Annotated in this window: 43 protein-coding genes (1 of these 43 running past the window's edge); 10 read left to right on the top strand and 33 right to left on the bottom strand. The window is 30.3% G+C overall.

The annotated features are described in order from the left end of the window. A protein-coding gene (locus K4897_RS00215; RefSeq protein WP_250416154.1) for an NCS2 family permease crosses the window boundary here: on the top strand, nt 1-241 show its end. It extends 1,160 nt beyond the left edge of the window; the window shows 241 of its 1,401 coding nt (coding positions 1,161-1,401); the start codon falls outside the window, past its left edge; its stop codon occupies nt 239-241. Nucleotides 242-454: 213 nt separating this feature from the next. On the opposite strand, the gene K4897_RS00210 is transcribed toward K4897_RS00215, so the two are convergent. Then, nucleotides 455-4,819, bottom strand: coding sequence for a lectin like domain-containing protein (locus tag K4897_RS00210; protein WP_250416152.1), 4,365 nt, complete (start codon nt 4,817-4,819; stop codon nt 455-457). A 275-nt stretch (nt 4,820-5,094) separates the two neighbouring features. On the opposite strand from K4897_RS00210, the gene K4897_RS00205 reads away from it, so the two are divergent. Next, entirely contained in the window at nt 5,095-5,793 is a 699-nt protein-coding gene (locus tag K4897_RS00205; protein WP_019267108.1) for a thymidylate synthase, read from the top strand. Nucleotides 5,794-5,871: 78 nt separating this feature from the next. On the opposite strand, the gene rbr is transcribed toward K4897_RS00205, so the two are convergent. After that, nucleotides 5,872-6,417 (bottom strand): rubrerythrin, encoded by a 546-nt coding sequence (gene rbr / locus K4897_RS00200; RefSeq protein ID WP_019265530.1) that lies wholly within the window; start codon nt 6,415-6,417, stop codon nt 5,872-5,874. 131 nt (nt 6,418-6,548) lie between these two features. Between rbr and K4897_RS00195 the strand changes: the two genes are divergently transcribed. From K4897_RS00195 to K4897_RS00185, 3 genes are all read left to right on the top strand, one after another. Continuing rightward, a complete protein-coding gene (locus tag K4897_RS00195) occupies nt 6,549-7,253 on the top strand; it encodes a zinc ribbon domain-containing protein (protein ID WP_250416150.1) in 705 nt (234 codons plus the stop codon). 228 nt (nt 7,254-7,481) lie between these two features. After that, nucleotides 7,482-8,246, top strand: coding sequence for an SDR family NAD(P)-dependent oxidoreductase (locus K4897_RS00190; RefSeq protein WP_019268263.1), 765 nt, complete (start codon nt 7,482-7,484; stop codon nt 8,244-8,246). Between the two features lie 158 nt (nt 8,247-8,404). Further along, complete coding sequence (locus K4897_RS00185) at nt 8,405-9,220, top strand: DUF4013 domain-containing protein (protein ID WP_019265527.1); 816 nt, start codon at nt 8,405-8,407, stop codon at nt 9,218-9,220. Between the two features lie 29 nt (nt 9,221-9,249). Here K4897_RS00185 and K4897_RS00180 read toward each other — a convergent pair whose 3' ends face one another. The 15 genes from K4897_RS00180 to K4897_RS00110 form a co-directional block, all read right to left on the bottom strand. Continuing rightward, complete coding sequence (locus tag K4897_RS00180) at nt 9,250-9,999, bottom strand: hypothetical protein (protein WP_250416148.1); 750 nt, start codon at nt 9,997-9,999, stop codon at nt 9,250-9,252. A gap of 64 nt (nt 10,000-10,063) precedes the next feature. Further along, nucleotides 10,064-10,420 carry a cyclophilin-like fold protein gene (locus tag K4897_RS00175; protein WP_019265525.1) on the bottom strand — a complete coding sequence of 119 codons (357 nt, stop codon included), beginning with the start codon at nt 10,418-10,420 and terminating at the stop codon, nt 10,064-10,066. 108 nt (nt 10,421-10,528) lie between these two features. Beyond that, the gene (locus tag K4897_RS00170; RefSeq protein WP_019267104.1) at nt 10,529-11,068 is read right to left on the bottom strand and encodes a flavodoxin family protein; all 540 of its coding nucleotides are present in this window, start codon (nt 11,066-11,068) and stop codon (nt 10,529-10,531) included. Continuing rightward, nucleotides 11,061-11,984 (bottom strand): DUF4013 domain-containing protein, encoded by a 924-nt coding sequence (locus tag K4897_RS00165; RefSeq protein WP_250416147.1) that lies wholly within the window; start codon nt 11,982-11,984, stop codon nt 11,061-11,063. Before K4897_RS00165 ends, K4897_RS00170 begins: the two co-directional genes overlap by 8 nt. Before the next feature lie 86 nt (nt 11,985-12,070). Next, nucleotides 12,071-12,823, bottom strand: coding sequence for a DUF4013 domain-containing protein (locus tag K4897_RS00160; protein WP_250416145.1), 753 nt, complete (start codon nt 12,821-12,823; stop codon nt 12,071-12,073). Nucleotides 12,824-12,902: 79 nt separating this feature from the next. Further along, nucleotides 12,903-13,676 carry a DUF4013 domain-containing protein gene (locus K4897_RS00155; RefSeq protein ID WP_250416142.1) on the bottom strand — a complete coding sequence of 258 codons (774 nt, stop codon included), beginning with the start codon at nt 13,674-13,676 and terminating at the stop codon, nt 12,903-12,905. Between the two features lie 180 nt (nt 13,677-13,856). Beyond that, on the bottom strand, nt 13,857-14,828 hold the full coding sequence (gene mch, locus K4897_RS00150) for a methenyltetrahydromethanopterin cyclohydrolase (RefSeq protein ID WP_019265522.1): 972 nt from the start codon (nt 14,826-14,828) through the stop codon (nt 13,857-13,859). A gap of 46 nt (nt 14,829-14,874) precedes the next feature. After that, nucleotides 14,875-15,378 (bottom strand): nitroreductase family protein, encoded by a 504-nt coding sequence (locus tag K4897_RS00145; protein ID WP_250416140.1) that lies wholly within the window; start codon nt 15,376-15,378, stop codon nt 14,875-14,877. After that, the gene (locus tag K4897_RS00140; protein WP_250416138.1) at nt 15,378-16,943 is read right to left on the bottom strand and encodes a ClC family H(+)/Cl(-) exchange transporter; all 1,566 of its coding nucleotides are present in this window, start codon (nt 16,941-16,943) and stop codon (nt 15,378-15,380) included. Before K4897_RS00140 ends, K4897_RS00145 begins: the two co-directional genes overlap by 1 nt. A 35-nt stretch (nt 16,944-16,978) precedes the next feature. Then, nucleotides 16,979-17,293 (bottom strand): transcription factor S, encoded by a 315-nt coding sequence (locus K4897_RS00135; protein ID WP_004035169.1) that lies wholly within the window; start codon nt 17,291-17,293, stop codon nt 16,979-16,981. Between the two features lie 168 nt (nt 17,294-17,461). Beyond that, nucleotides 17,462-17,800: a DUF2149 domain-containing protein gene (locus K4897_RS00130; RefSeq protein ID WP_004033690.1), complete on the bottom strand. Its 339-nt coding sequence runs from the start codon at nt 17,798-17,800 to the stop codon at nt 17,462-17,464. A gap of 4 nt (nt 17,801-17,804) precedes the next feature. After that, on the bottom strand, nt 17,805-18,449 hold the full coding sequence (locus K4897_RS00125) for a MotA/TolQ/ExbB proton channel family protein (protein ID WP_019267099.1): 645 nt from the start codon (nt 18,447-18,449) through the stop codon (nt 17,805-17,807). Nucleotides 18,450-18,466: 17 nt separating this feature from the next. After that, a complete protein-coding gene (locus K4897_RS00120) occupies nt 18,467-19,177 on the bottom strand; it encodes a DUF2162 domain-containing protein (protein ID WP_019268250.1) in 711 nt (236 codons plus the stop codon). Nucleotides 19,178-19,293: 116 nt separating this feature from the next. Further along, nucleotides 19,294-22,287 carry a DUF3344 domain-containing protein gene (locus K4897_RS00115; RefSeq protein ID WP_250416136.1) on the bottom strand — a complete coding sequence of 998 codons (2,994 nt, stop codon included), beginning with the start codon at nt 22,285-22,287 and terminating at the stop codon, nt 19,294-19,296. Between the two features lie 358 nt (nt 22,288-22,645). Next, the gene (locus K4897_RS00110; protein ID WP_250415666.1) at nt 22,646-24,142 is read right to left on the bottom strand and encodes a transposase; all 1,497 of its coding nucleotides are present in this window, start codon (nt 24,140-24,142) and stop codon (nt 22,646-22,648) included. Between the two features lie 315 nt (nt 24,143-24,457). Here K4897_RS00110 and K4897_RS00105 point away from each other — a divergent pair, with 315 nt between their 5' ends. From K4897_RS00105 to K4897_RS00095, 3 genes are all read left to right on the top strand, one after another. Beyond that, nucleotides 24,458-29,473, top strand: coding sequence for a cobaltochelatase subunit CobN (locus K4897_RS00105; protein ID WP_250416133.1), 5,016 nt, complete (start codon nt 24,458-24,460; stop codon nt 29,471-29,473). Between the two features lie 188 nt (nt 29,474-29,661). Continuing rightward, on the top strand, nt 29,662-30,963 hold the full coding sequence (locus K4897_RS00100; protein ID WP_019268493.1) for a phenylacetate--CoA ligase family protein: 1,302 nt from the start codon (nt 29,662-29,664) through the stop codon (nt 30,961-30,963). A gap of 10 nt (nt 30,964-30,973) precedes the next feature. Further along, nucleotides 30,974-31,411 (top strand): ACT domain-containing protein, encoded by a 438-nt coding sequence (locus tag K4897_RS00095; protein ID WP_250416131.1) that lies wholly within the window; start codon nt 30,974-30,976, stop codon nt 31,409-31,411. A 23-nt stretch (nt 31,412-31,434) separates the two neighbouring features. Here the strand turns inward: K4897_RS00095 and K4897_RS00090 are convergent, their stop codons facing one another. Then, a complete protein-coding gene (locus K4897_RS00090; protein ID WP_250416130.1) occupies nt 31,435-31,950 on the bottom strand; it encodes a ferritin in 516 nt (171 codons plus the stop codon). A gap of 119 nt (nt 31,951-32,069) precedes the next feature. Here K4897_RS00090 and K4897_RS00085 point away from each other — a divergent pair, with 119 nt between their 5' ends. Continuing rightward, entirely contained in the window at nt 32,070-33,350 is a 1,281-nt protein-coding gene (locus tag K4897_RS00085) for a zinc-ribbon domain-containing protein (RefSeq protein ID WP_250416128.1), read from the top strand. 11 nt (nt 33,351-33,361) lie between these two features. Here K4897_RS00085 and serS read toward each other — a convergent pair whose 3' ends face one another. From serS to K4897_RS00025, 12 genes are all read right to left on the bottom strand, one after another. Beyond that, a complete protein-coding gene (gene serS / locus K4897_RS00080; RefSeq protein ID WP_250416127.1) occupies nt 33,362-34,639 on the bottom strand; it encodes a serine--tRNA ligase in 1,278 nt (425 codons plus the stop codon). Between the two features lie 201 nt (nt 34,640-34,840). Further along, complete coding sequence (locus K4897_RS00075; RefSeq protein WP_250416125.1) at nt 34,841-38,527, bottom strand: Ig-like domain-containing protein; 3,687 nt, start codon at nt 38,525-38,527, stop codon at nt 34,841-34,843. A 212-nt stretch (nt 38,528-38,739) separates the two neighbouring features. Then, the gene (gene cfbC, locus K4897_RS00070; protein ID WP_019267093.1) at nt 38,740-39,537 is read right to left on the bottom strand and encodes a Ni-sirohydrochlorin a,c-diamide reductive cyclase ATP-dependent reductase subunit; all 798 of its coding nucleotides are present in this window, start codon (nt 39,535-39,537) and stop codon (nt 38,740-38,742) included. Nucleotide 39,538: 1 nt separating this feature from the next. Then, nucleotides 39,539-40,051 (bottom strand): CDP-alcohol phosphatidyltransferase family protein, encoded by a 513-nt coding sequence (locus K4897_RS00065; RefSeq protein WP_019267092.1) that lies wholly within the window; start codon nt 40,049-40,051, stop codon nt 39,539-39,541. Between the two features lie 5 nt (nt 40,052-40,056). Then, nucleotides 40,057-41,295, bottom strand: a complete 1,239-nt coding sequence (locus tag K4897_RS00060; protein ID WP_250416123.1) for a peptidase U32 family protein — start codon at nt 41,293-41,295, stop codon at nt 40,057-40,059. 6 nt (nt 41,296-41,301) lie between these two features. Continuing rightward, complete coding sequence (gene purF, locus K4897_RS00055) at nt 41,302-42,744, bottom strand: amidophosphoribosyltransferase (protein ID WP_019265501.1); 1,443 nt, start codon at nt 42,742-42,744, stop codon at nt 41,302-41,304. A gap of 49 nt (nt 42,745-42,793) precedes the next feature. After that, complete coding sequence (locus K4897_RS00050; protein WP_094516537.1) at nt 42,794-43,672, bottom strand: hypothetical protein; 879 nt, start codon at nt 43,670-43,672, stop codon at nt 42,794-42,796. Nucleotides 43,673-43,681: 9 nt separating this feature from the next. Further along, entirely contained in the window at nt 43,682-44,650 is a 969-nt protein-coding gene (gene galE, locus K4897_RS00045; RefSeq protein ID WP_019268242.1) for a UDP-glucose 4-epimerase GalE, read from the bottom strand. Nucleotides 44,651-44,659: 9 nt separating this feature from the next. Beyond that, complete coding sequence (locus tag K4897_RS00040) at nt 44,660-45,841, bottom strand: NAD(P)/FAD-dependent oxidoreductase (protein ID WP_019265497.1); 1,182 nt, start codon at nt 45,839-45,841, stop codon at nt 44,660-44,662. Nucleotides 45,842-45,853: 12 nt separating this feature from the next. Continuing rightward, entirely contained in the window at nt 45,854-46,021 is a 168-nt protein-coding gene (locus K4897_RS00035; protein WP_004033656.1) for a 4Fe-4S binding protein, read from the bottom strand. 94 nt (nt 46,022-46,115) lie between these two features. After that, nucleotides 46,116-46,541, bottom strand: a complete 426-nt coding sequence (locus K4897_RS00030) for a universal stress protein (protein WP_019267087.1) — start codon at nt 46,539-46,541, stop codon at nt 46,116-46,118. Nucleotides 46,542-46,545: 4 nt separating this feature from the next. After that, the gene (locus K4897_RS00025) at nt 46,546-48,249 is read right to left on the bottom strand and encodes an ATP-binding cassette domain-containing protein (RefSeq protein ID WP_019267086.1); all 1,704 of its coding nucleotides are present in this window, start codon (nt 48,247-48,249) and stop codon (nt 46,546-46,548) included. An 87-nt stretch (nt 48,250-48,336) separates the two neighbouring features. Here K4897_RS00025 and K4897_RS00020 point away from each other — a divergent pair, with 87 nt between their 5' ends. Further along, the gene (locus tag K4897_RS00020) at nt 48,337-48,636 is read left to right on the top strand and encodes a hypothetical protein (protein ID WP_019267085.1); all 300 of its coding nucleotides are present in this window, start codon (nt 48,337-48,339) and stop codon (nt 48,634-48,636) included. Here the strand turns inward: K4897_RS00020 and K4897_RS00015 are convergent. The 3 genes from K4897_RS00015 to K4897_RS00005 are packed head-to-tail and all read right to left on the bottom strand — an operon-like array spanning nt 48,633 to nt 57,662. Then, complete coding sequence (locus K4897_RS00015; RefSeq protein ID WP_019265493.1) at nt 48,633-49,226, bottom strand: zinc-ribbon domain-containing protein; 594 nt, start codon at nt 49,224-49,226, stop codon at nt 48,633-48,635. The two genes, K4897_RS00020 and K4897_RS00015, sit on opposite strands and share 4 nt — an antisense overlap. Before the next feature lie 57 nt (nt 49,227-49,283). Beyond that, on the bottom strand, nt 49,284-51,035 hold the full coding sequence (uvrC, locus tag K4897_RS00010; protein ID WP_019267084.1) for an excinuclease ABC subunit UvrC: 1,752 nt from the start codon (nt 51,033-51,035) through the stop codon (nt 49,284-49,286). 9 nt (nt 51,036-51,044) lie between these two features. Further along, nucleotides 51,045-57,662, bottom strand: a complete 6,618-nt coding sequence (locus K4897_RS00005) for a DUF3320 domain-containing protein (protein ID WP_250416122.1) — start codon at nt 57,660-57,662, stop codon at nt 51,045-51,047. Between the last annotated feature and the right edge of the window lie 9 nt (nt 57,663-57,671).

Below are 57,671 nucleotides of genomic sequence, written 5' to 3'. Positions count from 1 at the left end.
TATCTTAATGTGCGGACTGTACAAAAACCTTGATACAGGCAATCTTTCTGATCTGATTCCTGCACTTGCTGCCATTATTGTAACTCCACTTACCCAAAGTATTACAACAGGTATTATTGCAGGTGTATTTGCATTTGTTATCGTTAAAGTCTTATTCGGTAAAGCAAAAGAAATATCCAAAGCAATGTGGATTTTATTTGCACTTTTATTCATTTATATGGTTTTAGAGTTCATAATGTAGGAACTCTAACTTTTTTTTATTTTTTGCTGATATTTTTTGCTGATATTTTTTTATTAATTAAATTGGAAAATCAGCTAATTAAATGATAAGTTATTAAAAAATTAGCTTGTTTAATTAAAGATATTGCAAATATTTTAAAGCATCTGTTGAAAATAAGATAATTCCTATTGCAAATATACAAAAAAAAGAAAAAAAGGTTTTATTTAAAAAACCTTATTGAATTTTAATTGTATTTCCGGTTTCAAATCCATTGTATATTGAAGTAATGATGTATTCCCCTTTCATTAGCTTAATGTTTAAGGATGCAATACCCTCATCATTAGTAACTTTATTATAAAACACACCATTTACATTAAATGTAACAATCTGATTAGCTAATGGATTTCCCTGACCGTCTACAACTCTTGCATTGAATGCTGAACCATCAAGATACTTCATTTTTAAATCGCTAGTTTGTAATGTCGGCAGAACAGTGACATTGTTTCCTACATCATACTGACCATATATAGTAGTAATTACATATTTTCCAGGTCTTAAATTAATAGCTAAACTAGCTATACCATTTGAATCAGTTTCCTTGTAGTAAAATACACCGTTGATGTTAAATGTTACAATAGTTCCTTCAACAGGATATCCTTGACTGTCTAAGATTTTAACTGAAAATTTTGAAGCATTTTTATAGTATTTAACCATGTCATAATTTTCAACAATTTTAGACAATACTGTGACATTATTGCCTGCCTGTTCACCAGTAACCAAATTAAATATTGTAATAATATATTTTCCAGGCCTTAGCCAGATATTTAATTTAGCAGTACCATTTTCATCAGTGGTTTTATTGTAGAATACACCATTGATATTAAACATAACAGTTGTATTGGCTAACGGATTTCCGTTGAAGTCCAGAACAGTTGCATAGAACTGTGTACCGTTTCTGTAGTATTTAACTATATCCTTACTGATGAGTGTTGATAAAATAGATACTGTGTTATTTGAACTGGTTCCGAAGTATTTGGAAGTTCCGCCAAATGTGGTAACAACAGTATAATTTTTACTCTCCAAATTAAGGCCTAAAGAAGCAGTACCATTTTCATCACTTTGTTTAACATAGTTTCTGCCGTTTATTGAAATGGTTACATTCATATTAGCTAACGGATTGCCGTAAATATCTCTCAGGACAACTGCAAATCTTGTACCGTCCTTATAATACATTACAACATTTTCCGCTTCTAAAACTGTTTTGATGGAGTTTATTTCAACATTTTCAGATACATTAACTGTCTGGTAGTTATCTTTTGTGAAAACTGCACTGATTGTATAATTTCCATAAGTTAAGTTTTTTAATATTAATGAACCTGTTCCATTAGTGTAAGATAATGTGTAAGGTGTATTATTTACAAGAACTGTTAAATTTCCATCAAGTTTTTCAGACAAGTTAACATTTACTGTTATGTCTCTGTAATCTTTATCTACAGTTACATCCATAGTGATTTCTTTTTTAGCTACTGTAAAATCAGCAGTGCTGTTAGCCAAGTTATATTTTTCACTGCCCAAATAAGATACACTAGCCTGATATTCTCCAGCATTTAACATTTCAGGTATTTCAAATACCGCCAAACCGTTGACAACATTAACAATATATTTTTTGCCGCTGATTGTTAAAACAACATCACCTGTTACATTAACACAGGCTACTGAAGTTAAATTAATATTAACTATAGGGTTTTCACCATAAACAATATCATCAATATCAATAGTTAAATTAACATCGGTTTTGGTAACGCTGACGGTTTTTTGAACGAAAGATCCGTTATACAATCCGTTATTTTTATAGTTAGCTGAAATTACATAATCTCCAACTTCATCAAAGTATACGCTAATCTTTGCAACACCGTCAACTACACCAGCTGTATAATTAGTTCCGTTAATGCTGAAAATAACTTCCCCGATTTTAGCCATTTTGCCTTTACCGTCAGTTACAGTAGCTATAATTTCACTGAACTCCTGAACTTTAGGAGCAATGTTATTTAAAGTAACAGTTGTATTCTGTATATCAGTGATAGTGAATGCTTTAAGACAGGCTACCTGAGAATTATATGTGTGACTATAAGCTGAAGCTGAGTAATCATATAAATCTGTCCATTTTTTACCGTCATTACTGAAGTATGATACTCCAGGAGCATAATAACATCTTGTTGTTGAAACCTGTTCTGAAATAGGAACAGCAGCATATCCATTTTGAGGATTTGCAAGTTTTACAACAATTTTGAAGATATCCCCAACAGCTACAGGAACATATTCTTTTAATGGAATGGTATAATACCCGCTTCCTTCATGTCTGCCGTTTTGGGTAAGCTGCAATACATCATTTACATAAATAGAAATTTCGTAATCAACAGTTGTATTGAAGAATGTTGATACAGCTGCAATTGCTTCGTTACCAGTTGCATTATAAATATTCTTATACCAGATAGTTTTTTTACCATTTATTAAGTAATCAGTCATTCCTGCAACATCATACTGGTAGTTTTTGGTGTATCTTACAGTATCATTTAAAATGTAGGTAAATGCCTGGTTATCTTTGTTTACAGCGAATAGAACTCTATCATAGTAAGAAATGTAGAAGTAACCCTTATCTCCCCAGGAACTTCCCCAGCTGTTTTTAACTATAAATGCTCCGTCACCTGCAGGTTTTGTATTGAAGTTATTTTTTGAATAATTGTCATCCCATCCAACTACAGTAATTGCATGGTTTCCATTACCTGTGTATGGATCATAGTAACCATATGTTCTAGTGTTAAGATATGTTGCTGAATGATAATATGAAGCATATAATCCGCCGTATTTTAAAATAGCTTCTTTTATAGCATCATTATCAGTGTAACTTGTACGTGCAGGCAAAACATAAATGTTTTGAATATGTATTTCACTATCCAAAACCGGAGATAAAACACCCTTATCATCAAACGGATCTAAAGTAGCATTAACAGGACCTAACCAGCTAGCCAAATAACCCATCGGCATTCCATTGTATCCGCCATTGTTAGTTTCCATTTGCCATCCATAAGAAGAATACATTTCAATTAAATTTTTCATATTTTCTACAGAGAAATTGAATGTTTTATTACTTGCTTTTAAAACACAGGTTTCAAGAGAAGCAAGTGCTGCAAATGCCCAGCAGTTACCTGAAGCTTGCTGATCTTTAACTTCAGTTACAAAGCCGTGTTCAGCTAAATTATATCTGGCAGGTAATGTACCATTAAATAATGATTTGTAAACAAATAATGAATAATTGTTACTGCTTGATACAATAGGGCTGAAATTAGATTGATTTAAGATATTAGCATTGTAACTGGCTTTATTATCACTAAATATAACTCCATCAACAGTCAATTTAGGATTTGCATTGGAAAATATTGCTCCTCCAAATCCGGTTGCTGCATTTGATACAAATTCAGAGTTTCTAATTTCAAAAGAAGTACAGTTATCACTAAATAATGCACCACCATTTAAAGCTGCATTTTTAGTAAAATTGGATTTAATAACAGTTCCAGAACCATACATCTTATATATAGCTCCACCTTCATATCTGGCAAGATTATTTGTAAAATTAGAATAAGAAATTAACATTTCAGAATTTAAACTACAGATAGCTCCTGCAAAGTTTGCAGAACAGTTATTGAAAATACTGTCCTTAACTTCCAAATCAGTAGAAAACGCATAAATAGCTCCACCAGCATCATCTACAGATCTGCAGTTTTCAAAAGTTGTGCCGGTAATAGAAATTCCACATTCATTTTCAGAAGCTATAGCTCCACCAAACCAATGTGCAGAGTTATTAATAAACTTACAGTTTGAAATAGACAATTCTCCATATGGCATGTAAATAGCTCCACCATACATTGCACTGTTATTTAAAAATGTACAGTTATATAATGTATTTTTAGGTGTATTAGTTACATAACCTGAATAATCAGTGTTAACATAATTGTAGATAGCTCCACCATATGCATTGTTATATCCATAACCTGTATCATCAACAGCTACACCATTTTTAAATATCACATTAGTTGCACTGACAGTACCAAAATTCTTAACAGTAGCATGATTTAAAGTCAAATCTTTTAAAGTTAAAGTATAACCAGTTCCAACATTAAATGCAATACCGTTAAACTTAATTATAGTATTTTGAGCACTTTGACCAATGAGTGTCATAGATGAATATATTCCTTTTTTAGCATCTAAATTATAAGTACCGTCTGCAAAATGAGCAGTACATCCTGAAGTTAATCTGTTATACTGCAAGTACTTATATGGACTAGACGGTGTTCCTTTTCCATCACTGTCTGCAGATGCATTGAAATAGATGTCATTAGAACCAGTAAGAACATCAGAAGTATCCCCACTATGACTATAAATAACTCCGCCATCATTAACAGCAGATATTTCAATTTGTTCATCACTGCTAACGACTGTCTGGTTATCAACAGCATCACTAGCAAAAGTAGATGGAACAATTATTAATAATAACAAAAATACTAAAAAAAGTACAATTGACTTATTAACATATTTAACCAATTTTTGTTCCTCCAAAATTTAATTTTATAATATCATATAAACATATATGAAATATAATTTTATACATTAATACATTAGATTTACTAATATAAAAATACATACAACATTCATTTTAAAAAATAATAACAATGTATACAAATTAGTATTACAACTAAATAAATAAGTTATTAAGAAAAATATCGATGAACACCATATTTCACTTTCAGTTTAATAAAAATAAATATATTATAAAAGAAACTAAAATTAAAATAACTGATTTAAGGAATTATTTTATTATGCTATCTATTAATCAATGCTATTTAGATTTTGTTAAAAAAATCTTAAAGGAAGGAAAAGAAACTTATAAAGACAGCAATCATCATTTAAAAGAAAGTTTAGGTAATTTTTACATAATTGACGACCCGTTAAACTTAAAATTTGCTGCTAAATACCAGCATATGACTACTGATATGATGCTAAATGAAATCAAATCCGGAAAATATGATATTGAAGGATGTCCTATTAAAAGTGATGCATTATATGAATATGTCAGGTCATTTGAAAACAGCGATGATCAGGGATTCGTATACACTTACCCAAACCGTATATTGGCCCATTTTGACACAGACCAATTTGAAGTAATGAAAAAAAGAATGCTTCATGCAATCGGAAGTAACCGTGCAGTAGCTATTACCTATGATCCGAAATTAGACCAGGACCGTGAAGATATTCCATGTTTACAGTTCCTGCAATGTATTGTCCGTAACAATGAATTGACAATCCACTGTTTATTCAGATCCAATGACATTTTTGGTGCTTTTTATTCAAATATGTTTTTTATAGCTTATATTGGAATCAAAATGAAAGAGGAACTTAATAAAGAATTATTAGGTGAAAAAGTAAACTTCGGAGGCATCCATTACCACTCCACCAGCGGCCATATCTACAGCAATGATATGAAAGCTGCTAAAAAATTAATAGCTATTAACAAATAGCTGATTTTTAACCTTTTTTTAAATTGAAATTCTTTTTATAATAAAAAAAAGAAGAAAAAAAGTCCAGATTTTAAAAATCTAGAGATAATTATCTGCTCTTTTTTCAAAGTATGCTTTTGGATGAGCGCAAACCGGACATTTTTCAGGCGCTTCTTTTCCTTTAAAGATATGTCCGCAGTTTCCACAAATCCAAACAATTTCTTCTTCTTTTACAAATACGCTGCCTTCCTCAACTTTTTTGAGTAAAACATCATAACGTTCGTTGTGTTCTTTTTCAATAGCTCCAACAGCATCAAATAGATAAGCTATTTCATCAAATCCTTCTTCTCTGGCTTCTTTTGCAAAAGTTGGATACATACTGGTCCATTCGTGATTTTCGCCTTCAGCTGCATCTTTAAGATTAGATGCAGTATCCAGAATACTGCCACCATGCAAGAGTTTAAACCAGATTTTAGCATGTTCCTTTTCATTATGTGAAGTTTCTGAAAAGATATTTGAAATTTGAACATAACCGTCTTTTTTTGCCTGACTTGCATAGTATTCATATTTGGTATGAGCCTGTGACTCACCTGCAAAAGCAGCTTTCAAGTTTGCTTCAGTTTTTGTTCCTTTTAATTCTACCATATAAAAAACCTCTTTAATTAAGAATAAACAATTATTATAAATAAATTTTTCGAAAATTTTTAAAAAGAAATATCAATAACAATTTATATACATATTTATACAGATTCAATTTACAATAGAGGTGAAAACAAATGAGCAAATATTGCCCAAAATGTGGAAATGAACTACCTGATGATGCACAATTTTGTAATGAATGCGGATATTCTGTTTTAGTCGATGACAATTCTCCAGTGAAAGAAACTCCTAAAAAAGTTCAAAAAACCGAAGAAACTGAAACTTCTAAAAAAGATATAGATGAATTATTATTTAATGAAGCTCCGGCTGAAGCTAAATCCGACGACAATATGGATTCCAAAATATTCAGCAGCAAAGCTTCATTTAATCTATCTAAAAATAAAATATTAATTCCTGTTGCAGTTATAGTTATTATAATTATAGGAATAGCCATTTTTAGCAGTATTCTATTTTACAATCCAGACAGTATCTCCATAACAATTACAGATATTTCAGGAACTAGTGATGAAAGCGGTTATTATTACAATGTCAATGCTATTTTTAATAATCTTCCATCAAATACTCAGGGTTACTTCTTAAAAACAACATATTATGATAGTAATGGAAACGCATTAGCTACTACAACTGAAGGATTAAATACGGTAGATAATAGTGAATATGGTTCTTATTTCGGATTTTACAACAGTCATAAATATTTAGCTATAGATCATGCCAAAATTGAGATTATACATGACGGCAATGTCGTAAAAGAAGCTACCGGTAATTTTGATATGAACAAATCAGATTTCTCAATAGATAATAACAACACTACCCAATCCTAAGAGAAATCTTTTAATTTACTTTTTTATAAAAATATTCTGTTTTTTTAAACACATGTTTAAATTTTATTCTATAAAATTAAATAAGACACATAAGCCATCATTAATGAAAATAAAACAATACAACTTATTTTAAGAAAAATCAATAAGCAAATTTTATATAATACAAAAGGCATATTATAAATCGTGATAAATATACTTCGTTATATTTATATTAAGAGGCGGATATTTATGAACAACGATATGAATGGAAAAGTAACGATAATAACTGGTGGAGGAAAAGGAATCGGATTTGGTATAGCTACAGCATTTGCAAAAGCAGGGTCAAACCTTGCGATTACAGGCAGAACTGAATCCACACTTTTAAAAGCAAAAGAAGAACTTGAAGACAAATATGATATAAAAGTATTGGCTATTGTAGCTGACGGTGGATATGAAGACCAGGTAAAAGATGCAATAAAACAAGTTGTTGATGAATATGGAAGAATTGATGTATTAATAAACAATGCACAAGCTTCCAAATCAGGATTAAAACTTGTAGAACATACAAAAGAAGACTTTGATTTAGCCATCAACTCAGGATTATATGCAGTATTTAATTTTATGAAATATGCTCATCCATATCTTAAAGAAAGCAAAGGTTCTGTAATCAACTTTGCATCAGGTGCCGGATTGTTTGGAAGAGACGGACAATCATCATATGCTGCTGCAAAAGAAGGAATCAGAGGTATGTCAAGAGTAGCTGCAACAGAATGGGGTTGTGACGGAATCAACATCAATGTTGTATGTCCTCTTGTAATGACTGCCCAATTAGAACAATGGAAGGAAGAATATCCTGAAATTTATGAAAAAACAATACAAGGCATACCATTACAAAGATTTGGTGATGCTGAAAAAGATATTGGTGGAACCTGCTTATTCTTAGCATCGGAAGCTGCAAGCTACATCTCTGGAGAAACAATAACTCTCCAAGGTGGATCAGGTTTAAGACCATAAAGAAAAGATTCCTTTCTTTTCTTTTAAAACTTTTTTTTACATTGAAATTTTACTCCAGACATGTAACATAAACCATACATTTATATATGATGTAAACTTAATTTTACATAAGTAACATATATTTTACATAGTTGCTGAAAAATACTGGAGAAAGAAATATGATACTTGACATATACAATGACAGCATCAAATACTCAATAAAAAACTCAAAATCACTGTTTTACTTTGGACTAACATTATTTTCAATATTTATCCTATGGATGACATATCTCTTAATATTAATCCATTATCAGAATGCAAATTTAAATTTAAAATTTGCCAGTTTAATTGTACCGGCAGTACTTACATTAATCCCCGGATTTTTATTTTTAGGATATGAATACAAAATACTAGAAATCTCCACCCGCGGAATGATTAATGGAACAGATAAAGTGCCTGAATTCAATAACTTAAAGGAAATGTTAATAAACGGAGCAAAAGTATTTCTTGTTAAATTCATATACTTTGCAATTCCTATAATAATATTAGCTGTTAGCAATATAGCATTTTTAAATCACATCTCCGGAGGAATAATCGGAACAGCAGGAGCAATCATATCCATAATATTGGGAATCATATTATATTTTGTAAGTTTCATAAGCCTGTCAAATATGGCTGCTCATAATAACTTTAAAAAAGCATTTGACTTTAAAGAAATAAAAGAAGTAATCTTAACAATAGGTCCTGCCAGATATATTTTATTTTACATTGGATTAACAGTAATAGAATGTGTAATTGCATTTGTACTGTTTACAATCACCATGATAGCTATGATGATTATCGGAACTTCAGGAATAAATACACTAACATCACCAGAACCTCTCTGGTGGGCAATGTTTATTATTACAAATCTTATATTTACACTGATAATTGCATTAACTGAATTATTTAAAACACGTGGAATCGGTCTTATTTATGAACCAATAGAAGAATAAAAAAAGTGTTATCTTTAATCAGATAACACCTAATTAATATTTACATTTTGAGTATAAATCGGATCACTATTAATCTCATTATATACTTCAATTACTGCTTTTGTAGGGATTTCATTTCCAAAATAAAATGCATCAATTGAATATTTGCCTGGATGAACATTATTTCCATTATAAGCATATGATTCATATAGTGTTAAATTATTAGAATTATAAAAACTAACTTTAACTTCCAAATAATCAAAGTCTTTATCAACATTTAATGTTCCAGTTAAATCACCAGAAGTGGTGCCGTATTCATTAGATATAGATGCACTTAAATCACTAAAAGATACAGAATCTGAAGCAGCCATACTATCTAAAATGCCTAAACCAACACTAACAAGTAAAAATAAAACAATTATGCTAATAGTTAAAACAGGAATTAAAAAAAGCTTTTTGTCTGCTGTAACTTCCTCTTTAGTTTGCATATATTCAACAATTGCTAAAACACCAGCAACAACAAATATAACACAGCCAATTACGCCATAATAACCAATAGTTATAAAAAGACCAAGACCAATAATTATATATTGAATTGCAGCTATTCTAATATCCATCTTAGAAATATAAACTCCTAAAAGACCTAGAATAGCTATAATTATTGCTAAAGAACCATAAAATACAAAATCTGAAACTAATCCAGATAAACTAAAAACATTTAACCCTTCAATTATACCAATAATTACAGCTATAACAGCTACAATTGTAGAAATTGTTTTTAAATTTAGAGTAATCTCCATAAAAAATCACCATATTACATAGTATTTATATGAAACATAGATAATATAGCTTTTTAAATAGAAATTATTCTGCATCTACTTCAACAAAGATGTTTCTTCCCATTTCCTGAAGATATTCACTAACGTCTTCCTCAAATTCACCAATATAACTTAATTCATAAGGACTAACATTAGCATCTTCATAAACAATAACAAGTGAGTTCCATTTTTGATAATAGTATATTTTATTTTTTAAAATAGATGTAGTTAGTGGACATCCTTCATCATTAACAGTACTTGGCAATTTAGTAAAGTATTCATGATGAAGATGTTGTTTATAAGTACTTTCAAAAGGACACATGTCAGCTATCTGATTTACTAACTCACAATCCACCATATCTGCATGATACTCATTATCATTAATGGTTATTTTAAATTTCATTTACTTCACCTTATTACATAATATGTTTTAAACAATATTTAATACTATCTTAAAAAAAACAGTAAAGTGAAGTTAAAAATAGTAAATAAATGTGAAATTAATCACAAATTAAATGTTTTTTCCAAATTCAAAAGCTTGCTTTAAAGCATTTTCATTATGGTTAATTTCACCTTCACTTTCAGCATTTAAACCAAAAACAATGCCTTTTTCAGATTCAACACCAATGCAATTTAAAAATCCTCTTAACTCACAAACTGCAGGATCCAATGATTTTTGATTATCAGTAGCTGCTGAAAATAAGAAATAATAATCTTTATCACATAACTGTTTAGCTTTTGGAGTTAATCTGTCAATCATTGTTTTCATTTGTCCGCTGATTGTATTGAAATAAATAGGACTTGCAAATACAATAATGTCTGCATCTGCCATATCCTCTAAAATCCCAGACATATCATCATGAATAACACATTCTCCAGAAGATACACAACCTAAACAGCCTTTACAATAATTAATAAATCTCATTGGAAATGAAATTTTTTTAACTTCATTTCCAGCATCTTCTGCTCCTTTTTTAAATTCTTTAGCTAATATATCACTATTTCCACTTACACGGGGACTGCCATGTAATATAACTACTTTTTTACTCATCTTTTTCACCATACATACTGTCTATTGTATCTTCCTTTTTACCTTCAATAATTTTTTCATATTCCTCTAAAACATCAGTCTTTTCAGCCTTTGAAGTATCTTCTAAAACATTATCTTTAATATTCTCCTGATTTTTATTGATTTTATAAGCATCAGAATATAATAAACCTACTGAATATGAATTAAATAATCTTGTAAATGTTAACATGAAAAATGCGGCTATAATAACTCCAACATATGGAATAAGCATTATTCCTACTGAAATTATAAAAAATATCATATCTAAAACACATATTACAATAAACCATCCGACAGTTTTAAACCAGCCTATTTTTCCAATATCATTAAAAACTTCAAATAAGTCCAATCCGTCAGTTATACTGTTGTTAGCTAACATTCTTGCAATTCCCAAATTAGTAAAAATTATTTGAATAACCAAAACAATAACAGTTACTGAAAATGTAATGAAAACAGCAAACATGAAACTGGAAAGCAATGCTGGCGGAATATCTGCATTTCCATACTGAATATAAGGAGCTATATTAGTCCATATTTCCAATATCCCAGTTCCAAAAACTGTAATAAAAATAATAATCAACGGAATAATTGTATAAACTAAACCTATAACAAGATATTTGAAAAAGTTTAAAATATCTCTACCTACTTTAAAATCAGGAATTTCCTCTTTAACATTAATCCCACATTTGATTACAGAAACAGAATAACCTGTAAGATACATTGAAATTATACCTCCAATTAAAGTAGCTACAATAACTACCCACGGATTATCCGCACCAAATGAAGAGCAAATTGAACTTAAAAAAGAAAAAACAGTTAAAACTCCAAGCATTGCAAACTTGTTATAGTCACATAACGGATATAAAAATGATTTTTTAATATTTTCCCCTAAATTCATATTAACAACCTCTAAAAATAAAAAGTTCCGTATGTAAATATTTAATAGTAAAGCTATATTAAATTTTAGATAAAAAAATAAATGGTTTATATATTTGAATATAATAAACCAACACATCTGTAATAAAATAAATAGAAATAAGATATAACAATAAATGAAGCAATAATTGAACCGGCAAATGGGATAATCATTGAAATTCCAACTCCAGCAAGGATTATAATAAAACCAGCAATCATCAATACAATTAACCATCCGATGCTTTTAGCTATTCCTATCTTTTTTAAATCTTTAAAAACTTTAGAAAGATTCACTGCCTCAAAAATATCATCATATTTAGCCAGTCTGGCCATTCCAATATTAGCAAATAACATGAAAACTATAGAAAGTACAACTGCTATAATAAATGTAACTGCCATTGAAGTTAAAAATGAATTTGAAATTGAATACATTCCAGTTTCATAATATGATTTCATTATTCCAGCTAAAGACTGTAAAAATCCTGATAAATAAGCCGTAATATATATAAGAATTAATGGAACTATCAAGTAACAGAACTGAATTACAAAAAGTTTTAAACCGTTAACAAAACCTGTTTTAAAATCAAAATCAGGTAACTCATTAGCCTGCTTAAATCCATATTTCACAACATCCAATCCATAACCTAAAACTAAAATAATTGCAACAAATGAAACAACATTTAAAATTATCTGTAAAACTGAACTGTTAGCTGCTGAAACATTAAGAGTAGCTAAAACAACAACAATACCGAATATTGCAAATTTTCTAATATCAATAATTGGATATTTAAATGAATCACTAAAAATCTCACTTATATTCATCTAAAACACTCTCCAATGAAATATTATTGCTAATTAACTATTTAAAATTAATCATCAAAAAAAGAAAAAAAAATTGGTTTTATTCAATAGCTGAATATAATAAACCAACTGATCTGTATACAATAAATAAATTATATGTTGAAATTAAAAATGCTGAAATTAAAATACCTACATATGGAATTGATGAAATAAACATTTCAATAAAGGTAATAACAGCTATAATGACAAATAATAAAATCATCCAACCAATAACTTTACCAATACCAATCCTTGCTAAATCACGAGCTGCTTCAGGAATATCAGCACCTTCAGACAAACTGTTATACTTGGCAAATCTGCAAAGACCCATATAAAACAACAAGGTGAAAATAACAAATAATATTATACCTATAATAATAGTTATTGCTGCAGAACTTACTAAAGACAACATTACATCTTCAGGAATCACATTTACAAAATTAGGACCATATTGGGAAGCATAAGTTGCAATTTCTACAATTTGATTAAAGAAACCAGATGCAAAAGCTACAATAACAGCAATTACAAATGGAATGATATAGTATACAATACTTATTACTGCCATTTTTAATCCATCAACAATATTTGTTTGCAAATCAAAATCAGGAATTTCATCAGATTTTATAATAGCATTTTTTACAACACTTACACCATATCCCAATGTTATAAGAGAAGCTATAACACCAATAAGACCTAAAACAGAAGAAATTATTTCATTTCCAAGTTCTAAAGAACCTAATGAAGATATAACCATTATAACTCCAAGTATGCAAAATTTAGTCATATCTGAAAATGGATATTTTAAAGCATCATTGAAAATCTCAGTTAAACTCATTTTAAAGTCCTCCTTTTTAAATTAATTTAAATAAAAATCACTCAAACTGTGAGTTAATATTTATTTATTGAAAAATAAGTATTTAAACATATTGTATAAAATATTCAGGAAAACTTAAAAAAAGCCTCAAACAGGCCAGAAAAAAATAAAAAAAAGTTATCTGATAAAAGATAATTAAATTTAGTTGTCTACACCAAAGGATTTTTTAAGTAAATCTACGTTTACATATCCTTCTTTGTAGACTTTACCAGTAGTTAAATCATTAATAACTACTTCTGCAGGAGCAAACATTCCTTTGTCGATTTTGTAGAAGTCAAATTCAGCTTCTTTAAATACATCGAAGAATGGTTTACCATATCCGTCAGCTGCAGATGAAGGTAATTTAGCTGCAACATCAGCTATATCATCATTTTCATCAGATTCAACATAGTAGTAAGTTCTTCCACCAAATAAAACTGCATCGTTAGTTTTACCCATAGCTTTAAGTCCGTCAGGGTCAATTGGTGCAATAGGAGCAATACCTGCAGCATGTTTTACTTTAGTTACATCAAATTTAATAGCTTCCAACATTTTGTAGGTTCCGTTTTCAACAACCCTTCCGGAAATTTGGATAGAACCAACAAGGGAAGAGGTAGGAGCTACAAGTAAATAAACATCTTTAACATCCACATTACATTCATCAGCAATGTATTGTGCAACATCTTCACCAGGCAATACATCAGCTTCTAAAGTTAAAATAGCTAAATCAGCTTCTGTGTCTTCATAACCAATTTCTTCATAGGTTTCAGCCGGTTTTTTACAGATTGCTCTAGCAGGACCGGAACCAAGTGCAAAGAAATCTCCTACAGATACAGACCATCCTGCTTTTTGAGATCCTAATGTGGAAATAGCTGGGGAATCTGTTTTAATTTTTACGGAAGGAAGAGCGAATTTTTCAGATAAATCACCAGGAATAGAAATTCCAACATCAGCAAGACCACCAAGACAAACTTTAGTGTAAAGTTCACCTGCTTTGAAACTTCCATCAACATTTACACCACAATCAATAATTGTAGCACCATTTGACAATTGACTAACAGCAATGTTTAATTCATCTTGTTTTTCAATCATTACATCTACGGTTTTTTTAGCTTCTAAGTTTACACTTACCATTATTTAACCTCATAATTTACTAAAATAAAATATATTTTTATTACTATTAATATTTACCTAAATGAATTTTAGATTCATCATATCTGCTTTCAGATTCTTTATCTTCTTTAGGATAACCAATAGCTATTACTGAAAATGGGATAACATGGTCAGGAATATTAAAATAATCCCTTAATGCATTTACTCTATCTTCAATTGGGTAAAATCCCAACCAGACTGCACCCAGACCCTCAGCAACTGCCTGAAGCAGTATGTTTTGTGTACAGGCAGACAGATCCTGCTGAATCATAGGCATTACAACATTATCTTTTGTTGTATTTCCCAAAACAATAATCAGTTTTTGAGCATTTTCAGCTGGTCTTGCATATCTGCTCATTTTAGAAACAGCTTTTAAATCCTTTTTATCAGATACAACAATGAATTCCCATGGCTGAGAATTAAAAGCTGAAGGAGCCTGCATTCCTGCCCTGATTAAATTTTTTATTTTATATGTACTGACTTCCTCATCACTAAAATTTCTGATGCTTTTTCTTTTAAATATCGGATTCACTATATCACCTTACTCATTAATTCACCCATTTCATCATTTTTAAAAGGATAAGTTTTGCTGTCCATCAGCATGTGAATCTGATCTGCATAATTTATAGTAATATCCTCATCAGCCAGTATATATTCTCCACCTCTGGTAATTGAAACTACAATACATCCTTTAGGAAAAGGAATTTCCTTAATTGGCTTACCTGTATACTTCCAGCCAGAAGGAACAACATATTCTGATAAAATATGCTTTGAATGGTCTTTTATAAAATCATGATTATTTTTAGCCAGTAATCTTTCAAATAAAGACTCATAAATCGGACGGTTATTCAGCAGCATAGGAACAGCATATGCAATAATAGCTACAATCAGCATAGCTACCAGAGATTCTGTTGATCCGCACATCTCAGAGAGCAAAACAACACCTGTAATTGGAGATCTTACAGTAGCTGCAAAAAATCCTGCCATTGAAATAACAATAAACTTGTATATCAGATAGCTTTCAAGACCAAAAATAGGAATTACAACAGAACCGAAAATAGCTCCAATAAATGCTCCTAAAACCAGTAGAGGCAAAAATATTCCTCCAGGAGTTCCGGTTGAAAAGGAAACTACTGAAAAGAGATACTTAGCTACAAGTAAAAATATCAAAATACCCAATGACGGAATAGCTACATCAAGCATATTTAACATAAAATGTCCTCCATCCAAGATTTCAGGAATAAACAATGCTACAACACCGGATATTAAAAATACACATACGAATTTAATTTCAAGTGGAACATTCGAGAGTTTAGCCAATCTGTCATTTGCCCTAATCATTCCAACATTATAAACATAACCTAAAATACCTAAAAGCAAACCTAAAACAATCAAAAGCCAGTAAGATGATAGTGGAAGATTATATAATGGAAAATTCAGAACTGTTGCCTGACCAAAAAAGGATTTGGATATAAAATCAGCAACAACAGATGCAGTCAGTGCTATAAAAATCAACGTTTTATCAAAACTGTGATTGATTTCTTCAATTATAAAAATTACTCCGGCTAATGGAGCATTAAAGGCAGCTGTAATACCTACAGTTGAACCTGCTAAAATAAGTCTCAGTTCATCTGTTCTTGATTCTTTAAAAATTCTTGAGATTCCCTTTCCGGCCATTCCACCTATTTGAACAGAAGGACCTTCAGGACCTAAAGACAAACCTCCAAGTGCTGTTAAAACACCTGCACTAATTTTAGCTGTTAAAATTTTCAGCCAGTTAGTATTTAAAAAACCTTTAACTTCTGCATTAATTTGAGGAATACCGCTGCCAACACTATCAGGTTCCCATTTTACTAAAAAAGCTGTAAATAATCCTAAAATAGTTAATATAATAAACCAAAGTATAATTAAAAAAATATTTCCATTAATGAATTCCAAAAAATTTCTTAAAATACTTTCTGAGGAATATAAAAGAAATCTGTATAAACAGACCATTATTCCGGCAAAAATACCTACAAATATTCCCTGAACAGCTAGTTTGAAAATATGTTTGGGATTATCTACAACTGACCTTAATGTCTTCTGAAGCATTTTCATAGTATAATAGTTTATACCTAATAATATTTAAAAAATTAGTTAGAGGATCTCCATGTGTTTCCGCATTTTGCACATCTGATAAAGTTTGTTGGAGCTTCATCTGCAGACCTTGTTTGTACTGTCCACCAGTAACCTTTAGTTCCGCCACATTTATAACAAGTAATTGTTGTAGTAGGCAATGCTACATTCTTATTATCAGTAACTATTACTTCTGCTTTAGGATTTGTTTCTCCCTTAACTTCATACTGGTCTTTAACTTCATCAGATAAAGATTTTTCATATCCGCATTTACATTTTAATTTTTTATTCATAGGAAGTAATATAGCTCCGCATTCAGGACAAAATTCCATTACTTAATCACCTTATCTTATTTTATTTAATTGATTGAGTATTTATAATTTATTATGTTTATGCTGTTGATAGAATAAGAAGAAAATATTGCTTAATTTTTATGTAAAAATGTTTAAAGAAATACTGATAAATAAAATTTTAAAAAAAAGAAGTTAAATGTAGAAGGATTAACCTTCTACCATAATCAGTTTCCCTGACGATGGATCTTTATAGACTTTTCCCAGCTCAGTGAAACCTTGTCCAGAACTTTGAGATGTGTCTGGAGTATCATTTAATTCTTGACCTTGTGTAACTTCTGAAACCTGTTTCATAGATTCCATAACTGCCTGCTTTTGATCTTGGCTCATGTCGGAAAAAATAACGCTTTGCATATTCCAACTAATTACAACAAATATTAAAAAACCTAATGCAAGAACAAGCATTGCATCAACAAGGTTTGTTGTACCTGCCATAGGATCTATGTCATCATCAGAAGCTCTTCTCCTTCTTTGTTTTCTTCTAACCATAAAATCACTGTTTATTCATGAAAAAAAGAACTGCATCAGATAACGCATCCAAATCAGAAAGATATTGGTCATACCAACCTCTTCTAATTTTAGAGATGAAATAACATAACGCACCGGAACCAATACCTACAACAGTAGTATCAAATGCAATAGTTAATGCATCTGCAAGGGTATTTACATCCCCAGCACCTAATGCTGCAAGACCAGGACCTAATGGAATTAAAGTACCCATTAACCCTAATGTTGGTCCGACACGGGTAATAATATCTGTATTTCTTAAACTTTTATCAATTTTTTCTTCTTCATGTTCTACTAATTTACGAGCTAAAGCTTCTCTGGAATCACTATCTAGTGCTTCTGATTTTGCAATCTCAGTTAAAACTTTCTTTTGAGATTTTGGAATATCAGAACTAGATATAATATTCATTAAATCATCAATAGAACTTGCTGTATTAATTTTAAATATTAAATCCCTTATTTTTCCGACACCTACTTTTTTCATTGATGTGTATTCAGATATAAATCCACCTAAAGCAATAACAGAAATAATAGCAATTATTAATAATAAAACCATTACGGGAATTGTTAAACTTTGAGATATAACATTTAAAGCTCCGCTTAAATATTCTGTACCAGGTATTGAACTCATTTAATATCACCTAAATCTTATTTTAATAAATTATCACTTCTTTTATATAAAACTACACCTACAATCACTAAAGCAACTAAAGCAACTAAAATTAAAATTAAAGATTGGGAATCAATCATAGTTACTCCGCCAAATTGCCCCTGCATTGCTTGGGCAATACTTGGTATTACAATAGCTGACAACAAGAAATAAGCACCTAAAAATAACATGAAATTTCCCAATACAATAGGATAAGGCTTATCTATAAATTTAATGATAGTATTGGATACAAAATATGTTACAATCATAACAACTAACAATGCTGCTGCAACATATTTACTTAAACCCATAAATGAAAAACCTACAGTAGGTGCTACAATTAAAACAGAAGCAATAATTGCTCCAAAACAACATGGACAAGGAGCAACAACCGCTAAACAGGTAGCAGTAGTTGTATTTTTATCATGAACTTTCCATTCTCTTATAGTAAACAATCCCGCGATAATCATGATAGATGCCATAATTATATAAAAAACAGTATTATAACTATAAATAGCTTCAGTAATCTGTTCAGCAAAGAATGATGCAATATATGTACATAATAAAACACCACCACCATAACCGACACAGATACATGCAAATAATTTTTTTGACAAGTTAGCAAGACCAGATGCCAAACCAATTTTTATTCCAAATATGATTACAGCAGCCAGTACACCAAATTGCCACATTACACTCATCATATCCATATTTATTTCCTCAATATAATCAATAATACATTAATTACATATTTACCATTTCTACTTTAAACTATATAAAATTTATTTTAAAAAAATAAGAGAATTGTAAAATTCTCTTTTAAATTTTAATCTACTTTTACTGTGTTTCCAACTTCGAAATCATTCCAATACGAAGTAATGATATACTCTCCAGGCATTAATCTTATATTCAATGATGCCATACCCTCATCATCAGTTACTCTGTAATAGAATCTACCATTTATGTTAAATAATATATTTTGCTTAGCTAACGGATTGCCCTGACCGTCTAATGTCTGCACAGTAAAGTTGCTGCCGTCAAGATATTTCATGGAAAGATCACTTGTTACTAAAGTCGGCAATACATTTATATTATTACCTATATCCAAACCGTCAACGATAGTGGTAATTATATAATTTCCAGGTCTTAAAGCAATACCTAACCTAGCTATACCGTTGCTGTCTGTGGTTTTTTGATAGAATACACCATTAATATTAAATGTAACCTCTTTGTTTATTGCAAGGGTTCCATCTTTATTGTAAATTTTTACTTCAAAATTAGAATCATTTCTGTAGTACTTGGTTAAATCATTTGACTCAATTAAAGGTTTAACAGTTATATTAAATCCTTTACTTTCACCAGTAACTGAATTAATAGCAGTTAAAATATACACATCAGGTCTTAAATTAATATTTAACCTAGCTACACCATTTTCATTTGTTTGACGTGTGTAAAATACACCATTAATGTTAAATGTTACATCAGTGTTAGATAACGGTTTGCCATCAGTGCCTAAGAAAGTTGCAAAGAATTGAGTTTCATTTTTATACATTTTAACAAGGTCTTTACCTTCAATAGTAGTTTTAACAACAACTTTTGAATAAACAGACATATTGCCGTACATTGTTGTTACATCATATGTTCCAGGCATTAAGCCAATTACCAATGATGCAAATCCATTGGAATCAGTTGTTTTATTGTATTTTTTACCATTAACAGTAAATGTAATAGTTTTATTAGCTATCGGATTTCCAGCACCATCTTTTAAAGTAGCATTAAGTCTTTCTGATCCACCATAATATTTTTCAAGATCTTCAACTGTTAACTGTATGTTTTCACGTTCTACAACAAGTATCTGATGTAATGCAAGAATAGTTGAACCTGTAGACTGGAAAAATACAGTGTTATTGTCTTTAGTTAAACCATCGGTGTTGAAAGTATAATAATCAATTGAATTTGAAGTCTTATTCCATACATCACTTTTTATTTCACCATTAAAAACAATGTTTCCTTCATTTTTTTGTCCGCCTGCTGCAAAAACATATAATGTGGAATTAATCATTGAAGTGGAGTCAATGTTAAATTTAGTATAAGCTCCGACATCCAAATTTTTATTATTTGTTTTAGAAAGTAAATCCGCACCTTCACTTATATAAACAGTTTTACTAGCGCCATTTTCATTATTAGTTAAAAGTAATAAAGAACTTGGATAAACAGCAGTTAAACCACTTGTTTTATTTAAAGTAAAAGTATTTAATCCTTTATTGATTAAATCTGTAACATTATAAACTGCAAGTCCGTAGCCATGTTTGCCGTATGCTCCTAAATTAGACTGGTCACGGTAATGGACAATTGGTGTAATGATTTTATTATTGAAAGTAACTATCCAATCACTTACATCAGCTTGCTTATTCCAGTTATATGAAACATATAACAATCCTTCTTTTAACTCCCCTTTAAAATCAATATTCCATGTGTCGCTTCCATTTGTACTCTTGGACCCTAAATATGATGAATCATCTTTATTTAAAATAATTACATCACCACTAATATCATAAACACGTGTAATTGTAGCATTCATGGCAGGATATGCCAAATCTTTTCCTAAATTACCGTTATAAACCACCATAAAATTACTGCTGTTGGTGTCATTTAAAATACCGTTTTTATCTTCAACAATAACTCTGTAAACAACATTGGTATTATTGTTTCCTAAAACAGTATTTTCATCAATTGGTCTAATAAAAGAATCTATTATATTTACTGATTTGGAAGAATTAGCTTTTACAAAATCAACCAAATAAGAACCAACAACACGGCCATTATCATAAACATAAACAGTTACATTAGTTAAATCCTTGTTAATGCTGTTAACTGTAATAGTTAAATTATTAGTAACACCAGCATAAATAGAATTTTTATATTCTGAAGCAATATTAGTAGTAACTACAGGAGATTCTCTGTTAATTACTTTAAGTAATTGAACACTTGATTTAATAGAACCATATCCCTGAGATAGTGCAGAATATGTAAAATTATTATTATCTCCTATTTGGAAATAATCTGTAACATCCCATTTATTATATATATAATAATCTTTTACTATAGTGTCTTCTGGAATAAACAGTTGATTATCATTAAACTTATATGCTCCGTTATTGCTAGACAACATTATTGCTTCAAAGTTAACTTCACCTATGTCACCAGTGTAATTTTTTGTATAAATTAAATTGCTTACAGTGCCCTGAGTCCATGACATTCCTACATTTAACCAATATGTGATACTGTCGCTGTCCCCGTCATTATATGCAATAAATAATCCAATCATTTTTATTCGTCCATCAAAAGCTTTACCTTCAAATGGAGTGCTAGTTACATCTATTTTAATTTTTGAATTAGGACCTAAATCTTTTAAATCACCTAAAACATCATAAACCATTTGATAATCAGAATACTGTTTTGTAGTATGATTATTAATCACATACACATTTGAATCACCAGCCTGATTACCAACATAAGTTAAATTTTCATATCCCAATACCTTACTATTTCCTGCTGTGTTTAATGTAGTATTTGAGTGTAAAGCATAGGTTTCCGAATTTCCACTACCTGAATAGATATTTACAATTACCTTAGCAGAAGTAATTTCCTGCACACCATCAGGAATTGCATATTCAAGACTTCCTGTGGTACTCCAAGGGTTTGTGCTTATTAATTCTGCATCACCTGAAACAGTACCCTGATCAATTTCAGGCATTGAATCAGCTGTTTCTGCAAATGCACCATTAATTGTTAACAAACCAACAATCAATGCAACCAATATAAAAAAAAAAATTTGTTTTTAACATTCATCTTCCTATAACCTCGTTTATAAGGATTCAATTTATTAAACAATGAAAAAATTGTTTAATGAACTTTATTATAAAAAATGTAATATAAATAGGTATTTAAAGTATTACTTATAAATTAATAATTTCAAAAAAAGTAATACTTAAAATTTAGCTAAAATAAAAGTATTACTTAAATCTATTTTTTTATCAGATAAGTAATACTAATATAGTTAAATTTATTAAATTTTAAATCAATAAAAATAAAATATTGAAACAGAACTTTTAAAATTTTTATTTTTTATTAGGGTGTCCGCCAAAATTGAATTTTGGCTGACTTGTTGATTTTTTTTAAAATATTGTTACATCAAGTTTTAATTGGTTTTTAATGGATGTGCTTTCGCAGAAATCTTCTAAATCTTCTGTTGTGTTTTTTATTTCTTGTTTTATGTTGTGTAGTCGTATTAAATTATATGCTAATGCATCTAAGTTTATTCTTTCTTCTGTTTTTACCATTCCGATGACTACTTCTTTTTCTATTTGGAATTGTTCTTTGAATATTCCAAATGGTCCTTCAACGCTTGATCTTTTGCTATATTCGTCTTTATATTCCTGTTTTTCCATTTTTTCGTTCATTGCTTTTTGCATTTCTGATCCGTATTCTGTGATGGTTTTGTGTGTTTGTTTGCCTGTTAAGCATTTGTTTCGTGCTTTGCAGTTTTTACAGGCTTCATAATTGTTGTAGAGTCTTTTTATTTTGTCTGGTTTTTCTGGATCTTTGTGTGGTTCGATGTATTTTGCGAAAAAGTGCATATATTGATTTTTTGGGCATTTGAATGCATCTAATTCATAATCATATTCAAAATGGTCTTTATGGTATGGATTTGGATTTAATTTTCCTATTTTTTCTTTACTTTGCTTTCTATTTGGTATTAAACCATCTATTTTTTTATCTGCTAAGTATGATAGTGATATTTGGTTTAAGTATATTGTATCGGCACTTATATACTTTGGTGTGGTGTTAATGTTTCTTATTGCTCTTTCTGCGATTATTGGTAGTTCGTAGTGGTCTGTCGGGTTTTGTGTGACGTTTATTGCACAGATTAATTTGGTATCATAATCGACTGCAGATTGGATATTATAAGCAACCATGAAGTTTCCTTTCTTTCCTTTCATAAATCTTGCTTCTATATCATTTACTGGAATTTTATCCTGTCCTGTGAATGTAAATTGTGTTTTTATTCCATATAATAGTTCTAATTTATCTTCATCATCTATGTCTTTCTTTTCCAATAATCTTTGAGCAGGTTTGTGAAGTTTTTCAAGACATTCAGGGTCAATAGGTCGTCCTTCGTAGTAATCGATCAATATTTGAGTTTCTTTTTTTGTAATGGTGTTGTTGTTGGAATTGTATGCTTTTTTGATGGTTCCATCAATGGCAACGTGATTAAATTCAGTGAATCCTTCATCAAAGGCCTTTTTTAATGTCATTTGCAGCAATACTTCAAAATAATGGCCATATTCTCTTCGATATCTTTGGATTGATCTTTCAGAAGGTCTAATATCATCGCACACGTATTTAAATATATCATGGTATCGCGCCATATCTGCAATTATTGATGTTCTATCAATATGTTGGATTTTGGCATAAATAAGCAATTTTAACATGGAATCCACTGGAAGGGAGTCTCTTCCTTTCTTTTTCTTGGGTTCTTTGATATTTAAAAGTGGAAAAACTTCTTCAACAAATTCAACAACAAAACGAGAAATATGATTCTCCGGAACATTCCAATCAAGAGTATTAATGCCCAATTTTGCCTGATTCCTATCAAACTTTCTTTTAACCATAAATAACAACACCAAAACAACTTATATCTAATATAAAATATGTACAACAAAGTATATAAACTTAACTGTCTTAAAACCATTAAAAATCAAAAATAAGAATAAAATAAAACTAAACAATAATTTAAAAAATAATTAAACCAAATAAAATAAAATAAACAAAAATTAATTGAAATATATTAAAAATAATAAAAATTAAGCCCAAAAATTTTTTTGACGAAAAATCAAAAATCAATTTTGGCGGACACCCATTAAAAAAGAATAGAAATATAGTGATTTAATCAAATAAGCTGATTATGTTTCAATAGGAGGTAATATATGAATTTAGGTAATAAAAAAAATTTTTCACCTATAATACCATTTATAATAATATTAGCAATAATTATATCATTAAGTCCAACGACAATTTCTGCACAGGAAAACACAACAAACTCTGAAATTCAAAATATAACTGAAACAACTGCTGATAGCATAGAAATCAACTTGGAAGAAAACAGTATCTGTGAAAATGATTCTCATGAATGCAGCTTCCCACCGTATAAAATATCTTATAGTAATGTAATTAAAGAAAATAACCTTCCTAAAAAGGCATTACTAATAAGCGATAATCCTGGGACAAACATATTAAATGATGCTGCCTGCGATATCCTAAACACATACAAAGATGTAAATATACAGGTTAGAAGCTGTAATCAAATTTGCAAAATGAATGAAAATGAGTTATACACTCTTGTGGAAACTAGCGATATTGTTATTATTAACTGGTTAACTTCTGATGCTGATTCAGTATTTACTAATTTACTACTAAAATATCCAAATCTATCAAATAAAGAATTGTTTTTATTTTTAGAAACATCCAGTAGCTCTCAAGCAAAAAATTTACACTTGGTTAGAAATTCAACAATAAATCATAAAAAAATATTTTCAGATAAAAGCATATATACTGAAGAATTTTTAAACAATTACTTTTCAATGACTAAAAGAGGGCAAAATTACAATGTATATTACGAATATATTACAAATGGGGATGGAAAATTAGTCAATGAAGAATTTAACAAAGCAGTGTTATATAAAAATTACAATAACAAAGAAAATCAAATAAATGAAATATTGTGGGCTTTAAATATTACCGGATATGAATGCAAATATTCCGATCCGCGTTTTAGTAAAACCTATGAATACGGAATATTTAGAGAACAGTACATGACACTTGAAGAATATAAAAAGAAATATTTTGATTCCTCAAGACCATATACTGTGGGTTTACTTGAAAGTAATATGTATGTAAGTAACGGTCAATTACAGCCATACTATGCACTAATCAAATCATTAGAAGCTAAAGGATGCAATGTTATTCCTGTTGTAGCGGCTGGCGGGTCTGAAAACCAGTTAAAAGTAATGGTAAAATACTTTACCAATGCTCCAAGTTATGAAGCCTATTTAAATAATCCGTTGAAATATACAAATAATGTCAATGCAATAATTTCAATGCCTGCATATGGTATTGGAGGAAATTTATTTGATAATACAACCAAGTACTTTGAAACTGCAGGAGTTCCAGTATTTCGTGCGGTTCATTCTGATTATGTCAGTAATGAAGAATGGGAATTAAGTGCTACAGGGCTTCCTGGGAATCGTAGTGATAAATGGTGGCATGTAGCAATTGGTGAAGCACAGGGCATTATTGAAGCAACATTTGTTGGAGGAGTTACTCATGAAATTTCTTCAAAAACCGGAGCTCAGTTAAGTGGTTTTAAAGCTCATGAAAAAAATATTGATTTGTTTACTAAAAGAATTGTTTCCTGGATAAATTTACAATATACAGTTAACAGTGACAAAAAGATTTCTTTAGTTTACTTCAACTATCCTCCAGGAAAACAAAATATCGGATCAAGTTATTTAGATTCAATTACAAGTGTTTATAATCTATTATATGAACTTAAATCACAGGGATATAATGTGGGAAAACTCCCAACAACTGTTAAGGAACTTGAAGACATGATGATTAAAAGCGGTATTAATGTAGCAACCTGGGCTCCTGGAGAATTGGAAAAATTATCCAATCAGCCAAATATCGTATTATTGCCAGTTGCAGAATATGAAAACTGGTTTAATAGTTTGGAACCAATTTCTAAAGTCCAAGTTATTGAAGGTCCTGTTGCATATATTGGTCAGTTAGCTAGAAATGCAATAGCTATTAATTATACCTCACCAATGAAAGATATAATTAATGACTGGTATAATGGCGTTAAATCATTATTACCTGAAAATTATACTGAAAGTGGAGTCCTGCTTTTAAATAAAATCGTTGCGGCTTTAAACAAATACTTACAAACAGGAAAAGATGGTGATTATCAGGAATATTTATCTCTTAAATCCCAATGGAAAGCATTGAATATTCCTGGATTAAACGGATGGGGAGAAGCTCCTGGAAACATTATGACAGTTACAAAAAATGGAGTAGAATACTTTGTAATTCCAGGTTTAAAATTCGGTAACATATTCATAGCTCCAGAACCTCAAAGAGGATGGGAAGCTAAATCAGATTTACTATATCATAGTTCTGCAGTAGCACCTACACACCAGTATCTGGCTGCATATTATTATATGCAAAAAGAATATTCCTCAGCTATGGTTTTTATTGGAAGACATGCAACACATGAATGGTTACCTGGAAAAGAAGTTTTACTGTCAACAACTGATTACGGATCAATTGTAGTTGGTGACGTTCCACAGATATATTTCTATATTTCTGACGGATTAGGAGAAGGATTAGAAGCAAAAAGAAGAGGATTTGCAGTTATGATTACTCATTTAACCTCACCTTTAGCTTATACCAGTCTCTACGGCAACCTAACTGCAATAGCTAATTTAATAAATAAATATGAAAATACTACCGATAAAACTCAAAAAGATACAATAGCTTTCAGCATTAAGTTATTAATTGAAAGAAATAATTATATTCAATCTATGGGATTAACTCAGGAGGAATTTGAAAAATTAAATTTAAATGAAGTAGTTAAATCTGCAGATAAATTTTTATTTGAAGTTCAAAATACCCTTTACCCATTAGGTTTGCATGCTATTGGTCAAAATTGGACAGTAACTGACATTAGTCGTAGCGTAGTTGCTGCACTGTCCCAGGAGTTTACATATGATGGAATAACCACCACAATATTTGATGAAGTTGCAAAATACCTCTTTTCTAAAAAGTATTCTGAATTAAATGCCCTAGAAAGAGATAAAGTATTAAACACAAGTGAACAAATAGTAGCTGCATTAATATTCTCAAACAGTACTACAGTAGCTAATGTTTTAGGCTCAGACAGCCCTAGTTTAATTGCTGCAATGAATTATGGAAGATATTACATTTCTTTAATTTATGCTTCCATAAACAATGAATTAACATCATTTATTAATGGATTAAATGGTAAATATATCCCTGTTGTTTCTGATGGAGATGTAATTAATATTAATTCACTGCCGACTGGTGGAAATTTCTTCCATGATCAATCACAGGAACTGCCAACAGAAGAAGCATATAACTATGCCAAAATACTGACATTGCTTACACTGTCATCTCTTAATGAAAAAACACAAAAAATTGCAATGGGAATTTGGTGTGTTGAAACAGCAAGAGATAACGGTGCCTTAATTTCAGTAGTATTATATCTGTTAGGTATGCAACCTGTTTATACTTCTTCTCCAAGTGCCGGAGGTAAAACTGAAGATGGTGACAGTGTCGGTACCAAAACCAAAATAATGCCAAAATTTGTCGGATTAAAAGATTTGCTCAGACCTGAAGGATGGGCTAAAAAAAGAATAGATGTTGTTGTCATTACAAGCGGTAACTTTAGAGATTTATACAGCACCCAGGTTTCATTATTAGACAATGCATTTAGAGTAGCTTTAGCTAGATCATATTTAACTATCATTAATAATAAAACATTGATGGAAAGTAAATATGGAAAAGACATGAAAGAAGCACTGGATAAAGTAATGGAAGGCATCGGATATTATGGAGTCGGATCTGAATCTTTTGATGAAAATTATGTAGCTCGTCATTGGGTTAATGATTTTATATACTACAAAAATTTGGGCTATAATAATACATATGCCGGAGAAGTAGCTATTACCCGCGTATTTGCACCGCCAAATGGAGATTATGGAGCAGGTATTGCCAAATCCGTTTCATTAAGTTGGACATGGAATAATACTAATGATTTAGCTAAATTTTACTTAGGCAGAATGGGAAATATGTACTCTAAAAATTACTGGGGCGAAACAAATCCTGTAGTATTTGCAAGAGTTCTCAATAATACTGATGACATTATTGTCAGCCGTAATACAAATGTTTACGGCATTGCAGATAATGATGATTTCTTTGATTACTGGGGCGGTCTTTCAATGGCAGTTTCATATATTAATGGAAAAACTCCTAATATGAATGTGTTAATGTATGGTAATAAAGACAAACCGTATATCAGTTCCATTGAAACTGTATTGTCTAAAGAAACAGCAACCCGATACTTCAATCCAAATTGGATACTTGGAATGATGAATGAAGGATACAGCGGAGCACGTTATATATCCAATAAATTCCTGAATAATTTATTTGGATGGGCTGTAACAAGACCGAATGCAGTAAACAACTGGATGTGGGATGAATCATATAATGTTTACATCAAAGACAAATACAATTTAGGAGTAACTGACTGGTTACAAAGCGGAAACAATAATTATGCATTTATTTCATCTGCAGGAACCCTTTTAACTGCTGCATATAACGGCTACTGGCAAACAGATAAAGGAACACTGGAAAATTTAGCAACAATGTGGGCAAATTCCATAATTGTAAACGGTGTTGCATGCTGTGATTGTAGCTGTGGTAATATAGCTATGTTAAAATGGGCTACACAATACATTAATCCTGATTTACTGGCTAAATTTAATGACCAACTTTATCAGGCTACTCAAAATAACATTTTTGCCAATTCATTTGTTCCAACAAATTCAAATAATCAAAATTCAAATGACGAAAGTCAAAGTTCATCAAAAGCTACAAGTACAACACAATCCAGTATTATAAGCTATGGCGGATCCAACTCTCAAATATCTTCAAGTATTGGTATGGACAGTTCCCAAAATCCGTCCTCTTCAAGCAGTGAAGTTTCAGCTTCTGAACAGGAATCCGGAAAATCTTACGAAGTATCTAAAGATACATCTTCCAGTTCATCTACAAAAGGAGATATGCCTATATCACTGATTATTTGCGTTGTTGTAATGGTGCTAATATTTGGTTATGGTTATTATAAACGAAAAAATGAAGAGTAAAACACTAAATTAATAATTTTTTCTTTTTTCTTTTTTTTATTATTCTTTAATTTCTTTAAAAACCTGAATTTTTACTTATTAATAAATATTAACTTTAATAAAATACTGTTTTTTATTGTAAAAACATCTAAACATTTAAAGCTAATAAGAAACATATATTATTATTAAAAATAAAATGAGGCCAATTTATGTTTTGGAATGAGAAAATCGAATGTATGCCAAGGGAAGAACTTGAAGAACTACAATTGAAAAAGCTTCAAAAAACAGTGAAACGAGCTTTTGACAAAATTCCATATTACAATAAAAAATATACAGCATGTGAAGTTTTCCCTGAAGATATTGAAACTTTAAAAGATATAGAAAAATTACCGTTCATCACAAAAGATGATTTAAGAGAAAGCTATCCTTATGGTCTTTTTGCAGTTGATATGAAAGACATAAAAGAAATACATTCCTCTTCAGGAACTACCGGAAAACCTGTAGTATCAGGATATACCAAAAAAGACTTGGATACCTGGGCAGAAACAACTGCAAGAGGTTTGGGAATGATGGGCATCGGTGAAAATGACATTATTCAAAATACTCACGGATACGGATTATTTACTGGCGGATTTGGTGTTCATTACGGATCACATAAAGTTGGAGCAACAATAGTGCCTATATCAACAGGACAGACCAGAAGACAAATCGAAATAATGAAAGACTTTGGAGTAACCTGTTTGATTGCAACACCATCTTACGGAATTCATTTGGCTGAAGTAGCTGAAGATGACGGAATCAATCCCAAAGATATGAATCTTAAAGCTATCGGATTTGGAGCTGAAATGTGGAGTGAAGAAATCAGACAAAAACTAGAAAATCTCTTTGGAGCACCTGCATACAACATTTACGGATTAACTGAACTTATGGGACCAGGTGTAGGAATGGAATGCAGTGCTCAAAAAGGATTGCATATAGCTGAAGATATTTACTATCCCGAAATAATTGATTCAGCAACCGGCAAAACCTTAGGAGAAAATCAGAAAGGAGAACTTGTATTAACAAACCTTGAAAGAGAAGGAATGCCGATAATCAGATTTAGAACAAAAGACTTAACTTCACTTAACTACGAACCATGTGAATGTGGAAGAACCAGTGCAAGAATGAGCAGAATAACCGGCAGAGCAGATGATATGATTAAAGTAAAAGGAGTAGCTATATTCCCATCTCAAATAGAAAAAGCATTACTTAAAGTAGGTGATGTAGAGCCTCATTATTTAATTATAGTTACAAGACCTGGAACTTTAGACCAAATAGAAGTAAAAGTGGAAGCTTCTAAAAACCTTTTCTTTGATGGAGTAAAGGAAATGGTTAATATTCAAAGCAAAATAGCCAAATCTATTGAAAATGAAACTGGAATAAGAGTAAAAGTAACATTAGTTGAACCAAAAAGCCTTCCAAGATATGAAGGAAAAGCTAAAAGAGTTATAGATAAAAGAAATTTACATTAAGGGGATTAAAATGAACAGTATGAAAGTAAAACAATTATCAATATTCTTGCAAAACAAAAAAGGAAGCTTATATGATGCTCTTGAAACTTTATCTGAAAATGATATAAATATAAGAGCTCTTTCACTTGCAGATACTTCTGATTTTGGTATTTTAAGAGTTGTAGTAGATAATCCTCAAAAAGGAGAAAAAGTACTTGAAGAAAACTATCTGGTCAAAACAACTGACATAGTAGCTATTGAAATGACAGATTCACCTGGTGGATTGTCATTTGTTTTAAAAACTATAAAAGAAAATAACTTAGATTTAGAGTATTTATATGCATTTACTCATGATAAAAAAGATAAAGCAATCTTACTTTTGCATACAGATAATTTAGATGCATTAATAGATGCTTTAATTAAAAATGAAATAGTTATAGTACCTCCAGAGGAAGTCTATAACTTATAAAAAAAAGGTAAAATATTACCTTTTTAATTTTCATTATCTGCTGGTGGAGTGTAAACACGGCTAGCAAGTTCACTGTCAAGTGTATACATCAAATCAACAGAATTTTGTGCTCTTTTTACTTTACCTACCAATTCCATTGCATTTTCTTCCTCTTCAACTTGTTCTTCAACAAACCATTGCAGGAAATTATTGGTAGCATGATCTTTTTCTGTAATAGAAATATCAACTAAATTATTAATAAGACCAGTTACAGTTTGTTCATGAGATAATACATGTTCAAATGCAGCTAATGGAGAGTCCCATTTAGTTTGAGGTCCTTCAATAGCTTCCAAAGTAACAGAAGCTCCTCTCCTAATTATATAGTCATAGATTTTCATTCCATGTTCCAGTTCTTCCTGAGCTTGTACTCTCATCCAATTTGCAAAACCAGGCAAATCTTCATCTTCAAAATAAGAAGCCATTGACAAATAGAGATATCCAGAATACAATTCTGCATTTACTTGTTTATTTAATTCTAATTCCATATTATTAGAAAGCATATTATCACCTTTACTAAATAATTGGAAATACCTATTATATAAAATTTGAGATTATACGAATAAAAATAAACAAAATATATTAAATTAAAAAATTAAAAAATCACATAGTGTGTGGTAATATGGTTAAATGTAATAACTGCGGAACATCAATTGAAGAAAGCGACAATTTTTGTATGAATTGTGGAAATAAAATTGAAAAAAACAATGAAAATGACATACTTCCATTAGTAACCTTAATTAAATGTCCTAACTGTAAAAAACAGATATTGAATGAATGGAAATACTGTCGTTTTTGTGGATATGACACAAATCAACCAAAAGGAACATCATTAATTAAAAAAATAGTTGATGATGTGGCTTATGATTCAAATGTTTTAAGATTTTGCACTTCCTGCGGTAAAAAATATCATGATGATTCAAGTATCTGTCAAAATTGTGGAAATGAAATTCCAAAACCAAAAGAGAATTATTTCGGAGACTTATCTTATGAAAACTTCCAATTACTTTATATAAACCAGATTCTTATTCCATTATCCACACATTACAGTACAAACTTTAGAAAAATTCTTATAAAAGACCATTTTAACATTTCATATGATGAAGAATCCCATATACTGTATTTACTAATTGAATATGCAATACGTAATCCTAATGAAAATATCATCCCATATTTTGAAAAAATATTAAATGAAACAAAAGAAAATTTTAAAGATATTGAAAATGCTGCTTTAAATAAAATAAAACCTCAAATAGAAGAATTATTTAATACAAAAGGATTAACCTTTAAAAACAAAAAACAGATTAGTGCTGCTGAATACCAAACTATTAAAACACCGATTACAACAGATAAACACGGAGGAGGTACAAAAGCACTGGCAACATTTGGTTTCGGACTTTTAGGATATGCAGCTTCTTCAGGTGTAAAAACTGAAGTAAAAACTGAGAAAATTAAAACACAGGATGCGAAATACTGTTATACAACCATCAATATTTCAAAAAAATATGGGGATATTGATATTGCCGTATCCAGAGAAAATAACACTAAATTTATTCTAAAATGGAAAAATATATCCCTATTTAGCGATGATAACTACTTTGTATTAGATTCAGGAGAAACCTTTAAATGTGAACTTTACAGTGATGAAATTAATGAAATAATCACCTCATCACTTCTTGACATTGCAGTTACCCATGATTCCAGATTAATTCACAAATACCGTCCAGAAATATTATTAAAAGTACAAAAATTTTTAAATGAACTAATAAACCGGGAAATTAACAGTTCTAAAATAAATGAATCTTCAAAATCAACTGTTAATCTTGAAAAACTAATTGAAATGTATGATAAAGGATTATTAACTGATGAAGAATTTATTGCTATGAAGAAAAAAATTAATTAAAAAAAGAGGGTTTATTTAACTGCATTAATTACAGTTCTTCCACCCATATAAGGAACTAAAACATCAGGAACTTTAACACTTCCATCTTCCTGCTGATAATTTTCAAGTAAACAGCAGATAGTCCTTTCAGTAGCTATTGCAGTACTGTTTAAAGTATGTAGAGTCTGTGCATCTCCGGAACCTGCTTTTCCAAAACGTGTTTTGGTTTTTCTTGCCTGATAATCCTTACAGTTAGTACATGAAACTAATTCTCTGTAAGCTTTGGAACCGGGGAACCATGCCTCAAGATCATATTTGATAGCTGCATTATCATTAAGTGCTGAGGACACAATAGCTACTACCTGATAATGTAGGCCTAATTTCTGATATATTTCTTCAGTTACTTCAAGCAACTTTTTATGAGCATTTTTGGACTCTTCCGGAGTTGTGTAAATAAACTGTTCAATTTTTTCAAACTGATGAACTCTGAATATTCCTAAAGTATCTTTACCGTGAGATCCTGCTTCTTTTCTAAAACAGGTTGAAAGAGCACAATACTGAATAGGCAAATCTTCAGGAGCAATGATTTCATCTCTGTGAAGTGCAGCTAAAGTCTGTTCTGCAGTAGCTATCAAATATAAATCTTCATCAGCTACTTTATATAAAGTTTCTTCAAATTCACCTAATTCAGAAGTTTCTGCAGCTACTTCACCTTTAACGAAAAAAGGAGTCTGAAGAGGAATATAACCTTTAGATTCCAATTCATTTAGAGCAAATTGAATCAAAGCTAAATTAAGATGTAAAATATCCTGCTTTAAATAATAAAACCTTGCACCAGCTATTTGAGCTGCTGTTTTCATGTCTGCACCGTCAATTTTTTCAATTAAATCTACATGATTCAACGGTTCAAAATCAAATTCAGGAATTTCACCGTATTTCTTTACAATTTCATTATCATCTTCAGTATCGGAAATCGGCACATCTTCATCAATAATATTTCCTACTTTATATCTGTAATCATCACGTGATTTTTTATATTCCTCAATTTTAGGCCCTAATTCTTTAATTTCATTAGATACTTCCTTAGATTGGGCAATGACTTCTTCTAAATTACCTTCTTCTTTAGCTTTTTTAAATGATTTAGATAATCTGTTTTTTTCAGAACGTAAAAAGTTTAATCTTTTTTCCCCTTCTCTCCATAAAGTATCATATTCAATAACTTTTTCAGCAGTTTCTGTTCCTCTAAATCTTTTTTTCTCAGAATCAAAAATTAATTCCGGATTTTCTCTGAATAATTTTATATCTAACAAATATGTGTCCCCTAATTAGTTAATCATATTATAATTTATTTTTTTTATTTTTTATATTTAATGATTTTATAAAAAAAGCTTGAAAAGTTTTTAGACATATAAACTTGAAAAAATTTTAAAAAAATCTTTTAAAAGTTTGTATTTAGAAATAAAAGACATTTTAAAGTGATAATGTAAAAAATTTAAAGTTGAAAGAAGAGATTAATTAAAATCTCTTATAATTATTGTGTTTCCTGTTTGGAAGTCATTCCAGTAAGATGTAATAATGTATTTTCCACTCATTAATCTGATTCCTAAGCTTGCAATACCATCTTTATTAGTAACTTTGTGATATAAGACACCATTTACATTAAATGATACATTTTGATTAGCTAATGGTTTACCTTGACCATCTAAAGTTAAAGCAGTGAAATTGCTGCCATCTAAATATTTCATATCTAAATCTTTAGTTACTAAAGTCGAAATAACAGTTACATTATTACCTACATCCAAAGCATCATACATTGTTGTAATGGTATAGTTTCCTGGTCTTAAAGCTATTCCTAAGCTTGCAACACCATTTGAATCAGTTGTTTTAGTGTAAAATACACCATTGATGTTAAATGTTACATTTTTACCTACTGCTAAGGATCCGTTTTTATCATAGATAGTTGCTTGAAAAGCAGATGCATTCATATAATATTTAGTTATATCATGAGCCGCAATTAATGATTTTACTGTTATGTTAAATCCTTTTTCTTCACCGGTTACAGGGTTGTAAGCAGTTAAAATGTAAGTTCCAGGTCTTAACATAATACCTAAATCAGTTACACCATCTTTATTAGTTGTTTTAGTGTAGAATACTCCATGGATGTTAAATTTAACAGTAGTGTTAGCTAGTGCTTTTCCTGTGCTGTCAGTAAATTTAGTGTAAAATCTTGTAGCGTTCTGATACATTTTAACTAAATTTTTAGCTATGATACTTGGATTAATAGTTACAGTGATATTTTTGGAGATTTTGCTGCATATATCAGATCCATTATAAGTTACAGTTACTGGATATATACCAGATTCTAAATTAAGTCCCATAGATGCAGTACCATTAGCATCAGTAGATTTAGCATAGTCCACACCATTAATATTGAAGTATATAGTAGCATTAACTATTGGTTTACCTTGAGAATCTGTTAATTTAGCAACTAAAGGAGTTCCATCATGATAAAACATTGCAACATCATCAGCACTTAAATTAAAATTAGGGACAACTGTTATGTTTCCTTTTTTAGTCATCAAATCATATTTAGCATCACCAGAGTAAGTTGTAGTGATATTATACTCTCCAACACCCAATCCAGGAATATTTACTTTTGCAGTTCCCTTAGTTACATTTGCAGTGTAATTTTCACCGTCAATTTCAACAGTGACGGTTCCAGTTGCATCTTCAGGCAAATCTACAACAACAGTAGAATTTACTCCATCTTTAGCTTCAGGAACAGCAACATCCATATTATAATCAGATATTTTTAATACAGTAAATTTAGTTGTGTTTTGAGCACTATTATAATTGTCATCACCTATATATTTAACAAATACATCATAAATACCCGCTTTAAAATCAGATATCGTTTTAACTACACTGCCATTTTCAATAGCTACATTATAAACTTGATTATCAACACTAATGGTTACATTTCCAGTAGTATCACTAGCTAAAGAAACTGTGACAGTTACATTTTCACCAACTCTAATATCGTCAGCACCAACACTAACTGTTGAATTTATTTTATTAATCTTAAACTTGCCAGAATCAGCAGTTAAATTGTAATTATCATTTCCATCCCAAATAGCGCTAAAATTATAAACACCTGCTCCTAATTTATCTCCTAAAAGAGTACCTTTACCATTAACAACTTCTACAGTGTAATTTTTATTATTAATAGTGACAAATATGTTTTCAGTTAATTTAGCATTATTAACACCAGTTAAAACAGTGTCAATAACATATACATTACCATAATCAACATCATTAACAATGACATTTAAAGAGGCATTTGCTTTAGCTACTTTAATATTTTTAGTTGCATTAACTGAAGTGTATTTATCACTACCTTCATATTTAACCATAATCATATGATTGCCAGAATCTAAATCTTTAACAGCATAATTAGCTTTACCATTTACAATAGCAAGAGTTTTTTCAACATCATCAACAGAAAAAATGACATTATCATTAACATCCTCAGGCAAAACAATATTAACAATTGCATTTTGGCCAAAAACAATATCATTAACAAGTACATCTATTCTAGGAGCTATTTTATTAACTTTAAAACTACCTGAAGTATTCGTTCCATTATAATTATCATTTCCGCTCCAAGCAGCACTAAAATTATAAACTCCCGCAGGTAATTTATCACCAATAGCTATGCCTCTACCATTAACAACTCCCACAGTGTAATTTTTATTATTAATCGTCACATCTACCATGCCTGTTAATTTATCATTATTTGCACCATTTAATATAACCTCAATAATTAAATTTTCACCATAATCAACATTTTTAATAGCTACCTCAAACTTTGGTGATGCTTTAGCTACATTAATGTTTTTAGTAGAATTAACACTAGCATATTCTTTATTGCCCCCATATTTAACTAAAAGTGTATAATTATCAGAAGATAAATTAGAAATAACTTGGCTGGCTTTACCATTTTTAACAACAGAAATGTAATCTTTATTATCAATAGTAATAGTTACATTACCACTAGCTTCTTTAGGTAAAATAACATCAACAGTTAAATTTTGGCCAAATGTAATATTATTAACAATTACATCCATTGCAGGAACCATTATAGATACTGTAAAAGTTGCATTAACATTTACTGCATTATAATTGTTATCACCACCATATTTAACAGCTACATTATAATCACCTACTTTAAGTCCGCCTATTACTTTAATTGCCTGACCTTCATTAATAGCTACTGTATAGTTCTGATTATCAAGCGTAATAGTTACATTGCCTGTAGCATCACTATCTAAATTAACACTAATAGTTGCGTTTTCCCCAACTTTAATATCTTTAACATCAACAACAAGTGCAGGATCTATTTTATTAACTTTAAAACCGCCAGAAATATCAGTTCCATTATAGTTATCATTTCCAGCCCAGGTAGCACTGAAATTATACAATCCCACAGGCAGCTTATCAGCAGAAACATTTCCCTTACCGTTAATAACCACTACATAGTAATTTTTATTATTAATTGTTACAATTACATTACCGGTTAAATTAGTATTATTTACACCTTTTAAAGTAGCATAAATAGTTAAATTTTCACCATAGTTAACATCTTTAATAAATACATTAAGATTTGGATTAGCTTTAATAACATTTACAGTATGAAAAACTTCAACTGATTCATATTTATTATTGCCCCGATATCCAATTTTAATATATTGAATACCTGCTTCTAAATCAGTCATATTCCATAATGATACGCCTTCATCGTCAATTTTAACATAATAATAAATTTCACCAACAGACATCAGCACCCAACTAGGATTAGCATCCTTAGGTAATTCAACTTTAACAGTTAAATTTTCACCAAAGATTATACTATCCTCAGCAATTACATTCATTTTAGGCTTTTCTTTAGATACAACAGTATTATTCCCATCATACTTAAAAAAAGCATTATTACTGTTTTTATTTTCTAAAACGCTTCCATCTTTTCCATCATATAACACATTAGAAGTGGCATTTAAATTTTTCCCATCAGTTATGTGAAACTCATCATTTACTGTGTCATTAACCATACTGGAAGTTACATTTTCTGCATTAACTGCCGAAATAGATAGTATGAATAAAATCATAGTTGAAATTATTAAAATTTTACTTTTAAGCATTTTCTACCTCCCAAAATAATAAAAAAATATTATTTCTCAATATAATTATTCCTTTAAAAAAATGTAGAAACAAATATCGTAAAAAAACATGAATAACAAAACATCATAAAAACAATCTTCTTATACAAACAAATGTATATGCATTTAAATATTTATATATTGTTAAAAATAATAGTATTTGGCTTTAAAAAAGTAAAAGAGATATTATAAAATTATTCTAAAAATGATTTGAAAAATTTTTCAAAATCCTCATCATCCATAGGTTCCGGTGTTGTGAAAACTTTATTCTCCATAATATTTGTAGCTAAGACATCATATTCATTAGCTTCCTTAGATTCAGGGTGTTTTTCTACAACGGTTTTTGCATCTAATTCACTTTCCTGAATTAAATTACTTCTATTGATAGTTCCAATAATACGAGTGCCTATCTTTGATGCAAATTCACTGACAATTTCTTTTTCATGGTCAACATTTCTGCAGTTGCAGATTATTCCGCTTAAATTTCCTTTAAGTTTTTTAATTCCTTTAACAATATTATTGGCCGCATATAAAGACATATATTCTCCGGAAGTTACAATTATTACTTCATCAGCGTACTTTTCACGTAAAGGTACTGAAAAACCTCCGCAAACAACATCTCCAAGTACATCATAAATGACTACATCCAAATCCTTATCAAAAACCCCTAAGTTTTCAAGTCTTTTCATGGCTACTATTACACCACGTCCTGCACAGCCAACACCGGGTTCAGGACCTCCGCTTTCAACACATAAAATATCATTGTAACCTTTTACAACAATATCCTCTTCAGCAGGTTTTCTGTTATTTTTAAGTGTGTCTACAACTGTCGGGATTCTTCTGCCACATAATGTACGTGTTGTATCAGCTTTTGGATCACATCCTATAACCAGACAGTTCAAATCATTATTTGCATAAACTGCAGATAAATTAGCTACTGTTGTACTTTTTCCAATTCCGCCTTTTCCATAAATAGCTATCTTTTTAATCAATTTAATTTCTCCTTTTATGTATTATTCTTAGACCTGATGATATAATTGCACATGCTGTAATAAATATGCATAACATTAAATTTACAGTTACAGAAACTTTAAAGAAGTTTAATAAAACAATTACACATGGAAGAGCATAAAACATTAAAGCTACTAAAGTTCCAAATTTTTCATATTCCAAGCCTTCAGAGCTTGTTTTGAAAAACTCTATTAATTTCAAGGTTATTACAATTAAAAACCAAAATGGCAGTAAATTTGCATAACATAATGCAAAAGAGCTTAATATAATAAATGCAAAATCTGATAAAACATCTACTTTTGCTCCCTTATTTTTATTATCTATTTTGTATCTGCGAGCTATTCTGCCATCTGAAACATCACTTAAAACAGCTAAAAAGTAAATAACCAGTATAACGAACAGATTGCTGTTTAAATAAAAAACACCATAAGCAAATAAAATTCCGAAAATTATCCTGGACAAACTTAAACTATCTGCCAAATGCCGTTTATTCATAAATATTACCTTTTAACTAGTTTATAAACAAAATCATGCTCCCTTACTTTTGTTGGAATAGCTACTCCCACATTATTACCTTTTTCAACATTTTCAACATTTTCACCATTGATTTGCATTGAATCAATTTTATGTTTTATGGAACCTGTAGTTTTTCCCTGTATTAAAATTTCATCTCCAATAGCTAAATCATCCCATATTTTAAGTTCTGCGACTTTTACTTTGTTAAAATAATTAACAACCTGACCAATATCTTTTTTAATGAATTTTGACTGGTTATTTTCACTTGTTTCAAAAGGAGTGTTGAAGTAAAATCCGGTGTCAAAACCACGGTTAAATACACTTTTAAGCTCTTCAATCCATTGAGGATTTATTTTGTACTCTTTAGGACATTCATAATACTTATCAATAGCCTGCCTGTAAACATCAGTTACCATTGCACCATAATCAGGACTTCTGGCTCTTCCCTCTATTTTAAATGAATCAATTCCCACTTCAATTAGCTCCGGAATATGTTCTATCATCATCATATCCTTTGGTGAAAAGAAGTTCGTTCTGTAGCTGTCGTCATATGATTTGGATATTACAAATGACTCGTCATTAACTTCAGAGAGGTTTATTACACTGTCATTATTATCCTCTTCAAAGGTCATCGTCCAGTTTTTACGGCATGGCTGCAGACAGTCACCACAGTTTGCACTACGGCCATATAATCCTGAACTTAAAAAACATCTGCCAGATATTGCCATGCACATTGCACCATGTATAAAAACTTCTGTTTCAATTGGAGAATTTTTAACTGTCTTTTTAATATCTTCCAAACTAAGCTCCCTTGATAAAATAGCTCTTTTAGCACCTAACCTCTTAAGTGTTTTTAAGATGAAAGAATTGGAAATATTTTCCTGAACACTTATATGTGCTTCAAGTCCGTTACCAACAACATCTTCTATTAATCCTATATCTGATAAAATAATCCCATCAATTTCAGATGCTGCAATTTCCTCCAGGTTATTTTTCAATTCCATAGCTCTATCTTCATTTAAAACAACATTGCTGCACAAATAAGTTTTGGCTGAATATTCTTTAGCTATTTTAGAAACTTCAGATAAATCATTTAAAGAAAAATTTTTAGCATTTGCCCTCATATTAAAGTCATCAAGACCAAAATAAGTGGCATCCGCCCCATTTTCTAAAACTGCCCTAAGAGAAATAAAATTTCCTGCAGGAGATAACAATTCAACCATAATATCTTAAGGTTTATAATATGTTTCAGCTTCAATATCATCAGGAAGCTCTGTCGGATAACATTCATTTAAACAGCCTAAACATAAATCTTCTTTAGGCATTCCAATAGCTTTTACCAGTGATTCCAAACTGATATATCCTAAAGTATCAATATCTAACTGTTGCCTTATCTCTTCAACAGAATAATTAGCTGCAATTAATTCTTTTTTACTTGCCATAGCTACACCATAATAACACGGAGCTATAACCGGAGGACAGCCTACCAAAAAGTGTATTTCAGCAGGTTCTGATTCCTTTACAAAATCAATTAAAGATTTGGAAGTTGTTCCTCGAACAATACTGTCATCAATTAAAACTATTTTTTTACCTTTAATAGCTTCTTTAATTGGATTTAATTTAAGTCTGACAGCCAGTTCACGTTCTTCCTGAGTAGGCATGATAAAAGTCCTTCCAACATACCTGTTTTTAATTAAACCTTCACCATAAGTAATTCCAGAAGCTCTTGAATACCCGATAGCTGCAGGAATTGAAGAATCAGGTACAGGAATAACTACATCAGCATCAATCGGAAACTGTTCATATAACTGTTTTCCAATGTTTAATCGTGTCTGATATACATTAACATTATCAATTGTACTGTCAGGTCTTGCAAAGTAAACATATTCAAACATGCAATGAGCAAGAGGAGTTGAATCAGCCAATTCCAGCATGGAACTGCGAATTTCATTATTTTCAAAATATATAATTTCTCCAGGTTTTACATCCCTTATGAATTCAGCATTAATTACATCAAAAGCAACAGTTTCAGAAGCTATAATAAAATCATCCCCTCTTTTAGCTATTGCTAAAGGTTTTATTCCAGCAGGACCTCGAACCCCATATAACTCACCATTAACAAGTATAGTTAATGCATATGATCCTACTAATTTTTTAGAAACTGCTTCAATGGATTCTATAATACTTTTACCATTAGCATAATGTTCCTTTCTTAACATATAACAGATTACTTCAGAATCTGTACCTGATTTAAACTCATAACCTTCACGAATAAGCTCATCTCTTAATTCAGCAGAATTTACAATATCTCCATTATGAGCCATAGCTATAAACCCATCATCAAAATCAGTTACAAAAGGTTGTGAATTTTCAAGTTTGGATTCGCCTGTAGTTGAATACCTTACATGACCAATAGCCATGTTTCCCTGAAGATTATTAATTTCATAATCCTTAAAAACATCAGTCACTAAACCCATACCACAGTAATAATTTAATCCCTTATCTGGACTAAAAGTAGCCATTCCTGCAGATTCCTGACCCCTATGCTGAAGAGCATATAAACAATAATAAACCAAAGAAGAAACATCCTTAGAATCATCTACAGAATGTATTCCCACAACACCACATTTATCTTGCATTTCCCCTTGCATTGACAATCTCCCATATATCATATAATATTAATTATAAATTTTCTTTTTAGTAGTATAAAATTATAGTGATTTAATCCCAAAAATTTTCAAAATTATTTGAGATATCATAATCATCTTCAACTTCTGAAGTTTTATTTAAATCTTTTTTTAAATCCTCTTCATCATTTCCAACAAAGATTAAAGCTGTTTTAATAATTTTCAGCCAGTCTATTGCATCCTGTCTTGACTGAGCACCAATATAACCCTGACCAACAATAATATTTTCCGGTTTAAACTTATTTGTAGCTATTGTAACTTTATCTGCATCTGCAAGATTTTCTCTAAAGACTTCCTGCCATAAATCATTTAAATTGTAAATTTCAAGAAATTCCTTTGAGTAAATATCCTCATAACGGGACTTGAAAGAAGTAAAATCAGATTTTAAATTATCAATAGTTTCCTGCAATTCCTTATTTTTTAAAGATACATCATCATAATCTTCAATAAGTTTATTGTAATCATCAAGTAAGCTATTGTATTTATGAGTTAAATTTAATAATTTATTTTCTAAAGTATGTACATTAACTAAATTTAAAGAATAAGATAAAGCTGCACGTATAATTGAATTCAATATTTCATTAGCTGCTAAATTTGAGTCAACAGTTTCATTTTTAATAATGTTATTATAATCAAATAATCCAACATGATTAAAATCAGTTTTTAAATCATTGAAAAGTAAATTGTAATTCTCATCCTGGCCATAACCTCCAATGAGAATAATATCTCCACCAGCAGCTACTTTTTTTGCTATTTCAAAATTATTTGTAGGAATAATTGAAGAAACAATTATATTATAATCATTTTCAAGCTGAGTATTATCTACAGATTTAGATACAACTTCAGCAATATCCAATCCGGACACAATTATACGTACATCAACTTTTGAAATTACGCTATTTTCATTTTCCATAGCTATAACCTAGTCCTGATATATTTTTTTATGCCAGTTCCAAGCAGATTCAACAATAGTTTCCAAATCGTACTGTGGAGTCCAACCTAATTTATCTTTAATTTTTGTTGCATCAGCTATTAAAATATCAGGATCTCCTTCACGGCGTTCATCTAATTTAACCGGGAAATCTTTTCCAGTTACTTTTTTAACCATGTCAATTACTTCTTTAACAGAAAATCCTTTTCCATTACCTAAATTAAATACATTAGATTCGTTTTCATTACATAAATATTCATAAGCATCAATGTGAGCTTTAGCCAAATCATTTACATGAATATAATCACGGACACATGTTCCGTCTGGAGTATTATAATCAGTTCCAAAAATAGAAATGGAATCTCTTCTTCCAATAGCTGCATCTAATACTAAAGGAATTAAATGAGTTTCCGGTTCATGTAATTCCCCAATTTCACAATCAAAATCACATCCTGCAGCATTGAAATATCTTAAAGCCACATAATTAAAATCTCCTTTTGCAGCTTCACGTTCCAATGCCTTTTCAGTTATGAATTTAGAATGACCATACGGATTAATTGGTTTTAATTCCTGATCTTCTGTAATAGGAACCTTTTCAGGGTTTCCATATACTGCAGCAGTAGATGAGAGAATAAACTTATTAACGCCAAATTCTCTCATTATTTGTAAAAGATTAATTGTATTTTTATAGTTATTTTTAAAATATTTTTGAGGTAATTCAACGGATTCAGCTACTGATGAAAATGCTCCAAAGTGCAAGACCCCATCAATATCATACTTTTCAAAAACTTCTCTTAAATCTTTACTTCCAAAGTCGTAGTTTTCAAAATGTCCCCATTTAACAAAGTCTTCATAACCTTTAACAAGATTATCAACAACGACAGTTTCATAACCTGCCTGATTTAGGGCTTTATTAGTATGAGCACCTATGTAACCTGCTCCACCAGTAACTAGAATCACAAAATCACCTTAAATAAATTTACCTAATTTCAATAAAGCTTTAGGAGACACTTTAACTAAAGCTTTAACAAGTTCAGTAGTTGAAATTTTCTCAAAGTTAACATCCTGGAATGCATGAGCAATATTGTCAAGTTCTTCATCAGATAAAGTTAACATGTACTCCTGAACTTTTTTATATTTGTCAATTTCATGAGATAAATCATCACGAGCTATTTTGTCGTATTTTTTAAGGAATTTTTTAGAATGATTACCTTCTTTAATAGATTCAGCAGCTACCTGACCTGCATACATTCCGCCAGTCATACCGCTGATGATTCCTCCACCGGTTAATGGGTTTACCTGACCTGCTGCATCCCCACAAACCAAAATGTTATCATCATACATTTTTTTAGGCATTCCGCCAACAGGGTCTCCACCAACATTTAATTCAACAGCCTGAGCATTTTTAGTTGCCGGACATTTAGCTATAAAATCATCTAAGTATTCAATAGCTGGTTTTGTTGCTTTATGCTGGAGAATAGCTAAACCTACATTAGCTATGTCATCACCTTTAGGGAAAATCCATACATATCCTCCAGGTGCACATGAACCGAAATAGAATTCAATAACTGCTTCCCTGTCAAATTCAACATTTACCATTTCATATTGAACTCCAGATTCCATTTCTTTAGCTTTTGCACTACCTTTAAGACCAGCCCATCTTGCAACATGACCTTCAGGACCATCTGCAGCAATTACTATTTTAGCTTTAATTTCTTCAGTTTTGCCCATAGATTCTGTAGAAACAATGAAACCATCTTCAATTTTATCCATTCCAGTAGCTAAAGTTTTGATTCTGATTTCAGCTCCAGCTCTTGCAGCATCCATAGCCATATGTTTATCAAAGACTTTTCTTTCAAGAATGTAACCTGCTTCAGGTAATTCAATTTCTTCTTCTGTTAACCATACATCAGTTCCGTCAGGAGAAGTAAGTCTTACTCCATCAATTTCTTTAGTAATCCAGCGTGGGCTTGGTTCAATACCAAGTTTTGCAAGACCTTTTTTAGAAACACCTTCAGCACATCTTTTTGGAGCACCTATTTCAGATCTTTTATCAACTAAAATAACTTTTGCTCCACCAAGAGCTGCATGTTTTGCTGCTGAAGAACCTGCTGGTCCTCCACCAATTACTAATACATCAGTTTCAATCATAGAATAATCTCCCTAATCTTCTTTCTCCAAAGCATTAATAGGACAAGCATCAACGCATGTACTACATTCTCTACACTCACTTTCATCAAATACTAAGCTATACTCTTTAACTTGTATTAAATTTCTCGGACAAACACCTGCACATTCTCCACAGAATGAGCACCAATCTTTTACAATCATAAATTAAGAGTCTCCTTTTTTTATAAAAAATAAAATAGTTTATGTTATGAATAATTAAGTTTATTATAATATTTAAATTCTTTTACACAACTTTTTATCTAACTAAAACAACAGGAACATCAGAAGTTCTTAAAAGCCTTTCACTAACGGAACCAATCTGATTTTGAGATACTTCATTTTCTTCAAAAGAAACAAATCTTTTGTTATCTGAACCAAATGCATGAATAACAACTAAATCAGCACAGGTCTGATTAATAATAAATTTCATGTCTCTTAAAGCATCAGCAGTTAATAAATGCTCAACAGTTTCTATTCCTTCAGCATTAGCTTTCTCAGTAACTTTTGCTAAAATTTCATCACCGCTGTCTTCTGATTCATCATAACTGCTAAAAGAAAATTCTTCCAAAACATGAATAGCAGCTATTTTGGAACCAAATTTTTTAGCTATTTCAATAGCTACGTCAGCTGCCTCATATCCATATTCAGACCCATCAACAGGAACTGCAATAATATCAAACATTTAATTAATTCTCCTTTAAATAATCAGCATGACATAAGTTAATAAAGTTGTCAACAGCCTTATCAACATCTTCACTATCATCTACTATTTTGCCGTCTTCCATAAGGAGAGTTCTATTACTTACTTCCTTAACAAAGTCAGTATTATGTGAAATCATTATAATGGTAATATTATATTCCTTAGATATTTTTTTAAGAGAGTTGGCTACAATCCTTAAAGTAATTGGATCTAAATCACCAAACGGTTCATCTAAAAGTAGGAATTCAGGTTTTGAAATTAAAATCAAAGCAAGCATTACTCTAACTTCCTGACCACCGGATAATTCATATGATTTTCTATATAAAATATCCAAAGGCAAATCAAGCAATTCAAAAATATCTTTTACTGCTTCTTTAGTAGCTGTTTCCGGGAATTTGGGGAATAAATCTTCTAAAATATCTGGCATTAAACCAATTTTAGCTAAAAGGTCTCTTGCTTCACTTTCAGGCAAATCAATTAAAGCATAAAGTGAGTCCAATAATTCTTCGCCTAATCCTAATTTTTCAGCTTTTTTTCTTGCCTGTTTTACAACATTCTGATTTTTATAACCTAAACGAGTAGCTAATTGACTTAAAACAGTTGCATAATAACTTAGGGCAAATTCCTGATACATAAAACCTAATTTTCTTCTTACATCCATACGTTGCATACTTGGCATTGAAATATCTACCCAATCGCCATCTACTTCATAAACAACCTTTCCTTTATCAGGCAATTCCAAATCAGCCAGCATTCTAAGTAAAACTGTTTTACCTGCTCCACTAGGACCAATAAGACTTACAATATTTTCCTTTTTGACATCAAAGTTTACATCCTTAATCTGTAAAACCTCTCCTCCAGAGAACAGATAGAACCTTTTATAAATATTTTCTACTTTAATAACGGTTTTATCAGTTGAAATGTTTTCAATATCTACAGGGGCTTCCATTTTACTTAAAAACTCATCAATAATATCATCAGGATTGCCGTCTTTTTTAATTTCACCATTTTCAAGTAAAATAACTCTATCCGCCAAATATCTTTGAATTTCAGGTAAATGAGACACAACAACAACTGTAATATTTAATTCTTCATTAATCTTTTTAACAGCATCAAGAATTTCTTGTTTTGTTTTAGGGCATGCCATTGTAGCAGGTTCATCAAGAAGCAATACTTTTGGCTGTTTTGCAAGCTGTCTAGCTATAATCAATCTTTGTTTTTCACCACCACTTAATACGGCAGCATAATGATCAGCTTTATCAGTTAAAGAAACCATGTCCAATATCTTATCTGCTTCATCACCAAATTCACTTTCAGCTACATTAAAATCAGTGCTTTCTTCATCAAAATATTTACGAGCATATAATTTTCTTAAAACATTTTCACGAACTGTTTCCGGCCATATACCGAATGACCTTTGAAGATGAATAGCTGTTTCTTTTTTAAGTTGATTATAATAAAATTGAGAATCACCAGCATGAACAGTTGCATCACCAACAGTTATGCATCCTTCATCGAGTTCTTCAACTCCTCTAAGCAATCTTAAAAGAGTAGTTTTACCAGAACCGCTTCTTCCCATTATTCCAAGGATTTCTCCTTCTTTAACTTCAAAACTAATATTTTTAATTCCGATAACTTTATCTTTGTTATCTAATTCATATGTTTTACTAATATTGTCAACTTTAATCATTTTTTATGCCCCAACAATAATATAAATAATTTTATAATTGAAGCTATATATATTTTAATTAAATATATTTTAAAATAAGTGATTAAAATGACTAATAACAATAAAATTCAAGAATATATTGACACTTTAGAAAATGACAAGCTAATGATTGAAACACATTTTGCAAATATTGAAAGAATATTAAAAGAAAATAGTGATTTGAACCAGGAAAAAGTAATTGCCTTATTGTCTAATTTCAATACTTTCAATATCCAATATGATCAGTTATGCCATGATTTAATTACATTTATAAAAATATTCCAACCAGATAAAGAAGAAATAAGGATATATAAAACTGAAGAGCTTATTGAATTATTAGAAGCTAAAGTTAATGAAGTTTCCAACTAATAATTATAATTAATAACCACACTACCTGTTGAACTAGTAGTTGAGTTTTCAGCTACTACATTTCCATTTTTAAGAAGTTCTACTTTAAGTTCATTAGAACTGCCGTCTGATTTTTCAATTACAATATTTACTTTATCCCATGGTGCACAATCTAAATTGTATGATTCATCACCATGACCTGATACTTCACGAATATAATTTGGATCTCCTACTTTACCTGACCAGGTTCCATTATACATTATATGTGCCTGATAAGGATAATTGGAACCTTCCTGTACTTTTTCATCAGCAGAAATAACATTTAATGAACTTTTATTATCCGGCTGAGTTGAGTTATAAATAAATGAAAATAATAATAATGCTATTACCACAATTCCTAAAACAATAGCTATTTTTTTACCTGTGCTAATATTCCATCCATTGTCTGATTTATTATCAGAATTAGCAGTTTGTGGATTTTTAATAGGATATGTACAATTTTCACAATATACTGAAATATCGTTATTTTCATATCCACATCTCGGACACTTAACCATAGTATCTAATTCCCAATAAATTGTTTTTACTGTATAAAACTTATTAAAATTCATCATATTTAAATCTAATTGAAAAAAAATAGAATTTTATAAAAAATCAAATAAGAATGACTAATGATAATAATCATAAACATTAGCAGCTGCTTTCTTATTCATACCTTTTATTTTAGCTAATTCATCAACAGAAGCATTTTTAACATTGTCAATAGTTCCAAATTCCTTTAAAATATTAATCTTACGTTTTTTACCAATGCCCGGAATATCATCTAATGAAGATTCACTTATATTATCACTTCTTAATTTTCTATGGTATGTGATTGCAAATCTGTGAGATTCATCTCTAACCTGCTGAAGCAAATGCAAAGCTTTATTATTTTTAGGAATAATAATTGGCCGTTTAGAATTAGGAATATAAATTTCTTCAAATTCCTTAGCTAGCCCAATAATAGGAATGTGGGCCAAATTAAGCTCATCTAAAACCTCACAAGCCATACCTAACTGACCTTTACCACCATCAATAACAATTAAATCAGGCTCTTCATCTGTGTCAATCATTTTTAAACGACGTGTTAACAATTCTTTCATCATAGCAAAATCATTAGGTCCCGGAGTTTCAATTTTAAAACGTTTATATTTCTTTTTATTTGGTTTCGCATTTTTAAAAGAAACTTTTGAACCAACAGCAAATTTACCTGAAATATTACTTATATCATAACCCTCAATAATTCTTGGAAGTTTATCAAGCTTCAGATACTTTTTAAGTTCGATCAATGAATTTTCCATAGCTTTCTTCTGATGCTTGATAATTTCAGCATTTTTTTGAGCCATATTAACAAGTCTGAGCTTTACACCTTTCATAGGCACTTTAATATAAACTTTATTACCTCTTAAGTCACCTAACCATTCTTCAAGCAATTCAGCATCATCAATAGGTTCATTTAAAAGAATCTGTTTTGGAATATGGCGATTAAATCCATAATATTGCTGAATAAATGCAAATAATATTTCAGAATTTGATTCGTATTGTGATCCACTCATTAAAAAGTCATCACGCCCAACAATTTTACCGTTTCTGATAGGCATTATAATAACTACAACTTCGTTATCATTAGGAGCAATAGCTATTACATCCTGATCCAAATCATCATCTACCAAATCAACAAACTGCTTTTCCATAATTTCTTCAATGGAAGTTATCTGATCTCTTAAAACAGCTGCCTTTTCAAACTGCTCATTTTCAGCTGCCTTCGCCATTTCTTTTTTAAGATTTTTAACAATGACAGAATACTTTCCCTGAAAAAACAAATCAATTTTACTGATTATTTCATCATACTCCTCTTTTGAAATTTCACCCGAACATGGAGCATAACATAAATCAATCTGAGAATTTAAGCAAGGCCCATCCATATTTCGACAAGTTCTAATTTTAAATAATGATTTTAAGAATTTTACTGTCTTTTTAACAGAAGTTACATCTGTAAATGGACCATAATATATTCCGTTTTTTGTAATGTTTCTTGTGATAATTAACCTTGGATATTTCTCAGTTGTAATTTTAACATAAGGATATCTTTTATCATCCTTAAGCTGTATATTATACCTTGGACGATGTTTTTTAATAAGATTAGCTTCTAATATAAGAGCTTCCTTTTCAGAATTAGTTACAATATATTCCAAACTGTCAAAATGACTCATTAAAATTTGAGTTTTGGGCCTGTCCAGTTTTTCTCTGAAATAAGACCTGACTCTGTTAATAAGGTTTTTAGCTTTGCCAATGTAAATAATTTCATCATTGGCATCTCTCATTATATAAACACCCGGTTTTTTAGGTAAATTTTCCGGAGATTTAACTTTTGTTGACATGATTTTACACTATTTTAACTCAAGAGTATCATTATCTAACTTGACTTTATTATCAGCTATCATTAAATCTAAAACACTGTTAATTTTATTAGCTGTCTTTTTGGAAGTTGATTTAAATCCAAAATTCCTTGAAACTTCTTTTGGTAATGTTTTTGCAGAGATTGATTGTTTATGAACTAAAATTCTTTCAATATTTTTAGCTATTTCCTCATCAGAAATTAAATCAATATTAGGTTTATGTCTTTTTCTGATGCATACATCATTGCTTGCAGAATCATATAAAAAGTCACCAATTTTAATAATGTTTCCCGCATCTTCAGATGCACTAATAGCACCATTAACTGCTTTTTTCAAATTAGCACCAGCTCTTTTAATATTACAGCTGTCTTTAACTCTTTTAATAACTTCACTAACATGAACTGGACCTTCTATTTTTACAATTTTATCAATAGACTTAGCTACTTCTTCACTGGACTTTTTAAATAAATCCTCCTGTGATGTTAAACCAATATCTTCAGCCTGTTTATACTCTGCAATTTCATCTTTAAGTTTGACTTTTCCCGGAAGTTTTTTATCATCAAATGCTTTTAATGTATTGTTATTTTTAAATCTTTCCTTTTCAATTTCAACATAATCTTCATTAGCTGTTTGAATAATATCTTCCAAAGCTTGATCTTGCATTTGCTGTCTTCTTTTCTCTTCATGAATCGGAATAATAACATTTTCATCACTAGCTATTTCTTTTTTAAGTGCTTCCATCAATTTTTCCTGTTCATATCTTTTTTCTTCAGCTTCAGCAAAAGTTAATTCTTCTGTTTCATCATTGGAAAAGACATACTCATCTTCATCATGTTCAGGAGTTATATAATCATCTGGATTATATTCTTCAGTTCTGTCAATTACAGCTACATATTCTGCAGGTGTTGGATTTTCAATTTCTTTTAATGATTTATTAATATATTTTACTTCATTTTTTAAATCAACAAGAGAATCTTTAACAGATTTGTTTTTATTATCATTTGTTTTATGGTAAATATTGTTCTTTTTAAGAGGATTGGTAATGCCACTTACTCCCTGATAATAATCATCTTGATTAACAGATGTAGATGTAGTTGATGTTTCCTGTGAAATATTATCATCCTGTTGAGTATACTGATTTTCATCATCATAATCTTGATAATTATCTTTATCAATTATATTTACTTCAATGTCTTTTTCATTATTAATATCTGAAATTACTTCTTCAAAAGCATTAGCTACAATATCAGAAGCTACATTATGAATATCTTCATCATCTAAATCTACATTAGATTTAAATTTTAGATTTTCATATAATTTCTCACCATCTTGTGAATTTTCATCAATAATTTCAGGTTCTACAACATACTCATCCTTAGGAGTTGGCCTATGTAACTTAGGATTTTCATTCTCCATTATTTCACCACCTACAGTTTCAATTTCCTCTTTTTCCAATTTAGATTTACCAATAATCGCACTAGCTATTGTTCCATGTTCTTTGTTTTCCAATCTTTCATTATCAAAGAAAATACTTTTAATAGAATTATTTTTAGATTTCTTATTATCTGATTCTATAGGATTTACTTCTTCATCAAAAGATTCATTAACCTCTTCTTTAGATTTTAACTCGTCCTCTTTAGAATCAATATCATCATTATCACGATTAATATCTTCTTTAGGTTCTGAAGCTTTTAACTCGTCCTCTTTAGAATTAATATTATCATTATCACTATTTTTAGCATTAACTTTTACATTTTCTGCTTTTTCTTCAGGTTTTGAATCAATTTTATCATTTTTAAGATCTAATTCATCTTCATTTTCAATATTTTTACTAAATTTAATATCATTTATTTTTTCAGTATTCTTACCTGCATTTTTCTTTTTAGATTTGAAAATTGAACTAATACCAAAACCTTTTGATAAAGATTTTTTAGATTTATTTTTATCTTTAATATCTTTAGTTTCATCATTTATAGACTCTTGAGAACTTTCTTCTTTAACTTCAGAGAAATCTTCTTTTTTAGATTTTAAAGAATCATCATCTTCCCCAGAAGAAACAACCCCAACATCAGAAACTACACTCTCCTCAAATTCAGAATCATCATCTTCCCCAGAAGAAACAACCCCAACATCAGAAACTACACTCTCCTCAAATTCAGAATCATCATCTTCCCCAGAAGAAACAACCCCAACATCAGAAACTACACTCTCCTCAAATTCAGAATCATCATCTTCCTCAGGAAGAATAACCTCAACATCAGAAACTTCATCTTCTCCAGATTCAGATTCAGTACTATTTCCTTCAAATAAATAATCATCATCTTCAACATCCGAAGAATCATTTTTATTTTCATTAAATTCCAAATCCTCTTCAGGAGGAATAACTTCAATATTTTCATCCTCACCAATATCAGAAGTTGATTTTTCATTTTCTTTTTGTTCTTCAAGCTCCTTTTGTTTTGCAAGACGTAATTCTTCAGCTAATTTTTCAGCTTCTTTTTTCCTTTTTTCAGCCAGTTTTTTAGCTTCTTCAGATTTGCGTTTTTCCTCTTCACGTGTTTCTTTAATAGCTATTTCAACAGCTTCAAGTAATCTTTTACGTCCCAAATCCCTATTTCTATACCAATCTGTAGACCATAAATGATAAAGTTTCCATCCAAGCCCTTTTAGAACCTGTTCTCTTAACCTATCTCTATCTCTAGCTACTTTACTTGATGCATACATTTTTCCGTCAGTTGTAATTCCCAAAATATACTTTCCGGGATTTTCATCATCAACAATAGCCAAATCCACTCTAAATCCTGCACATCCAATTTGTTTATCTACTGTATAACCGTTTTCAGCTAAAAAACTGGCAATTGCATCTTCAAATGGTTCACTGGACTGTTGAGTTATTTGTGATGCTCCTAAAGTCAAATTCTCAGCATATGACAGGAATTCTTTTAGAGCTTTTACACCATATGGTGGATTAGCTGTTAAATGCATATCATAAGCTTTAAAATTGCAAAATACTACACATTTTTCCCTTGCACGGGTAATTAATACATTTAACCTTCTTTCCCCACCATCCTGATTTAATGGACCGAAATTTAGAGACATTTTTCCGGCTTGGTCATGACCATATCCTACACTGATTAAGATAACATCTCTTTCATCACCCTGTATTGTTTCAAGGTTTTTAACAAAGAAACGTTCATCTTTATTTTCTGAGAATAATGGCTCTAATTCCGGACGGTTTTTACGTTCAATTTCCAATTCTTCAAGAATTGCATTTTTTTGAGCAACAGAAAATGTTCCAACACCTAAGCTTTTAGTATCCCCATACTTATCAAAATGATTGAAAATTTCTTTTACAACATCACGAGCTTCCAAATGATTTGCAGATGATAAACCTCTGTCATACACAGTATTTGGATTATAATGGAATTTTAATCCCAGTTCCGGATCATCATGAGACGGAGAAGGATATACCAATAATTCATTATTATAGAATTCTTTATTTGAAACAGAAATTAAAGATTCATGACGGCTTCTATAGTGCCATTTAAGCATTTTAACCGGAAATGACAGTTTACATAAATGTAAAATGCTCTCCATATCCAAGGAAGTAGCTACTTCTTCTTCACTTTCACCAGTTGCCATTTGGTCAAAGAAGGATGTTGGAGGTAACTGTTGAGTATCTCCCATTACAACTGCAGTTTTGCCTCTCATAAATGCACCTAGTGCATCTTCAGGTTTAACTTGACTTGCTTCGTCAAAAATAACAACATCAAATTGCAATTCTTCATTTGTAGGGTCAAGATATTGTGCAACAGATAAAGGACTCATCATAAAACATGGTTTTATCCTTTTAATGATTCCTCCAGCTTTTTCCAATAATTTTCTAACTGGCAGATGCCCACTTTTTCTTGTAAATTCTCCGGCTAATATTTTAGCTTCCGGATTTTCAGTAGCTCCAAATATTTGTGGAATATTATTATTTAACTTTTGGAAAATTCTTTTACGGTTTAGGGATAATATTTTTTTATCTAAATCTTCAAACTCTTTTATTCTATTTTCATGTAATTCTCCAATAAATGTAGCCAGTTCCTGATTTTCAACAAATAAAATATTTAATAATGAATCTGCAAAGTTTCCCTGAACCAGTGCTTTAACATCATCTTTTTTAATGTCTCTTCTTTCAATTGAATCAATAAACTGTTCAGAATCTGTTCCTTTACAAGCATTTTTAGTATTTAAATATTGTGACCATAAATGAAGACTGGATAATTGTCCTCTCCAGTTATATAATTGTTCCTGCCATTTTTCAAAAGCAACATCTCCAGTATCCCTTTTAAAAATCAGTTTACTTCTAGGGTTTAATTTAGATTCTAATTTTTTAAGTTCACTTTCAAATAAATTTCCGGATTCAATGTATTCAGTCAAATCCTCTTTAGGATTTATACTAAACATATCTTTAGATAAAATATCAATAGTGTTTTGTGAAAAGATTCCGTCACGGGTTAAAGCTACGAATTCATTCATCCATTTTGCTATTTCTTTTAAATCATTAATGTTTGCACCTAAATGCCAATAATCACCATAATATTTACGAGCTAATGATTTATTAGCATCCAATTGATTTTTAATAAGAATTACCTGTTTTGCCTGTTCCAAATCAAATATAACATCTTCTGGAGATTTAGGAACTGGACCTTGATAATATCTTTCAACTAACTCAATGTGAGGTTTATTACCGAATAATCTGGATAATTTCTTATGAGCACTTTCTTGAACCTGTCCAATCAGTCTGTCAATATCTGCAGAAAATATACCTGAATTAAATTTGTCTAATGATTTAGCTGCTTTTTGATATTTATCCAATTCTTTTATTAACCTATAAGCATCATCATTGTTATTATTCCAGGCTCCTGATTTTAATATGTCACCATCAATCAATTCAGAATTTTTAGAACTGATTATATCAAATGCTGAAAGAGACTTTTCAAATTCATTAAGTGTCTCTGGTTTTTTGATACCATAAATATCATAAACTCTTCCCCTTTCAACTAAAAAGTCATCTAAAGCATGTAATGTATCATTAATTAATTGCTCGATTTCCCTTAAATCTGCAGGAAGTAAACTTTTTGGAGCACATTTACTCCATGGATTTTCCTTAGAAATTGTCTGATATAACTCAGCCAGGTTTTCTAAAGATATAGTTATGTCATCCAAATCTTTTAAAGTTAAAGTTTCAGGATGAGAAAACCTGACTAATGGAATTATACGGTTACTTCTTGAAAAATGCTCATCAGCTGCTTCTTTTAAACCATATAACTGAAATGCAGATAATTGAACCTCATACAATGGTTTATGAATAATTTCTGCATAATCATCAAGCTGCTGTCTTAATGTTTCAAGCTTTCTTATAGTCTGATCTATATTCATTGGTTCCTGAGATCTTACTGTTGTAGCCTTTTCCAAATCTTTCAAGAATTTTTTACGCCTTGTTTTATGTGAATGCAATTCCAATATAAACTTACCTAATCCGACACCTGTTAATCTGTCTTTTACTACATCTAAAGCAGCCATTTTTTCACTGACAAATAAAACAGATTTTCCTTCAGCAAGAAGCTCAGCTATTAAATTTACAATTGTCTGAGATTTACCAGTTCCAGGAGGTCCTTCTACAACTAAATTTCTTCCGACTTTAACATCCTGAATAGCTGCAATCTGTGAAGAATCAGCATCTAAAACCTGATACATTTTAGAGTATTCTAATTGGGAATCAATGTCTTCTTCCTTAAATGCCTCTTTATCATTAATACTTGGATTAAATATAGCTTGTATTAACTCATTTTTAGTTAAATCCACATTATTTTCCCATGCTTCAGGATTTAAATCATTATACATTACAAACTTGGTAAAACTAAAGAAACCTAAAGCTATATTAGTATTAACTTTCCATTCATTCATTCCTCTAACAGAATCCCTAACTTCTCTTAAATAATGGTCAATAGCTTCACCATATTTTTTAAATTCAAAATCCGGAAAATCAATACCGTTTTCTTTTAATTTAGCTTTAATAGATATATTTGTTTGAATATCTTCTCCTGTCCACTCTAAATTAAATGATTTACCTACTTTTTTACGCTCCATTGCAACTGGAATAAGAACTAATGGAGCATGATTTACCTGTTTTGGTTTGGTATTATCTCTCCATTCTAAAAATCCGACAGCCAAATAAAGAATATTATAACCTTGTTCCTGCAACATTGTTTTAGCTTGGTTATTAATATAAAACAATCTTTTTTGAAGTTCATTAGGAGTTAAATCTGTAGATAATGTTTTATCTCCATCAGTGAACCTTGAAAGATCAAATGGAGCATGATCCCAAATTGAAAATCCTGATTTTTCCTCTTTTTTCTCTTTTTTATTAGCTACAAAATACATTTTATTATTTTGCAAAACTAATGTCTGATAAATGTTAATTGGTGATTGATTTGAAATAGTAATTGTTCTGGCTCTGGTTTTAAAATTAAGAAGCTGATTTCTTAAAGTTAAATCTAAAAGTTCATTACGTAAGTTTTCAAACTCCTTTTTGATTTTATCTGATGAATTATTTAACATATTGCCCCT

The sequence above is a fragment of the Methanobrevibacter sp. TLL-48-HuF1 genome, assembly GCF_023617305.1.
GTDB classification, from domain to species: Archaea; Methanobacteriota; Methanobacteria; order Methanobacteriales; family Methanobacteriaceae; genus Methanocatella; species Methanocatella intestini.
The sequence above is the reverse complement of the archived record's forward strand: the minus strand, read 5'-3'. Positions and strand labels throughout refer to the sequence as shown.

What these genes read in the sequence shown, in the direction of transcription:
- K4897_RS00205 (WP_019267108.1), top strand. Translation starts at nt 5,095, where the DNA reads ATGCTATCTATTAATCAATGCTATTTAGATTTTGTTAAAAAAATCTTA.
- rbr (WP_019265530.1), bottom strand. Translation starts at nt 6,417, where the DNA reads ATGGTAGAATTAAAAGGAACAAAAACTGAAGCAAACTTGAAAGCTGCT.
- K4897_RS00195 (WP_250416150.1), top strand. Translation starts at nt 6,549, where the DNA reads ATGAGCAAATATTGCCCAAAATGTGGAAATGAACTACCTGATGATGCA.
- K4897_RS00190 (WP_019268263.1), top strand. Translation starts at nt 7,482, where the DNA reads ATGAACAACGATATGAATGGAAAAGTAACGATAATAACTGGTGGAGGA.
- K4897_RS00185 (WP_019265527.1), top strand. Translation starts at nt 8,405, where the DNA reads ATGATACTTGACATATACAATGACAGCATCAAATACTCAATAAAAAAC.
- K4897_RS00180 (WP_250416148.1), bottom strand. Translation starts at nt 9,999, where the DNA reads ATGGAGATTACTCTAAATTTAAAAACAATTTCTACAATTGTAGCTGTT.
- K4897_RS00175 (WP_019265525.1), bottom strand. Translation starts at nt 10,420, where the DNA reads ATGAAATTTAAAATAACCATTAATGATAATGAGTATCATGCAGATATG.
- K4897_RS00170 (WP_019267104.1), bottom strand. Translation starts at nt 11,068, where the DNA reads ATGAGTAAAAAAGTAGTTATATTACATGGCAGTCCCCGTGTAAGTGGA.
- K4897_RS00165 (WP_250416147.1), bottom strand. Translation starts at nt 11,984, where the DNA reads ATGAATTTAGGGGAAAATATTAAAAAATCATTTTTATATCCGTTATGT.
- K4897_RS00160 (WP_250416145.1), bottom strand. Translation starts at nt 12,823, where the DNA reads ATGAATATAAGTGAGATTTTTAGTGATTCATTTAAATATCCAATTATT.
- K4897_RS00155 (WP_250416142.1), bottom strand. Translation starts at nt 13,676, where the DNA reads ATGAGTTTAACTGAGATTTTCAATGATGCTTTAAAATATCCATTTTCA.
- mch (WP_019265522.1), bottom strand. Translation starts at nt 14,828, where the DNA reads ATGGTAAGTGTAAACTTAGAAGCTAAAAAAACCGTAGATGTAATGATT.
- K4897_RS00140 (WP_250416138.1), bottom strand. Translation starts at nt 16,943, where the DNA reads ATGAAAATGCTTCAGAAGACATTAAGGTCAGTTGTAGATAATCCCAAA.
- K4897_RS00135 (WP_004035169.1), bottom strand. Translation starts at nt 17,293, where the DNA reads ATGGAATTTTGTCCTGAATGCGGAGCTATATTACTTCCTATGAATAAA.
- K4897_RS00130 (WP_004033690.1), bottom strand. Translation starts at nt 17,800, where the DNA reads ATGGTTAGAAGAAAACAAAGAAGGAGAAGAGCTTCTGATGATGACATA.
- K4897_RS00125 (WP_019267099.1), bottom strand. Translation starts at nt 18,449, where the DNA reads ATGAGTTCAATACCTGGTACAGAATATTTAAGCGGAGCTTTAAATGTT.
- K4897_RS00120 (WP_019268250.1), bottom strand. Translation starts at nt 19,177, where the DNA reads ATGGATATGATGAGTGTAATGTGGCAATTTGGTGTACTGGCTGCTGTA.
- K4897_RS00110 (WP_250415666.1), bottom strand. Translation starts at nt 24,142, where the DNA reads ATGGTTAAAAGAAAGTTTGATAGGAATCAGGCAAAATTGGGCATTAAT.
- K4897_RS00105 (WP_250416133.1), top strand. Translation starts at nt 24,458, where the DNA reads ATGAATTTAGGTAATAAAAAAAATTTTTCACCTATAATACCATTTATA.
- K4897_RS00100 (WP_019268493.1), top strand. Translation starts at nt 29,662, where the DNA reads ATGTTTTGGAATGAGAAAATCGAATGTATGCCAAGGGAAGAACTTGAA.
- K4897_RS00095 (WP_250416131.1), top strand. Translation starts at nt 30,974, where the DNA reads ATGAACAGTATGAAAGTAAAACAATTATCAATATTCTTGCAAAACAAA.
- K4897_RS00090 (WP_250416130.1), bottom strand. Translation starts at nt 31,950, where the DNA reads ATGCTTTCTAATAATATGGAATTAGAATTAAATAAACAAGTAAATGCA.
- K4897_RS00085 (WP_250416128.1), top strand. Translation starts at nt 32,070, where the DNA reads ATGGTTAAATGTAATAACTGCGGAACATCAATTGAAGAAAGCGACAAT.
- K4897_RS00075 (WP_250416125.1), bottom strand. Translation starts at nt 38,527, where the DNA reads ATGCTTAAAAGTAAAATTTTAATAATTTCAACTATGATTTTATTCATA.
- K4897_RS00065 (WP_019267092.1), bottom strand. Translation starts at nt 40,051, where the DNA reads ATGAATAAACGGCATTTGGCAGATAGTTTAAGTTTGTCCAGGATAATT.
- K4897_RS00060 (WP_250416123.1), bottom strand. Translation starts at nt 41,295, where the DNA reads ATGGTTGAATTGTTATCTCCTGCAGGAAATTTTATTTCTCTTAGGGCA.
- purF (WP_019265501.1), bottom strand. Translation starts at nt 42,744, where the DNA reads ATGATATATGGGAGATTGTCAATGCAAGGGGAAATGCAAGATAAATGT.
- K4897_RS00050 (WP_094516537.1), bottom strand. Translation starts at nt 43,672, where the DNA reads ATGGAAAATGAAAATAGCGTAATTTCAAAAGTTGATGTACGTATAATT.
- K4897_RS00040 (WP_019265497.1), bottom strand. Translation starts at nt 45,841, where the DNA reads ATGATTGAAACTGATGTATTAGTAATTGGTGGAGGACCAGCAGGTTCT.
- K4897_RS00035 (WP_004033656.1), bottom strand. Translation starts at nt 46,021, where the DNA reads ATGATTGTAAAAGATTGGTGCTCATTCTGTGGAGAATGTGCAGGTGTT.
- K4897_RS00030 (WP_019267087.1), bottom strand. Translation starts at nt 46,541, where the DNA reads ATGTTTGATATTATTGCAGTTCCTGTTGATGGGTCTGAATATGGATAT.
- K4897_RS00025 (WP_019267086.1), bottom strand. Translation starts at nt 48,249, where the DNA reads ATGATTAAAGTTGACAATATTAGTAAAACATATGAATTAGATAACAAA.
- K4897_RS00020 (WP_019267085.1), top strand. Translation starts at nt 48,337, where the DNA reads ATGACTAATAACAATAAAATTCAAGAATATATTGACACTTTAGAAAAT.
- K4897_RS00015 (WP_019265493.1), bottom strand. Translation starts at nt 49,226, where the DNA reads ATGAATTTTAATAAGTTTTATACAGTAAAAACAATTTATTGGGAATTA.
- uvrC (WP_019267084.1), bottom strand. Translation starts at nt 51,035, where the DNA reads ATGTCAACAAAAGTTAAATCTCCGGAAAATTTACCTAAAAAACCGGGT.
- K4897_RS00005 (WP_250416122.1), bottom strand. Translation starts at nt 57,662, where the DNA reads ATGTTAAATAATTCATCAGATAAAATCAAAAAGGAGTTTGAAAACTTA.